The sequence below is a fragment of the Arachnia propionica genome (assembly GCF_003932785.1).
In the GTDB taxonomy this organism is placed as follows: Bacteria; Actinomycetota; Actinomycetes; order Propionibacteriales; family Propionibacteriaceae; genus Arachnia; species Arachnia propionica_B.
In genome coordinates, this window is the sequence record NZ_RQYT01000003.1 from 1 (window position 1) to 57,671 (window position 57,671).

Annotated in this window: 48 protein-coding genes (1 of these 48 running past the window's edge); 29 read left to right on the top strand and 19 right to left on the bottom strand. The window is 67.2% G+C overall.

Annotated elements, in window-relative coordinates:
• Positions 1–650 precede the first annotated feature (650 nt).
• The 7 genes from EII35_RS02185 to EII35_RS02215 form a co-directional block, all read right to left on the bottom strand.
• The gene (locus EII35_RS02185; protein WP_125226828.1) at positions 651–1,694 is read right to left on the bottom strand and encodes a hypothetical protein; all 1,044 of its coding nucleotides are present in this window, start codon (positions 1,692–1,694) and stop codon (positions 651–653) included.
• A 224-nt stretch (positions 1,695–1,918) separates the two neighbouring features.
• Positions 1,919–2,266 (bottom strand): DUF6507 family protein, encoded by a 348-nt coding sequence (locus EII35_RS02190; RefSeq protein ID WP_221739654.1) that lies wholly within the window; start codon positions 2,264–2,266, stop codon positions 1,919–1,921.
• A gap of 339 nt (positions 2,267–2,605) precedes the next feature.
• Positions 2,606–6,550 carry a type VII secretion protein EccCa gene (gene eccCa, locus EII35_RS02195; protein WP_125226829.1) on the bottom strand — a complete coding sequence of 1,315 codons (3,945 nt, stop codon included), beginning with the start codon at positions 6,548–6,550 and terminating at the stop codon, positions 2,606–2,608.
• Positions 6,547–7,248: a hypothetical protein gene (locus EII35_RS02200; protein WP_125226830.1), complete on the bottom strand. Its 702-nt coding sequence runs from the start codon at positions 7,246–7,248 to the stop codon at positions 6,547–6,549. Before EII35_RS02200 ends, eccCa begins: the two co-directional genes overlap by 4 nt.
• Positions 7,245–8,555 carry a type VII secretion integral membrane protein EccD gene (eccD, locus tag EII35_RS02205; protein WP_125226831.1) on the bottom strand — a complete coding sequence of 437 codons (1,311 nt, stop codon included), beginning with the start codon at positions 8,553–8,555 and terminating at the stop codon, positions 7,245–7,247. The genes EII35_RS02200 and eccD overlap by 4 nt, the downstream gene beginning before the upstream one ends.
• Positions 8,555–9,064 (bottom strand): hypothetical protein, encoded by a 510-nt coding sequence (locus EII35_RS02210; protein ID WP_125226832.1) that lies wholly within the window; start codon positions 9,062–9,064, stop codon positions 8,555–8,557. Before EII35_RS02210 ends, eccD begins: the two co-directional genes overlap by 1 nt.
• The gene (locus EII35_RS02215; RefSeq protein ID WP_125226833.1) at positions 9,061–9,807 is read right to left on the bottom strand and encodes an FHA domain-containing protein; all 747 of its coding nucleotides are present in this window, start codon (positions 9,805–9,807) and stop codon (positions 9,061–9,063) included. Before EII35_RS02215 ends, EII35_RS02210 begins: the two co-directional genes overlap by 4 nt.
• A gap of 153 nt (positions 9,808–9,960) precedes the next feature.
• Here EII35_RS02215 and EII35_RS02220 point away from each other — a divergent pair, with 153 nt between their 5' ends.
• The 11 genes from EII35_RS02220 to EII35_RS02270 all read left to right on the top strand — a co-directional run bounded on the left by EII35_RS02220 (position 9,961) and on the right by EII35_RS02270 (position 18,444).
• Positions 9,961–10,305, top strand: a complete 345-nt coding sequence (locus EII35_RS02220; RefSeq protein ID WP_125226834.1) for a hypothetical protein — start codon at positions 9,961–9,963, stop codon at positions 10,303–10,305.
• A gap of 41 nt (positions 10,306–10,346) precedes the next feature.
• Positions 10,347–10,652: a hypothetical protein gene (locus tag EII35_RS02225; protein ID WP_125226835.1), complete on the top strand. Its 306-nt coding sequence runs from the start codon at positions 10,347–10,349 to the stop codon at positions 10,650–10,652.
• A gap of 2 nt (positions 10,653–10,654) precedes the next feature.
• Positions 10,655–11,737, top strand: a complete 1,083-nt coding sequence (locus EII35_RS02230) for a DUF6177 family protein (RefSeq protein WP_125226836.1) — start codon at positions 10,655–10,657, stop codon at positions 11,735–11,737.
• A complete protein-coding gene (locus EII35_RS02235; RefSeq protein WP_125226837.1) occupies positions 11,737–12,072 on the top strand; it encodes a hypothetical protein in 336 nt (111 codons plus the stop codon). Before EII35_RS02230 ends, EII35_RS02235 begins: the two co-directional genes overlap by 1 nt.
• Complete coding sequence (locus EII35_RS02240) at positions 12,073–12,444, top strand: DUF6507 family protein (protein ID WP_125226838.1); 372 nt, start codon at positions 12,073–12,075, stop codon at positions 12,442–12,444. It abuts the gene before it with no gap.
• Between the two features lie 3 nt (positions 12,445–12,447).
• Positions 12,448–15,504 (top strand): hypothetical protein, encoded by a 3,057-nt coding sequence (locus tag EII35_RS02245; protein ID WP_125226839.1) that lies wholly within the window; start codon positions 12,448–12,450, stop codon positions 15,502–15,504.
• Positions 15,494–15,991 carry a DUF6301 family protein gene (locus EII35_RS02250; protein WP_125226840.1) on the top strand — a complete coding sequence of 166 codons (498 nt, stop codon included), beginning with the start codon at positions 15,494–15,496 and terminating at the stop codon, positions 15,989–15,991. Before EII35_RS02245 ends, EII35_RS02250 begins: the two co-directional genes overlap by 11 nt.
• Positions 15,991–16,467, top strand: a complete 477-nt coding sequence (locus EII35_RS02255) for a TY-Chap domain-containing protein (protein ID WP_125226841.1) — start codon at positions 15,991–15,993, stop codon at positions 16,465–16,467. Before EII35_RS02250 ends, EII35_RS02255 begins: the two co-directional genes overlap by 1 nt.
• Positions 16,468–16,815: 348 nt before the next feature.
• Positions 16,816–17,415 (top strand): hypothetical protein, encoded by a 600-nt coding sequence (locus tag EII35_RS02260; protein ID WP_125226842.1) that lies wholly within the window; start codon positions 16,816–16,818, stop codon positions 17,413–17,415.
• Positions 17,416–17,436: 21 nt separating this feature from the next.
• Positions 17,437–17,910, top strand: coding sequence for a DUF6301 family protein (locus EII35_RS02265; RefSeq protein WP_125226843.1), 474 nt, complete (start codon positions 17,437–17,439; stop codon positions 17,908–17,910).
• A gap of 60 nt (positions 17,911–17,970) precedes the next feature.
• On the top strand, positions 17,971–18,444 hold the full coding sequence (locus tag EII35_RS02270) for a DUF6301 family protein (protein ID WP_125226844.1): 474 nt from the start codon (positions 17,971–17,973) through the stop codon (positions 18,442–18,444).
• A 220-nt stretch (positions 18,445–18,664) separates the two neighbouring features.
• Here the strand turns inward: EII35_RS02270 and EII35_RS02275 are convergent, their stop codons facing one another.
• The 3 genes from EII35_RS02275 to EII35_RS02285 form a co-directional block, all read right to left on the bottom strand.
• Positions 18,665–19,312: a response regulator gene (locus EII35_RS02275; protein WP_125226961.1), complete on the bottom strand. Its 648-nt coding sequence runs from the start codon at positions 19,310–19,312 to the stop codon at positions 18,665–18,667.
• Positions 19,309–20,475 (bottom strand): sensor histidine kinase, encoded by a 1,167-nt coding sequence (locus tag EII35_RS02280; RefSeq protein WP_185744118.1) that lies wholly within the window; start codon positions 20,473–20,475, stop codon positions 19,309–19,311. The genes EII35_RS02275 and EII35_RS02280 overlap by 4 nt, the downstream gene beginning before the upstream one ends.
• 87 nt (positions 20,476–20,562) lie before the next feature.
• A complete protein-coding gene (locus tag EII35_RS02285; RefSeq protein ID WP_125226846.1) occupies positions 20,563–22,503 on the bottom strand; it encodes a serine hydrolase domain-containing protein in 1,941 nt (646 codons plus the stop codon).
• Positions 22,504–22,864: 361 nt separating this feature from the next.
• Between EII35_RS02285 and rplM the strand changes: the two genes are divergently transcribed.
• The 3 genes from rplM to glmM all read left to right on the top strand — a co-directional run bounded on the left by rplM (position 22,865) and on the right by glmM (position 25,335).
• Positions 22,865–23,308 (top strand): 50S ribosomal protein L13, encoded by a 444-nt coding sequence (gene rplM / locus EII35_RS02290; protein ID WP_125226847.1) that lies wholly within the window; start codon positions 22,865–22,867, stop codon positions 23,306–23,308.
• A 17-nt stretch (positions 23,309–23,325) separates the two neighbouring features.
• The gene (rpsI, locus tag EII35_RS02295; protein ID WP_125226848.1) at positions 23,326–23,853 is read left to right on the top strand and encodes a 30S ribosomal protein S9; all 528 of its coding nucleotides are present in this window, start codon (positions 23,326–23,328) and stop codon (positions 23,851–23,853) included.
• Positions 23,854–23,982: 129 nt separating this feature from the next.
• A complete protein-coding gene (gene glmM, locus EII35_RS02300) occupies positions 23,983–25,335 on the top strand; it encodes a phosphoglucosamine mutase (RefSeq protein ID WP_125226849.1) in 1,353 nt (450 codons plus the stop codon).
• A 124-nt stretch (positions 25,336–25,459) separates the two neighbouring features.
• On the opposite strand, the gene coaA is transcribed toward glmM, so the two are convergent.
• Together coaA and EII35_RS02310 are read right to left on the bottom strand one after the other, a co-directional pair.
• Positions 25,460–26,392, bottom strand: coding sequence for a type I pantothenate kinase (gene coaA, locus EII35_RS02305; protein WP_125226850.1), 933 nt, complete (start codon positions 26,390–26,392; stop codon positions 25,460–25,462).
• A gap of 42 nt (positions 26,393–26,434) precedes the next feature.
• Positions 26,435–28,498: an NAD(+) synthase gene (locus tag EII35_RS02310; protein WP_125226851.1), complete on the bottom strand. Its 2,064-nt coding sequence runs from the start codon at positions 28,496–28,498 to the stop codon at positions 26,435–26,437.
• Between the two features lie 78 nt (positions 28,499–28,576).
• Between EII35_RS02310 and glmS the strand changes: the two genes are divergently transcribed.
• Genes glmS through EII35_RS02325 form a run of 3 tightly spaced genes read left to right on the top strand, consistent with a single transcriptional unit; the run spans position 28,577 to position 31,624 of the window.
• A complete protein-coding gene (glmS, locus tag EII35_RS02315; protein WP_125226852.1) occupies positions 28,577–30,406 on the top strand; it encodes a glutamine--fructose-6-phosphate transaminase (isomerizing) in 1,830 nt (609 codons plus the stop codon).
• 28 nt (positions 30,407–30,434) lie between these two features.
• Positions 30,435–30,785 carry a holo-ACP synthase gene (locus EII35_RS02320; protein WP_125226853.1) on the top strand — a complete coding sequence of 117 codons (351 nt, stop codon included), beginning with the start codon at positions 30,435–30,437 and terminating at the stop codon, positions 30,783–30,785.
• Positions 30,782–31,624 carry an ADP-dependent NAD(P)H-hydrate dehydratase gene (locus EII35_RS02325; protein ID WP_125226854.1) on the top strand — a complete coding sequence of 281 codons (843 nt, stop codon included), beginning with the start codon at positions 30,782–30,784 and terminating at the stop codon, positions 31,622–31,624. The genes EII35_RS02320 and EII35_RS02325 overlap by 4 nt, the downstream gene beginning before the upstream one ends.
• 423 nt (positions 31,625–32,047) lie before the next feature.
• On the opposite strand, the gene EII35_RS02330 is transcribed toward EII35_RS02325, so the two are convergent.
• Entirely contained in the window at positions 32,048–32,878 is an 831-nt protein-coding gene (locus tag EII35_RS02330; protein WP_125226855.1) for an alpha/beta fold hydrolase, read from the bottom strand.
• Positions 32,879–33,605: 727 nt separating this feature from the next.
• Here EII35_RS02330 and EII35_RS02335 point away from each other — a divergent pair.
• The 7 genes from EII35_RS02335 to EII35_RS02365 all read left to right on the top strand — a co-directional run bounded on the left by EII35_RS02335 (position 33,606) and on the right by EII35_RS02365 (position 42,320).
• Positions 33,606–34,343 (top strand): LamB/YcsF family protein, encoded by a 738-nt coding sequence (locus tag EII35_RS02335; RefSeq protein ID WP_125226856.1) that lies wholly within the window; start codon positions 33,606–33,608, stop codon positions 34,341–34,343.
• Positions 34,340–35,848 carry a 5-oxoprolinase subunit B/C family protein gene (locus EII35_RS16380; RefSeq protein ID WP_125226857.1) on the top strand — a complete coding sequence of 503 codons (1,509 nt, stop codon included), beginning with the start codon at positions 34,340–34,342 and terminating at the stop codon, positions 35,846–35,848. The genes EII35_RS02335 and EII35_RS16380 overlap by 4 nt, the downstream gene beginning before the upstream one ends.
• Before the next feature lie 34 nt (positions 35,849–35,882).
• The gene (locus EII35_RS02345) at positions 35,883–36,896 is read left to right on the top strand and encodes a DUF695 domain-containing protein (protein WP_185744120.1); all 1,014 of its coding nucleotides are present in this window, start codon (positions 35,883–35,885) and stop codon (positions 36,894–36,896) included.
• Positions 36,897–37,073: 177 nt separating this feature from the next.
• Positions 37,074–37,370 (top strand): co-chaperone GroES, encoded by a 297-nt coding sequence (gene groES, locus EII35_RS02350; RefSeq protein ID WP_125226859.1) that lies wholly within the window; start codon positions 37,074–37,076, stop codon positions 37,368–37,370.
• A gap of 15 nt (positions 37,371–37,385) precedes the next feature.
• Entirely contained in the window at positions 37,386–38,975 is a 1,590-nt protein-coding gene (gene groL, locus EII35_RS02355) for a chaperonin GroEL (RefSeq protein WP_125226860.1), read from the top strand.
• Positions 38,976–39,224: 249 nt separating this feature from the next.
• A complete protein-coding gene (locus tag EII35_RS02360) occupies positions 39,225–40,655 on the top strand; it encodes a right-handed parallel beta-helix repeat-containing protein (RefSeq protein ID WP_125226861.1) in 1,431 nt (476 codons plus the stop codon).
• A 297-nt stretch (positions 40,656–40,952) separates the two neighbouring features.
• Positions 40,953–42,320, top strand: a complete 1,368-nt coding sequence (locus EII35_RS02365; RefSeq protein WP_185744121.1) for a right-handed parallel beta-helix repeat-containing protein — start codon at positions 40,953–40,955, stop codon at positions 42,318–42,320.
• Between the two features lie 42 nt (positions 42,321–42,362).
• On the opposite strand, the gene EII35_RS02370 is transcribed toward EII35_RS02365, so the two are convergent.
• The 6 genes from EII35_RS02370 to EII35_RS02395 are packed head-to-tail and all read right to left on the bottom strand — an operon-like array spanning position 42,363 to position 52,171.
• On the bottom strand, positions 42,363–44,660 hold the full coding sequence (locus EII35_RS02370; protein ID WP_125226863.1) for a glycoside hydrolase domain-containing protein: 2,298 nt from the start codon (positions 44,658–44,660) through the stop codon (positions 42,363–42,365).
• Positions 44,657–45,946, bottom strand: coding sequence for a glycoside hydrolase family 125 protein (locus EII35_RS02375; protein WP_125226864.1), 1,290 nt, complete (start codon positions 45,944–45,946; stop codon positions 44,657–44,659). Before EII35_RS02375 ends, EII35_RS02370 begins: the two co-directional genes overlap by 4 nt.
• Positions 45,940–46,968, bottom strand: a complete 1,029-nt coding sequence (locus tag EII35_RS02380) for an alkaline phosphatase family protein (protein WP_125226865.1) — start codon at positions 46,966–46,968, stop codon at positions 45,940–45,942. The genes EII35_RS02375 and EII35_RS02380 overlap by 7 nt, the downstream gene beginning before the upstream one ends.
• Positions 46,965–50,033 (bottom strand): alpha-mannosidase, encoded by a 3,069-nt coding sequence (locus EII35_RS02385; protein WP_125226866.1) that lies wholly within the window; start codon positions 50,031–50,033, stop codon positions 46,965–46,967. Before EII35_RS02385 ends, EII35_RS02380 begins: the two co-directional genes overlap by 4 nt.
• A gap of 9 nt (positions 50,034–50,042) precedes the next feature.
• Positions 50,043–51,425, bottom strand: coding sequence for a family 4 glycosyl hydrolase (locus EII35_RS02390; RefSeq protein ID WP_125226867.1), 1,383 nt, complete (start codon positions 51,423–51,425; stop codon positions 50,043–50,045).
• Positions 51,422–52,171, bottom strand: coding sequence for a DeoR/GlpR family DNA-binding transcription regulator (locus tag EII35_RS02395; protein WP_125226868.1), 750 nt, complete (start codon positions 52,169–52,171; stop codon positions 51,422–51,424). The genes EII35_RS02390 and EII35_RS02395 overlap by 4 nt, the downstream gene beginning before the upstream one ends.
• A 217-nt stretch (positions 52,172–52,388) precedes the next feature.
• Here EII35_RS02395 and EII35_RS02400 point away from each other — a divergent pair, with 217 nt between their 5' ends.
• The 5 genes in view from EII35_RS02400 to EII35_RS02420 are tightly spaced (at most 57 nt apart) and all read left to right on the top strand, a layout consistent with a single transcriptional unit that may run on beyond the window.
• Positions 52,389–53,726, top strand: a complete 1,338-nt coding sequence (locus EII35_RS02400) for an ABC transporter substrate-binding protein (RefSeq protein ID WP_125226869.1) — start codon at positions 52,389–52,391, stop codon at positions 53,724–53,726.
• Positions 53,726–54,664: a carbohydrate ABC transporter permease gene (locus EII35_RS02405; protein WP_125226870.1), complete on the top strand. Its 939-nt coding sequence runs from the start codon at positions 53,726–53,728 to the stop codon at positions 54,662–54,664. Before EII35_RS02400 ends, EII35_RS02405 begins: the two co-directional genes overlap by 1 nt.
• Complete coding sequence (locus EII35_RS02410) at positions 54,661–55,509, top strand: carbohydrate ABC transporter permease (protein WP_260464984.1); 849 nt, start codon at positions 54,661–54,663, stop codon at positions 55,507–55,509. The genes EII35_RS02405 and EII35_RS02410 overlap by 4 nt, the downstream gene beginning before the upstream one ends.
• A gap of 39 nt (positions 55,510–55,548) precedes the next feature.
• Positions 55,549–56,886 carry a right-handed parallel beta-helix repeat-containing protein gene (locus EII35_RS02415; RefSeq protein WP_125226871.1) on the top strand — a complete coding sequence of 446 codons (1,338 nt, stop codon included), beginning with the start codon at positions 55,549–55,551 and terminating at the stop codon, positions 56,884–56,886.
• A gap of 57 nt (positions 56,887–56,943) precedes the next feature.
• Positions 56,944–57,671: the 5' portion of a Dyp-type peroxidase gene (locus tag EII35_RS02420; protein WP_221739655.1), read on the top strand. Its footprint extends 172 nt past the window's final position; the window shows 728 of its 900 coding nt (coding positions 1–728); its start codon is at positions 56,944–56,946; its stop codon lies off the right edge, out of view.

The window sequence follows — 57,671 nt, forward strand, 5'->3', positions numbered from 1 at the left end:
GGGGATCGTGACGAGGATCGTCACGGTGGCCTCTTGGCAAGGCGGACGACGAAGAGCGCACTGGAGCGTGCGTTCGAGGAGGACAACGCAGACAGGGGGTCACCGGGGCGACCGCAGTAGATGCGCCTATCCGCGCACCCTCTTGGTTGTCCACCAGGCAGCGGGGCAACGGCCGAGTGAGGCTGCGTGAGGAGGCGAATCAGCTCCTTGAGAGGGGCGACCACCGCCCCTGACCTGGAGGGTGTGCGGACAGGCGAAACCAACACGGTCACGAATCGCCGTCCCGCCTCGGTGGCAGCGTTGACATCGCAGTGTCGCGGAAGCAAACCGGCGGTTGGTGCTCACCCCGCCGCCGCTCCCGCTGGTCGAGCCGGACCGCGAGCGTCAGCGAGCCGTCCGAGTCGAGACCCCAGCGCGCGGTGCTGAGACCCAAGTCGAGCGGGAATCCCACGGGGTCTCGACACGAGGCCTCCGCAGGCTCCGGCCCCGGCTCGACCAACGGAGGGAGGACAGCGCCTACGGAGGGAGGACAGCGCCTTGAGAACGGGTCGCCCACTTCTTTCCCCCCGTGTCCGGTCCGGGCAGCAGAGAGGTTGAATGAGCCCAGTGTCCTGCAGGACACTGGGCTCATTCCATTGGCCGGTGAGAACTCACCCAGCTGGTGTGTCCTCGGTGAAGAAGGACTTGGTCCATGTCCACACGGCTTCGCCACCGTCGGCAACATATTCTCCGGCACTCTTGCCGTTGTCCCACTCGTAGCTCATGGCGAGGCCGACGGCGGCCCCGACGGCCAGTCCCACGACGGTGCCGCCGACCGGGATGGCGGAACCAATGGCGGCCCCTGCGGCTGCGGAGGCCGCTACCTGAGATCCCGTCCTGACAACGGCCGTCTCGATGGCCTTGGCGTTCCGCTCGTCATCTGTGAGTTCGGGTCTCTCGTCCTTGAAGCGTTCGTCCGCCTTCGCGTATTCGGACTTGTAGGTGAATGCGGCGCCTGCAACCCAAAGAGCACGGCCGCCAACCCTGCCGAAAGTCGAGGTACCTGTCCTTTCCCAGCGGACCTCATCGGTCGCGGTCTTCACCGCACCGAACATTCTGCTGGTGAACTCGGAGGTCTGGGTGACGGTGGCCGGGCTGAACTTCCCAGCTGTGGGGCCGAGGAATGCCTGGTGGAGGCCGGTGCCGAACCGCGTCAACACCTGACCGTTGCCGTAGCCCTGTGGGGTGGCCTTCCAAGCACTGAAGTCCCAGCCTCGTGAGAACGATACGGCGAGGGGGTGCCTCAGCTGTGGGAAGCGGAAGTCCGAACCGAAGATTTGCCACACGTGGCGGTTCATCGTGAGCGTCATCGTTGACTTGTGGCTCTCCAACCAAGCGCCCATAAGATTGATTCCCGTGTCCCGGAATAGGTTCCGCCACATCTTGCTGAACCGCTCGGTCGTTCCGCTGGAACTGATCGAACTCAGAACGGAGATGCACACATCAACAGTCTGGTCAAACCAGAGGACGAGTTCGTTGACGGCCTGTTGGAGCTGTCTTCCCTCCTCCTCGTAGAGTTTCAACTCTTCGGGGTCCTCAGGGACCGGCTTGGCCTCGAATAAGGCAACCTTGATCAGCAGGGAGTCACGCTCACACTGCAGGCGGGTCACCTCCTGTGAGAAACCGATCATGATGTCTCCGATGATCTCGCCCACCCCGGCGGCGAGCTCAGCGGAGGTCTGTGCCGGGTTGAGGGCGTCGTAGAGCAGGTCCTGATGCGATGGCGCCTTGTAGCAGGAGGTGAGTCCCTGCCATGTGCTGTGCGCCTCATCGATGCTGGAGGAGAATTTTGTGCTGTGTCTTTGGAGGTCGTGGGCGTTGTCACTGATGGTGCCGGGAGAGGGCCAATCCGTCAGGCCGCTGGTGTCGATCTTCATGGTCACTTCCTGTCGGGGATCTCTACGGTGTCAACGGCGCGTGCATCCCAGGCGCTGTTGGCTGCCATCTCCTCATGGCCGTCTTGGATGGCGCGAACGGCTCCACGTCCACCTGCGATGGCGTTGTCGACCTGTGTCACCGCCTTCGTGAGGGCAGGGTCGAGAGCCCGGTGGTAGGCGGCCAACAAGGCTGAACTGATACTGCTGCTCCTCCCCGTGCAGGCTGAAGCGAGGGCATCGATGTCGCTCGAGACGGTGGTCCCATCCCGTTTGGCGACTTCTGCCTGCCCCTCCGTGTGAGAGATGATTCCGTAACAGGCTGCAGGGTCCACGTTGTGTGAATCAGCCATCTTCGTCTCCTGTCCAGTGTTGCTGGTCGGTGTGCCGGGCCGGAAGAGGTTCATTCTGTTGCAGCCGACGGTTCAAAATTCACGCGCGGATCCTTCAGCGGGTCCGTCGGTGCGAAACCGAGCGCCGGCTGAGGATCCGTGGCGATGACACACCCGGGCTGCCTCGCGTCGGTCCAGTCGTCGGGCACCTCGCAGCGCAAGGGTGGACCCGTCAGTTTCATGTATCCCCCTCCCTGGACCCGTCTGCCATTCAAGCAGCCCTCATCCTGAGCGAGAAGGGTTTTCACCGACCTATTGCGAACCTGCTGTCAGCCAGTTGGTCAGGCCGAGGGGTTCGCCTCATCGGTGCCGGGGCGTCTCGGCCACCTGGATGATGTGGGGTGATTCCCCACGACGGATGTATCGACCCCTGCCCGGCTGGAGCCGTTCCGGGGTGATCCGCGGCAGGACCTGACCCTCCGAGCGATCCCCGGACATGAGTAGTACCGCGCCGCCCGTGTCGCGTACAGCCTGCAGGAACGGGCTGTACAGCGCCCGGGTCGAACCCGCCACCGGACGGGTCACCACGATGTGGAACCCCAGGTCCCGGGCAGCCGGAAGATGCGGCATCAACGCGGCGAGAGGCTCAGAGCCGCCTGCGGAGATGATGTCGTGATCGTCGATGAGCAGCACGACCCGGGGTGAACGGGCTCGTTCCTCCGCGCTCCGGCCCGGCCGTTGCTCCAACTCACTGGCGATCGAGGACGCCAGCCCGGCTGCCTGCGGCAACGACGTGGCGTGGGCAGCCAGATAGTCCTCGGGGATGCACTCCGGCACGTGACCTCGCGGATCGATGACGGCGATCGCCAGCTGCTCCGGGGTGAAGCGGGCCGCCAGCCCTGTCGCGAGGGTCCGCAACGCCGTCGACTTCCCGCACTTCGCATCGCCCAGGATCAACAGGTGCTGATCCGAGTCCTGGAACTCCCACGCAGCGGTACCCATCGTGTCCTGCCGCACCCCGAGCGGAACCGCGTACGGTTCCTCGTCGGCACCCGGCAGCGACGCAGGATCGACATGGCTCGGCAGCAGCCGGATCGGCGCCGCGGACGGCCCGGACCAGGACGTCGACACCTGGCGCACCAACTCGTCCAGTGCCTCGCCGTGATCCGCTCCCTCGGCCAGCTCCAGCGACGGAAGTGCCACCTGGGCCAAGGTCTTCGCATCGGTGAGCGCCCGGCCCGGCGAGTCCGCCGGGATCGTCTCCGCGAGCTTCCGGTCGATGATGGAATCGCTGGGGTCATTCAGCCGGAACTCGATGCGATTGCCGAAGAGGGCCTGATGGGCCATGCGCATCTCACCCCAGCGCCCCATCGACATCACGAGGTGGAGACCGTAGCTGGAGGCCTGCAGCATCAGTGAGGTGAACGGCTCCTCCAAGCTGTCGAAGTCGCTTCGGAGCAGGCCGTAACCATCGACCAGGAGGACGATGTCCGCGCTCGGCAGCTGCGAGAGCTGACCGCGGGCGTGCATCGCGCGCAGCTGCCCCATCGAGTCGATCCCGTGGACCTTGAACAACTGCTCGCGGGTCCGCAGCATCGCCGTGAGTTCCTCGATGAGACGACGGATCCGGTCCGAGTCGCCACGGGTCGCCACGCCACCCACGTGGGGGAACCCCTCGATGCGACGCAAGCCCCCGCCCACCAGATCGAGGCCGTAGATCGTGACCTGTTGCGGGGTGGTCGTCAACGCGATGGAGGCAGCGATGGTGCGCAGCAGGGTGGTGCGCCCCGATTGGGGACTGCCGATGAGGGCCACGTGGCCGCCGCTGCTGGTGAGATCCAACACCCACGGTTTCTGCTGCTGATGGGCGGGGTCATCCTCGAGCCCGACGATGACGTGGAGCGGATTGGTGTTCCTCTCGTCCAGCACCTGCCCCAGGGTGAGGCGGGTCGACAACGGTGGCAGCCAGACAGGGGTGACGGCCGAGTCGTCCGAGCGCAGCGAGGACACCACCTCGTCGACCAGGGTGCGGCTGATGTTCGGGCGGTGCAGCACCGGGACCTCGGGGTTCTGCTGGTCGGTGTCGATGCCGTTGTACAGGGGGAGACGGTAGGCCAACGGACCCATCTGGGCCACCTCTCGGCGCGCCGCCGTCGGCATGGGACCCGATACGTACCCGGCGCGGAACCGCTGGTAGACCGAGGTGTCCACCTTGAGATAGCCGTATCCCGGTTGGGGTGGGAGATGGAAGGCATCGCCCGAACCGAGCACGACCTGGGACTCCGACTCACTGAAGGTCCGAAGCCCCAGGCGGTACGACAGATAGGTGTCCAGGCCGCGCAGCTTTCCACCCTCGATCCGTTGGCTGGACAGCAGCAGGTGCACCCCGATCGAACGGCCGATGCGTCCGATCTGCAGGAACAGGTCGATGAAGTCGGGCTCGGCCGTGAGCAACTCGCCGAACTCGTCGATGACGACGAACAGGTGCGGCATTGGTGGCAGATCGGGGTTCTTGTGGCGCAGCTCCCGGTAGTGGGTGATCGACGGCGAGGAATCGGCATCCTTCAGCTGCTGCTGGCGCCGCACAACCTCCCCCTGGAGCGAGGCGCGGGCCCGCACCGTCAGCTGCGGATCGTCGGCGAGGTTGTCGATGAGCCCGGCCAGGTGCGGCAACGGCTGGAACGGGGCGAAGGCCGCGCCGCCCTTGTAGTCGATGAGGATCATCGACAGGTCCTCGGGGGAGTGCGCCACCGCCAGCGACAGGATGAGGGTGCGCAGCATCTCTGACTTGCCGGAGCCAGTGGCGCCGATGCAGATGCCGTGCGGACCCATGCCCTGCTGGGCGCTCTCCTTGAGATCCAGGTGGATGAGACGTCCGGCGTCGTCGATGCCGAACGCCACCCTGAGGAAGTCGGCGGGGGTGCGGGGTTGCCACAGTTCCTCCAGCCGGATCGGGCGGCTCAGGTCGATGCCGAGCATCTCGGAGATGTCCGCCTGCTGCCCCTCGACGATCTCCTGATGGAGGGCGGTGAAGGTGCGACGGGCGGCCAGGGAGCGGGCGATCGACTCGAACAGCCACCCCGGGGTGTCCTCGGGAGTGAAGGTCGTCGTCCTGGGGTTGGTGCTCCGCGCCGCCGTGGTGATCGTCGCCTCGTCGCCCCCCAGGTCGATCCTGAGGTCGACGTCATCCGGCTCGTCGAGACGGTCGTCGAGGAGATGGATGACCGTGATCCCCAGGTCCCGGGTGTGAAGGGTCTGGTCGGGGCGCCTGAGGACGCTGGCCGGATGGCCGTGCTCGTCGGCGATGACCACCATGCGGGGCAGCTCATCCGCGGAGACCCCCCGACGACGGGCGGCTGTCGCCTTCGTCGAGCGCTCCACCATCTCGGTGCCGAGGATCTCGCTGAGGTCGGCGAGGCTGGGGGCGACCCGACGGGCCGGGACCGGGCCGTCGAACAGCTCCGGGTTGTGGACGTGGGGAAGCAGGTCGAAGCCTCGCCACTCCTCGGCGTGTTCCCGGGGGAAGGCCAGCGCCAGGTCGAGGTCCTCGGGGAGTTGGTGTGCGGCCAGCTGCGAGACGATGCCCCGGGCGAGGGGGACCGTGCGCTCCCGGGGGCCGATGACGGCGACGACGGTGGCGTCCTTGAGGTCGGCCACCGCGGGCATCCCGTCGATGCACTCGTAGGTCTCGGTGACCAGCTCCGCCTCCTGGAGCAGGATCGGGTCCGTCGGCTCCACCGGGGTGCCAGCGTCCGTCAGGTGAAAGGTGAACCACGGGGTCCTTGCGACACCGATGCGTGCCTGGAGATGATCGCTGTCAGTGCGACGTCGTTCCCACAAGCGTTCCGGGTCGTGGATGAAGCTCAACAGCCCCTCGGGTGTGGGGTGCAGTTCCTCGGCGGCCGCTCGAGTGGCCTCGGCCCGCTCGAGCATGTCGAGACGGAGCTCCTCGAGGTGGTCGAGGTAGCGGGCCCGCTGCATGCGCAGCTTCTTCGCCTCCCGGCCCTGACTGGATATGGCGAAACCGACACCACTGACGAGAGCCACGACGAAGATCACCGCGGCGACGAGCATGAACAGGGGTTGTCCGTTGCGCATCACCACCATCATCACCACGGAGGTGAGGGCCCCGACCACGGGCAGCAGGAACTGGAACGGGGTGGCCGCGACGTTGGATGAGAGCGTCGGTGGCGGCGTCACCTCGATGGGTGACGGTGTGTCCAGGGGAGTGCTGGTGCGAGTGGGGCGGTGAAGACGGCGCAACGGTGCAGTCGCGGGTGCCTCGACAACGGGGTGCTCGGTCATGCGTGACGCTCCTCGCAGCTGTGCCTGAGATCCTGGACGACGCCGACGCTCAGCCGGTACAGCTCGAGTGCGTCGGGCTCCCGGAGGCGGGCGGGCCCGCCTCGTCGGGCGAGCCGTGGGCTGTGACGCAGCAACGTCGCCGGAAGAGGAAGGTGGTGGACCAGGGTGCTGATGCTCGGCCCGACAGCCCCCTGCACGTCGACGACGGCGATGCGCACCGGATGTTGTTTCTCCAGCTCCCACCCGACATCCAGCGTCGACTGGATGAGGTGGCGGATCGCCGGGGTGACGAGACACAGGGCGTGGCTGTGCGCCGCGATGGCGCGCATCTGGGTCAGAGGGGCGGATCCCCAGTCGGTGACCGTGATGTCGTGGGTGAGCTGGTGGCCGTCCGTCGACTCGGACCAGCTGCCGATCGGGTCCTGGGCGATGTTGCCGTGAAGCTGTTTGACGGTGCCCGTCCAGCGGTACCGCTGACTGTCCGGATCGGTGCGGGTGACGAGCAACAGCCGATCGGATCGGTGAAGGGACAGCATGCGCGTCATCTCCGTCGCGACGGTCGTCGCCCCGCAGCCATCGGTGACGGCCACCAGTCCCACCCGTCGCCGCACCGGCAGCGGGGTGCTCATTCTCTCGGCGAGATTCTCCAGCTCCCGGGCCCGTGGGCTGAGGGTCGCCCGCAGCCACGCAAGGCTCATCGGAAGACCTCCAGCAGGTCGGCGAAGATTCCCAGCGTGGCCAGGGTGAGCGGCACGACGGCGATGAGGAGCAGCAGCTCGAGGATCTCAGCGGCACGTCGGAACTTTGCCGCCACGACGGCACTCGGCCGGTGGAACGTGAAGACGATGAGCAGAAGGACGACAGCAGCGAGGACTCCCGCTCGATGGGTGGGGGTGAGCGCGTCGTGCTGGATCAGGACCGCGAGCAGGGCCCCGCCCCCGGCGAGGAACAACGCCACCTTCTGTGGGATGAGTGGCAGGATGCGTGCTCGGAGGAGGATCGCGAGCCCCACCGCCGTCGTGAGCCACAGCGCCCAAGGCCTCCGCTGGTCGACAAGAGTGAGCAGGGCGAGCAACGTCGGCGGGGTGACGGCGATGACGGTCCACGTCAGGGTGGAGAAGCCCTCCAGGATGGCGCGTTGCACCTCGCCGCGCGGGGGGCGCTCACCCTGGACGGACTGGTCGTCGTAGCGGGTCAGCCCGGAGATGGACAGAGCGATCCCGGGGAGCAGCCCCAGCACGACGAGCGCCACGACCACCGTGATGACCGCCACGACGTGCGGATCCCAGGCCAGGCGTTGGGCGATGACCGCGACCACCAAGGCCAGGATCCCCAACGCAGCGGCCACCAGAGCGGATCGACGACGACGTCCCACCCCGACCACGAGGCCGAGGGTCAACCAGCCGGCCGCGGCCACGCTGAGAATGAACACGTGCAGGTGATGGTGGAATGCGATCCGGGTCAGTGGCAGCATCGCGCCGAGGGCCGCGCCCGCCACCACCTGAGCGGGGAGGATGCGCTCTTTCCACGCCAGCCACACCGCCGCGACCAGGAGGGCTGCCACGACGGCCATGTGGTAGCGGCCCGAGAGCGGGTCGCTGATGATCCCGTCCGGCATGGTGAGGTTCGATGCGATGAGGCACAGGACACCGGCGATGACAGCGCTGACGGCCGCCGCGGCCCGGGGCGTCCATCGGTCCCGCAGGTCATCGCGGGTCAGGGCCAGCGCGTCGGTGACGTCGGTGACCTCGGGGGCATGGGGGGCGCCGTCGATCGTGGTGAGTCGCAGCATCGAGCCGTGGGCGACGTCCTGCTCGGACAGTGGGCTCCCGAGGTCGAGACGGTTCCCCTCCAGGGTGCTCAGCGACAGTTCCTGACCGCCGGGGATGTTCTCGCCGAGCAGCTGGAGCAGTTGTGGGACGAGGGAGCCGACGGGTTCGTCGTCGGGCAGGACCAGGTCGGCCTTGTGGGTGGTGCCGAGCACCGTCACTCGTGTGTATCCCATCAGTTCTCCTCAACGACGGTCAGGGTCACCGGGTCGATCGTCAGCCCCGAGGTGGGGTCGGTGTAGTAGCCGGTCTCGGGGTCGAAGAACCAGCCGAGCCGTACGTCGATGAGCCGTCCCTGCGGATCCGTGGCGAGCATGGTCTCCGGGTCGACGGGGAATCCCGTGCGCGAGTCGATGTACTGGCCGGTTTCGGGGTTGTGGAGGAGCACCGTCTCCTCGACCTCCTCCCATCCCCCTCCGGGTTTGAGCGGGTTGGAGTTCATCGCGGCCATGTATGCGGCGATGGCCTTCTGGTGCTTCTGGTTCTCCAGCAACCCGAGCACGAATCCGGTACCGAGGCAGGCCAGGCCGATCACTGCAGCGAGGATGAAGGAGCCGAGTAGCCGATTGATGTTGGTGTTGACCTTGTGCCGTTCCCGCAGCCTGCCGTGAACGAAGGCCGAGGTGAGCCGTTCCCGGTGCGACCGGGTCGTCTCGATGAGTGTGCGGTCGTACTCGTTCATCATGCTCCCGTGTGGGTGGGGATCGCCTCGATGCTCAGTACGCGGGATCCGAGCCGGAGCTGAGCGACGGGGCCGATGGACAGGGGAATCTTGAAGGGTTCGTGGGGGAGGACGACGATCTCCCCGGTCGGGGTGATCTGGGCGGTGCCGCCATGGCTCCCGAGGTCCTGGATGACCAACGATCTCCCGTCGAACCACAGGGCGACGTGGGTGCGCGAGATGGTGCGTTGGATGTCCGTGACCGAGACCCGGTTGTACGTGGTGGGTGCCTTGGGCAGCCTTCCGATGACGCAGGGCGGCAGGATCTGGAAGGTCGAGCCGTCGTCCAGGGTGCCGACGAGGACCGGCGGGAGGGAGGTGCTGGAGGTGGGACGTTCCCCTCTGTCCCAGTCGAGGACGACCGCGCGGGGTCGGGGGCGCAGCGGATCGCTGCCGCGTCGTGTGTTGACGGCCTGGAAGCTGGGCAGGCGTCCGGGCAGTTGGGTGCGGGAACTGATCGCCCGGAGGCCGAGCAGGGCGTGTCCGAGACTTGTTCCGTGTCGTCTTCTTAGCCAAGTCCAGAAAGCGAGAATCAGGACGACGGTGAGGGCCGTGAGCGTGATCGACAGGGTGTCGGGGAGATTCGATGCGGTGATCCATCTCATGAGACAACCGGCCCCGACAAGGGTGGACAGGTCGATCAGCAGTGAGAACAGTGTGGTCCAGCGGCTCGCTGGGATGTCCACGAGGGCCTTCTGGGCGGCCATGTCCCACCTCCTTCCTGACCCCGACAGTCAATCACGTCACCGGGTCCATGTAAGAGACACGGTCTGGCAATGACCCACCCCTCACCTAGTGTGGAGACGCCTGGCCCATGGTCAGGAACCATCAAGTTGAGTAGTCAACCAGAAGGGGTGGAGATGAGATTCTCGATGGAAGAGGGAACGCTGGTCCAGCTGGGGCAGCGTTCACAGACCGAATCCGATGACCTGGTCACCTTGGTCAGGCGCCTGTTCGAGGCGGCGGAGCCGCTCGAGGGGCAGATGAATGGCCCGGCCCGGGCCGCGGTGGACAAGTTCAAGGCCGGTGTGGACGACATCTCCGCGGCGCTCAGCAATGCGCTCGGGGGGATCGTGCAGTCGATCGCCGGCCAGAACCGAGCTTTCGTCACCGCCGCAGACGAGGGTGCCGCGACGCACCAGTCCGCGGAGGGTTCCGCTGACTTCAGCTCCCAGGGCTTCCTCCAGCGCATCGGTCCCGCGTGAGCCTGACCGTACGTACATCCGATTGATTGGAAGGACGATTCATGAGCAACCAGATGGACCGTAACGACTACAGCGTGGCGGCCTCGCAGGCCGCCCAGGCGAACTTCGAGAGCATCGCGGCGCAGCTGGAGGCAGCGCTCGACCGTCGCGACCTGGACGTCAGGAACGCCATGGCGCAGTACTACGCCGACGGTGTGTCCGAGAAGTACCAGGAACTGGAGAGGCAGTGGAACCAGGCGGGCGCCCAGGTGCGCCAGATCATCAGCCTGCTGCGCAACTCGCTCAGCCAGAACGATGACATCGCCGTTCGGGCCGGTGCCCAGGCGGCGGCCGCCATTCCGGGCTGAGCGTGCACGTCCTGCATCCCTTGGCCGACGAATGGGCCGAGGACTACCTGTTGTTCGTCTGCTCAAGTGAGCGGGTGACGCTCACGGCGGCGATCCGTGGGTTCCTCATCGAGGCCCGCCAGAGCCAGTTGCGGCCGGTGCTGCTCACGAGCAGCACTGCCCATCTGGGCTGGTTCGTGGCGGATGAGCTTCGACTGTCCGGTGGGTACTGGGCGGTGCGGGACGCGGAAGGCAGAGTGTTCGACGGGAGGACCGGGCGACGGATCCGGTCCTTTCCTGAGCTGTGGGCTCCCGAAACCAGGAGCGAACCGGTTCTCTCGTCCTTCGAGAGGGTGGTTTCCGAGGGTTCGGGGGCTTTCTTCTTCGATGTGTTCACCCGGGAACCTGCCCTTGACCGGGTGAGGGTCGGGGCCGTCGCTGAGCACATGGTGGCGGGACTCGGTGGTGGCGCGCTGGTGCGGTGGGACTCGGCAGAGCCGCTGGCCCAACCGTGGTCCCGTGCCGCCATCACGGAACGGATGCGGGCGCAGATGCCCGCGTCGGAGCGGCATTTCCTCCGGAGCGAACGCGACGTGCCGGTGAGCGTGACGGTGGCACGAACCCGCAACGGTCTGTTGGAGCACACCAGAGGACTGGTGCCGGTGGGGCCGTACGGTCGGCCCCACGGCATGCCACCCAGGGCGCCGATCGGTAGCCACCCTGCACTGACGAGCACCCTGACCGGGTTGGCTGAACGTTTCAGGGTGAACGTCGCGATGATCTCCTACTGTCAGGTCGTCGAGAGGTTGGGTTCCCTCGGCCAGCTGGCCGAACTGCGTCACGCCGATGCCCCCGTGGCCGTGCTGATCGGTCCTGTCGCCGTCAGAACCCTGGGGATCGACGTCGCCGAGCTGTCAGCCCATCATGACGTCGTGCCGCTGGGGCTCAGCCGCGCCCCGAGCGTGCTGGTGCGGTTCAGTTCCACTGATGAGCTGTGGCGTCAGTTCGGGAGCTTCGCGCACGACCTCGATCAGGAGCGTCTGGCCGCTCTGCTCGCGGTGGAGTTCGACGAGTACTTCACGGCAGGAAGGGATGTGACGCGATAGTGGCCACGGAACTGGTGTTGTTGAGCGATGTCCCCATCACCGTCGATGCCCAGCGCCGGGCACTGCAGCGGGCCGAGGGGCGAGGACGGATCCTCGAGTTCAGGGGCGGTGAGTTCACCAGCCTCGTGGGGGCGGATGGGAGCCATCTGTTGACGGTGCATGCCCCCAAGGTGATCCAACTGCCGGATGAGGCAGCTGCAGCGGTTGTCTCGCCGCCACGCAGTTTTGCGTTGTGGACCGAGATGACCGTTCCCTTCGGGGTGCCCGAGAACGGGTACGCCCTGGCCGAGGCACTCGCCGCGGAAGTCGGCGGTCGGATAGAGAAGAGGAAGTGAATGTCGTCGTGGAGCATTGATCCCAGCGGGGTCGAGGCGTTGTTGCGCAGTGTGCAGTCGGAGCAGGAATCCCTCAACGGGGCCCTCGAGCAGGGGGATTTCCAGGCGATCTTCACGGCACTCGCCTCGGCGGGGGACTTCCGAGGTGATGTCTCCACCGCACTGAATGGACTCCTCGAGGACCAGAAGCGGAATCTTGATTCGATCACCTCCAGGGTGGCGGCGGGTGCCAACGGTGTCGGCTTCGCGGTGAGGGCCTGCAATCAGGGCAACGAGGAGATGGCTGCCACCGTACAGACGGAGATGATGCACTCCGCGACGACCGGGGATTTCACGTTCTTCGAGAAGATGACGCAGGAAGGGGCGCAGTGAGCCATGGCTGAGCAGCCGCAGTCCTCAGACGGGTTGGTGTGTCCGGCGGCCTTCCCGGTGAAGTCGGGCCAGATGAATGTGGAGACCGTTGCCGGTGGTGGCGCGAACCTGCGGGCGATGGGAAAGACCGTCGACACCCACATGGACAACATCGTCGGTCACTGGAATGGCCTGCCCGCGGTGTATGCCGGGCCCGGGGCGGAGCAGGCCTACGGTTTGATGGCTCCGGCCGCCACGTCCTCGGAGACGTTGAAGAACGTGTTGGACAAGGCCGCGACGGCCATCGAGACCTATGCGGAGACGTTGCGTCCGATCAAGACGAGGCTCTCCGATCTGGAGCGGGAGGCGACGGCCTTCGAGCAGGAGGCGAGAGCGGGTTATGACGGCAAGTCGTGGAAGGAGCACCAGCCCGCGGTGGACCGGAATGCTGAGCTGTTGGGGCGGTACGCGCAGATCATCGAGGAGTTGACGACAGCCTCATCGACCTGCGCGAACACCATCAACGGCCTGTGCACCCAGTCCTCACCGGTGAAGGTGGAGGCGTTCTCCGCCGAGGCGATCATGGCCAGCGGCGAGATGATGCCGTGGGGTGCTCCGGTGGAGAAGGACCGGAACTGTGGTGAGTCCGTCGTGCACGGGGCGGGCAATTTCCTGAAGTCCACGTGGGATGGGGCGAAAGGCCTGGTCGGCTTCGGGGAGGACGGCTGGAGCTGGTCGAACCTCGGCAAGACGTGGCTCGGCGTCGCCGATTTCGTCGGGTCGACTGTGTTGCTGGCGAACCCGCTGGTGGGGGAAGGCATCAAGTTGATCGGCGGTGATGAGGTCGATGCGTGGGTCGATCGGCGGCACGATGTTGCCCTGACCGCGTGGACGGGGTTCGTCGGTTATGACTACATGACGGCGAAGCAGGGCGGGGACGGGTGGCACAAGTGGAAGGAGGACGGCGTCGCCGCCCTCACGGAGAGTGTGCTCAACATCGGTACCTGTTTCATCCCGGCAGCCGGTCAGGCGGGGGCCGCCGCGAAGGTCGGTGTCACGGGGTCGAAGCTGGCGAACGTGACCACCAAGGTTGCCCGAGTGGGGATGAATGTCGCTGATTTCGCGATTCCTGGTGGTGGTTGGGCGGTGAAGGCCGGGGTGAAGGTCTTCGACATCGGTTCCGACGTCGTGAAGGTGACCGATGGTGTGCCGCTGAAGCCGGTGCCGAATCCGGCTGGGATCGTGGCGAACACTCCTGTGTCGAATGCGTTGGATCTGGCCGGGGGCAAGCCGTCGGTCCTGGCTGCGGCGGATGTTCCGTCGTTGGGGTCCGGTACGCCGAGGGTTTCGCAGGGTGGTGCGGGGGTTCCGGTCAACCATGTTCCTGATCTGGGTGATCTTGGTGATTCGGCGAAGGTGTCGAAGCCGGGTCAGGGTTCTGGTGGTGCGGATGCCGTGGCTGCGGGTGAGGTGCCGAGGAGGCCGGTGGATCGGGTGGAGGTGCCGGAGTCGGTGGCCGCGGAGTCGGCTGGCGGGTCGGCGGCTGGCGGTCGGGGTGCTCATGGTGGAGCGGATGCTGTTCCGGAGGTGAGTGCTGGTAAGGCTGCCGGGGTTGATGATGTCAGGGCGCCGGAGGTTGAGGCGGCGAAGGTGCCTGAGCCGGAGGCGGCCCCGGCAGCAGGTCGCGGTTCTGACGCCGATGGTGTCGGGACTCCGGAGGCTGAGCGGGTGCCTGAGGTGGAGGGCTCGAAGGCTGCCGATCAGCCGGTTGATGCGAGGCCTGAGGGCGGTGGTGCCAGGACTCCGGAGGCCGAGCGTGTGCCTGAGGTGGATGCTGGCCGTGTGCCGGAGCCGGAGGCGGCCCCGGCGGCAGGTCGTGGTTCTGATGCCGATGGTGTTGGGACGCCGGAGCCTGACGCTGCGAGGGCTGCGGATCCTGAGGTGACGGTTGCTGATGAGGTGCAGACCTCGGAGGTGCAGGAATCGGCGGCGGATGTTGATGCTGCTGGTGTGGATGTTGATGTCCGGGCGACGGATGTTGATGCTGGTGATGGGGTGTCGGATGTGCCTCGGGTTGCTGATGATGCCGCCAAGGCGGGGGATGTGTTCGATGAGAGCATTCATGGTGATCCTTCCCGACCGCCTGAGACGGACAGGCATGGCAGACCGGTGTGGTTTGATGAGGACGGGCGCCGTCACATTGACGGTGATGAGGGCGGCACGCATAGGGATGCGGGTCACAACTTGCGTCGGGGAAACCGATGGATCGAGGACACCAATCCGGCTGTTCCGAGTGAAACTGTCAAGGCCAAGTACAGCCAGATTGACCTCCCTGGGGGTATGGAAAAGCATCTGGATAGCACAACCTGGGATGAGAATGGCCGCACCTATCAAGGTGATGTGGAGCATCGAAGTGGGCTCCAAGACGAGCATCGCGAAAAAATCGAGGCTGTGGCCTACATTGCTGATGAGATCGGGCTGTCTAGACAACAGCTCGCTGAGATCAAGTCCGGGGATGTGGCCGGCAATGTAAGGCGCTTGATGGAGGATGGAGTTTGCACTCGTCGGGAGGCGAGAGAGCTTCGCCGCGCCATCATGGACGAGCGTAAATCTTTGTCTGCATTGTCAGAGGCCTCAGAACTTTTGGGTGAAAGGGCGGCGGACGGCGTGATCTCCGCTCGCGAGGAAATTTCTCTATTCGGAAATGACTCTCGGCCTGGTGCAGGCCATCTGGATAAAGTGGGAGTAAGTCTCGACCCTCCGAGTATCACGGTCTATGAAGCCAAGGGGGGGAGAGCAGGATTGGGGGACGCCCTGGTTGAAGGTATCCGTCATCAACAGGGGACAGGTGCCTACTTGGAGAAACTCTTGGTTCAGGACAGGCGTTTCCGTAAAGACTTGATGGAACTGCTTGAGAGCAAGGGAAGTAAGGGTGTCGCTTTTATTGATGCTCTGAAAAGAGGGGAGGTAATTTTGAACTACGACCTCGTCCGGGCCCGGCCGAGTGGTACAATTGCCTTGTCCAGGTTTGACATGAAGTCGCCTCCAGACTTAGGGAGAATCCTTCTTGGTGAAGGTTGATGAGAAGGGAGTTGTCGTGCGAACGGTGCCAGTGGAAGATCTCGGTAAGATCGCTGCTTTCTGGGTTGGTCAAGAATGGCCTATGACGGAACCGGAAGTTGAGAATGCCTGTCGGGTCTTGGGGTGGGAGCAGGATGAGGAAGGTTTTTTCCTCCTCCCCTACGAGCTAAGTGATCGGACTGTTTCAATAGTTTCGGGGAGCGATTTGTCTGTGGGGACCATAGATTTCCGAGTAACGGATGTTGTTCATGATCCGTCGGTTGAGCGGGATGCTTTCATGAACGATGTTTTTGTTGATGCTGTCGAGGCCTTCAAAAAGAATTGGGGGAAGCCGCGTTTCAGGCGTAAGCTGGAAGCAGAGGATGCGGTCTGGGATCTGCCGAATGGGGGAATTCTTCAGATCTCGAATGACCGTCGGGGAGTGTTGTTTGTTACGCATAGCCCTTCTTATGCTAAAGTGATCCGTCGTCTGGGGGTGCGTGGTTGATGTCTGATTGGTCTGGGTTTTCGTCGCGGTTGTTGCGGGTGTTGTTGGGTTTGGGGGATCGTTCGTTTGTGGTGATTCTGGGTCGGGAGGATGGTTTCTTCCGGGTTCAGTTGTGTGTGGATGGTGATGTGTTGGTGGTGCAGGCGCGGGTTGCCGGGTTGGATTTGGATGATCCTGGGGTTGTTGGGGTGTTGCGTGGTGCTGGGTGGGTGCCGGGTGAGCCTGGGGGGGATTATTGGGAGCATGATGTGGAGTTGCCTGCGGCGTCGTCGGTGTATGCGGGGTTGGTTGAGGATTGTGTGACGGTGATGCGTGATGTGCAGGGGGTGTCGTCTCCGGGGGAGTTGGGGTATGACGCGTGGCGTGAGCGGGAGTTGATGGTGGAGGGGCGTGTGTATTCGGCGGAGGAGTTGGAGGCTCTGGATCCTGGGGAGAGTCCGTTGGTTTTGGATCTTGGGATTGAGTTGTTGAGGTAGTTTTTGAATTGATGTAGCCGAGGTCAAGTGGTGGGAGATGAAGACGTCGTTTGCGCTTCTCTTCTTCGTTGGTCGAGACCTTTGATGCGCGGTGTCGGGACTTGAGCTGGGTTGGGGTCTCGCGGGGGTTTGAGGCGAGTTCTCCGCCGGCGCTGTCTCCGGCTTGACCAGCGGTTGGATGAACGGGGGGTGTTCCGTCGTTGGGGTCCGGTACGCCGAGGGTTCCGCAGGGTGGTGCGGGGGTCCGGTGAGTCATGTTCCTGATCTGGGTGATCTTGGTGATTCGGCGAAGGTGTCGGGGCCGGGTCGGGGTTCTGGTGGTGCGGGTGAGGCGCCGAGGAGGCCGGGGTGAAGATTGATGAATTCAGGAAAGTCAAATCGGAGGAATTGTCGAAGAGCCTCGCGGATAGGGTCGATGAAGGACGACTGACTTCCGTGCAGGCGCAGGCCCTTCAAGATGCCTTGATTCAGGAACGAGAATTGCTCAAGTCGTTGCGAGGGTCATCCGAGATCTTGGGGGAGCGTGCTGCTGATGTCCTCATGAGGGGCCGTGGGGAAATCTCTCTCTTTGGCAACGAAGCCCGTCCAGGGGCGGGGCATCTCGACAGGGTTGGTGTGACGCTTGACCCGCCGTCGATCACAGTCTATGAAGCGAAGGGTGGTTCGGGGCGCTTGGGTAGCGCCCAGGTGAATGGGGTGCCGCACCAACAAGGGACAGGCCCCTACCTGGAGAAGCTGATGACCCGGAATCCACGCTTTGTGCAAGCGCTTGCTGACCTCATCGAGAGCAAGGGCGATGAGGCAGCAGGCCTGGCTCAGGCGTTGAGAGAGGGTAAGATTGGGTTGAACTATGATCTCGTGCAGGCTCATCCCGATGGAGATATAGGGTTGTCGAGGTTCGTTATGGACCCAGCGCCCAAGCTTCCGGAGATTCCTCACGATTGTTAGAAGCGTAGAAAGGAGCTCATCGTGAAGGCTATTCCTAGGGAAGATGTCGTCAAGATCGTAGTGTTTTGGGTGAGTCAATCGTGGCCCCTGGATCTGGAGAAGGCAGAGGAGATGGCTCTTGGGTTGGGGTGGGAGCGCATCGAAGAAGGGCTATTGCGCATGCCCTACCCCTTGACGAATGCGACCGCCACCCTCACGGATATGGGTAAGCAGGAATCTGTCGCGGTGATTAGTTTCAGGGTCACGGATGTGGTTTTGGAGCAATCCTTGGAACGGGATGCTTTCATGAATGACGTGTTCGTCGGAGCAGTGGCGGGCCTTCAGCGAGAATGGCAGAAGCCAAAGATGAGGAAGTCGAAGGAAGAGTACAAGGCTCAGTGGCATTTGTCGAACGGCTGTGAGGTTTACCTGTCGAATCGTTGGAGAGTTGTCAGTTTCGTGATATTCAGTCCGGAGTATGCTGAGGTTGAGCGCTATTTACGGGGGCGTCGTTAGTTGCCGTGACGCTCAAGGTGATGGAATGACTATTTGGGTCAGTGGATGACAGGGGGGAATGTGGAGATTGTGCCGGTGGGTGACCTCTTGGCGATCACGCGTTTGTGGGTCGACCAAGGGTGGCCCATCGCCCCGCAGCAAGCCGATGAGGCTGCTCGTTCTCTTGGGTGGCGCGAGCCTGAGGAAGGGCGTTTCATTCTGCCCTACGATGTCTCGCAGCCCGCTGTCAGAATCGGGCAAGGGCGGGAAGAATATGGCGTCACCACGATCAATTTCCGGTTGACTGATGTTGTCATGGAGGCGTCGCCGGAACGGGATGCTGCGATGAATGATGCTTTTGTTGGGTATGTTGCCGCAATCAAGGAGGTTTGGGGTAAGCCGCGGATGAAGAGGAGCAAGAAGGATCAGGATGCGTTCTGGGAGCTTCCGAATGGTGTGGTTTTGCAGGTCTCGAATGTGTGGTGCGCGATTTATTGGATTCTGTACAGTCCGTCGTATGCGGAGGTTGAGAAGGAGTTGGGAGGGCTGTGGTGATGTCTGATTGGTCTGGATTTTCGTCGCGGTTGTTGCGGGTGTTGTTGGGTTCGGTCGTTGACTTCGAGGGTGAAGTCTCTGCGTAGTTTTGCATTTATGGGCCCCCAGCCCCAGAAATCCACTAAAATGACATAATGCGGGTTGAGATGAGGGGTGGTCAGGGGCGGGTGTCGGTGGTCGGGTGAGGGAGGGTCGGGGGTGGGCGACTTCTGTGGGATTTTCAGGCCAGCCCGTGGCGGTGGGCCCAGATGACGGCTTGGACCCGGTCCCTGGCACCGATCTTGGGGAGGAGCCTCGTCAGGTGGGACTTGACCGTGCTGACCTCCACCACCAGTTCAGCTGCGATCTCCGCATTGGACATGCCCTGGGCGAGTAGCCGGATGATCTCCTGTTCGCGCGGGGTGAGGCAGGAGACGGCCTCGGTGTCGTGAGCCGTGGCCTGACGGCGGGCGAACTCCGCGATCACCCGCTTCGTGACGGCTTGGTCCACCAGACCGAAACCGCCAGCCAGGCGGCGTACCGCCGTCACCAGTTCCTCGGGTTCGCAGTCCTTGAGGATGAAGCCGTCGGCCCCGGCCTCCAGGGCGCCGAAGACGTCGGCGTCCATGTCGAAGGTGGTCACCACCAGCACGGCCGGTTTCTCGCCCCGTCGCTCGCTCACGATGCGGCGCGTGGCCTCCAGGCCATCCCCGGCGGGCATGCGCAGATCCATGCACACCACGTCCGGGTTGGTCCGCTGCGCGACCTGCACGGCCTGACGACCACCGGATGCCTCACCGACCACTTGGATGTCCGGCTCGGCCTCCAACAGCACCTTGAACCCGGCCCGCACCACGGCCTGGTCATCCACCAGCACCACTCGGATCATGTTTCCTCCGCTCCCGTCCTCGGCCAGGTCAGCTGCACCTGCCATCCTCCCGCATCCGTGGGGCCGGCCTGGAACTCGGCTCCGATGGCCGCCGCTCGTTCCTGCATCACCTCCAGGCCCACGCCGCCGCTGCCGAGCTCGACCTCACCCTGTCCTCGACCGTTGCTGACCCTGAGCCCCGCTTCGTCGATCTCGACGTGGATGGTGGCGCTCGGGGCGTGCTGGATGGCGTTGCTGATGGCCTGTTGGACGATCCTGTAGGCAGCGGCCTCGCTCAGCGGGGGCAACGACGGTGGATGCACCAGGTGTGCGGTGATCGGCACCCCCAGCGCACGAGTGGACTCGATGAGCTCGGGGATGTCGCGGATTCCGCGCTGCGGGTCGTCGTGGCGCAGCAACTTCACGACCGAACGGAGCCCGGCCAGCGCCTCCTTCCCGAGGCCTCGCAGTTGTCTCGCCGCATCCTTGGCCCGGACCGGGTCGCGGTCGATCAACTGCTCCAGGGCCGCGGCCTGCACCACCAGCCCGGCCAGGTGATGGGCTGCGACGTCGTGGAGTTCGCCCGCCAGCCGTCGCCGCTCCTCCAGGAGAGCCATTGTCAACCGCTTCTCCTGTTCTTCGGCCTTCAATCTTCTGATGATCTGCTCGTGTCTCGCTCGGCTGGCCAGCATCGCCCCGACCAGCATGGGTGCCAGGTACTGGAGAGCGTTGACGATTGTCACCGCGATGATGGTGGCCCAGTTGGGTTGTTTCACCACGACCGTGATGAGGACGGCGAGGGTGGCCAGGCCGGTCATAACGGCTGTCGCACGTGGCAGCGCGAGACGACGGCCGATGGAGAAGGCAGCGATCGTTTGGGAGATGCCGTTCGCCGGAATGTCGCTCACCGCGACCATGCCGGAGAAAACAGTGTCCGTCAGCACGATGTTCAGTGGGAGCAGTAGGACAGGGATGTGGAGGAGGAAGATGAGTCCTTGGGTGAGCAGTGGGTGCTTCCGCCACCAGACCAACGCCAGAGCTTCCAGGGTCAGGAACATCCTCAGGACCTCCCACGTCGAAGAGGTGTGGGAAGCCGTGCTGACCGCCTGTTCGGCCAGAGTCGTTGCCAGCCAGGAGAGCAGGGCGATCCCCAGGGCCAGCAGTACATCACCTCGTCGAACCATGGGGGACAGTCTGCCGGAGGGGGCGCGGGCAGGTGAGAGCCACTGATGCCCCCGTGGCGACCCCAGCTGTCCGCGCTCCCTCATCACTCACACCCCGAGGTTGGGGTTGAGGGTGTTGCCTGTCCAGGCCCACCAGGCTGTGGCGAGCAGGGCCGCCAGGAGGAGGGCGGCCATGGTGGTGCGGCGCCATCCTGCTCGGGTCCTGAGGGTGGCGACCAGGTCGATGCCAGCTGGGATGATGGCTGCGATCCCTGCCCACTGGAGGATCTGCAGGGTGCGCAACAGGGGGATGTTGCCGAGTGTGCCGAAGTCACCGCTGCTCAGGGCGGTCGTGGGGATGATGAGCCAGCTGGGCAGGGCCACCGCTGCGCTGAGTGCGCCGAGGCGGGCGAGGTGGGCGAGGCGGGGGAGCCCGGTGATGGGATGGCCGCGTCGTCGTTGGACAAGGCGTTTGATGGCTCCGATGGCCCAGGTGAGCAGGGCCAGAGAGAAGATGGCCAAGCTCACGATGCAGATCGGGACGAGGGTCTGCTGGGTGGGGGTGGCGGGTAGCAGGGTGAAGGCGGGTCCCTCACCCACGGCTTCGACCTTGCCGTCGACGACCCGGGCGGTGAGAATGGTGAAGAGCCCGTCGGCGCGGGGGTCTTTCCAGATCCAGGGTGCGATCTCCACCAGTTCCCGGTCTCGGAACAGCAGGTTGCCGTTGGGCAGGGCCTGGATCTTCTCCTGATGAAGCGTGCTGGACCAGGCAGACATCCAGGTGGTCACCCATCCGCGGCTTTGGGTATAGCTGCCTGCGACCTGCTGGGCGCGTTCGGCGGAGCCCTCCAAGGGCGGGGTCGGGGTGGTGGTGTCGGCGGGGAGGTAGCGGTCGGCGAAGCCTTCGGTGAGGTCGTGGCGCAGGGTGGCGTTCTCGGGGTTGAGTCTGCCGGTGAAGGAGATGAAGATGCCTGTTTGGTTGTCGGGGTAGATCTCAAACTGGGAGTGGTAGTGGCTGGTGTCGCCGCCGTGCGAGACGGTGCGGTGGCCGTTGTGGGCTCCGGTGAAGTAGCCGAGCCCCATGCGGGATGAGTGTGCGAGGTTGCCCAGGGTGCCCTCGGTGAGGGCTGGGGCCCACATCTGCTCCCAGCTGTCCTTGGTGAGGAGTTGGGGGGATCGGTTCAGCTGGGCGAGCATGAAGGCGGCGGCGTCCTTCCCAGAACCTGCCAAGGTCCCTGCGGGGGCGACACCAGAAAAGAATTGGAAAGGGGCTGGTTGGCCATCATGCTCGTAGGCGAGCGCCAGTGTCTCTTCGGGGAGGGGCTGGTCGTAGCTGGCCGTGGTCATCCCGGCAGGGCGCAGGACGTGCTCCTTCACGTACTCGTGGAAGGGCTGGCCGCTGGCCTGTTCGACGAGGTACCCGACCAGGGTGATGCCGTAGTTGGAGTAGCCGGGGGTGGTGCCGGGGCGATGGACGGAGACGGGTGGGTTGTGGTGGACATACTCGGCCACGGAGGCGTCCTTGAGAGCGGGACTGAGGTGAACCAGGCTTTCCTCGAAGCCTGCGGTGTGGGTCAGGAGGTGGCGTAGGGTGATCGGCTCCTTGTGGTGTTTCTGGATGGGGACGTCGGTGTAGGTGGTGATGTCGGCGTCGAGGTCGAGTTTGCCCTGCTCGACCAGTTGCATGGCGGCAATCGCGGTGGGGACCTTGGAGATCGAGCCCCAGCGGAAGATGGTGGTCTCGGGGTCCACGGGGGTCCCGGGTTGGCCGTTCTCGCCGCGTTTGGCGTGGCCGTAGCCACGCATGGTGAGGATCTCACCGTCCTTGACGACGGTGACCACGGCTCCGGTCGCCTTGCCCTTGGTGAGGACATCGGGGAGTTTCCCGTCCAGCCAGGCGTCGAGGTCGGCCTTGGTGAGCTCATGGGTCTCGGCCGGTGCCTCGACCGGTGGCGGTGGTGGTGCGGGTGGGCTGCTGCAGGCGCTGAGCAGGGCCAGCGTTGCTAGGAGCAGGGCAGTGAACAGGTGCCGTGGGCGTGTGTTTCTCATGAACTCCAGCCTTCCGGGATCGGTGGCGCGGCGGCAGAGTCGTGAGGTGGAACCTCAGTTGCGACCTTCGATGGAGCCCGGGCGTGTTTCATCCGGCCTCGGGCGTAGAGTTCTGGTGCCCAACTGGGCCGGGAGCCCCACCGGGTCTCGACGCGGGATTCCCTCGCTTTGCATCGGGACTCCCGGCTCGACCGGCGAAGCCGGGTGGCTCGACCAGCAGGGCAGGGGTGGGTAGGTGTTTTGACCACACCGGCCCCGCCGACTTAGACTAGGGCGCTGTTGTGCTCCGCCCCGCGGTCCATGGACCTGCCGGACGGCGGCGCGTGACCACCCAAGTGTTTGACAACGAATGGAAGTCGCCGTGTCCACGTACACCCCAAAGCCTGGCGAGATCGCCCGGAACTGGCATGTGATCGATGCTGAAGACGTCGTCCTCGGCCGTCTGGCCTCCCAGGTCGCAACGCTGCTCCGCGGCAAGCACAAGCCCACCTTCGCCCCTCACGTCGACGGTGGCGACTTCGTGATCGTCGTCAACGCCTCGAAGATCGCGCTGACCGGCACCAAGCGCGCCAACGACATGCGCTACTCCCACTCCGGTCGTCCGGGTGGCCTCAAGGCCGTCTCGATCGGTGACCTGCTGGAGAAGGATCCCCGCAAGGCCGTCGAGCGCGCCGTCTGGGGCATGCTGCCGAAGAACAAGCTGAGCCGTCAGCTGATCGGCAAGCTCAAGGTGTACTCCGGCCCGGAGCACCCGCACGCTGCGCAGAAGCCGCAGCCCTTCGAGATCACCCAGATTGCCCAGTGAGCTGAGGAACCACGGACATGACTGAGACCACCACCGCGGTCGAGGAGACCGCCGAGGAGATCAAGCCCTTCGTCGACGAGCAGGACCGCGAGATCGCCTACCGCTCCGACTCCAACCCGGCCGCCGCCGAGGCCTCGACCGCCCGCCCGGCCGTCATCGCCCCCGGCGCTGCGACGGGTCGCCGCAAGGAGGCCGTCGCCCGCGTCCGCATCGTCCCCGGCTCCGGCCAGTGGGCCATCAACGGCCGCACCCTGGACGACTACTTCCCGAACAAGGTGCACCAGCAGCTGGTCTCCGACCCCTTCGTCACCGCCGGGGTTGAAGGCTCCTACGACGTCATCGCCCGCATCGACGGCGGCGGCGTCACCGGCCAGGCCGGTGCGCTCCGTCTCGGCATCGCCCGGGCCCTCAACGAGGTCGACGCCGAGGCCAGCCGCCCCGCCCTCAAGAAGGCCGGGATGCTGACCCGCGACGCCCGCATCAAGGAACGCAAGAAGGCCGGTCTCAAGAAGGCCCGCAAGGCCCCGCAGTACTCGAAGCGCTGATCCAGGCCTCACCGGAACACCCCCGTCACCTGGCGGGGGTGTTCCCGTTTCCTGCCGTCCTCCCGCCTTCCGGCCTCGCTGCCCGGACCCGAATCGCTCAACGACACTGCGCGCTCTATGCTGGCCCCCATGGCTCGACTCTTCGGAACTGACGGCGTGCGCGGCGTCGCGAATCAGGAACTCACCGCCGAACTGGCCCTCGACCTGTCGGTGGCCGCTGCCCACACCCTCGGCGAGGCCGGGGTCTTCGGGCGGCGCCAGCCCACCGCGCTGGTCGCCCGCGACCCCCGGGCCTCCGGAGAGTTCCTGGAGGCCGCCGTGTGTGCGGGGCTCGCCAGCGCCGGTGTGGACGTCCTGCGCGTCGGCGTGGTGCCCACCCCGGCCGCCGCCTACCTCGTCGGCGAGTACCGGACCGACCTCGGCGTCATGATCTCCGCCTCCCACAACCCCATGCCCGACAACGGCATCAAGTTCTTCGCCCGCGGCGGGGTCAAGCTCGACGACGACCTCGAGGACGCCATCGAGTCCCGCATGCAGGAGACCTGGCAGCGCCCCGTCGGCGAGAAGGTGGGGCGCATCATCGACCAGCCTCGCGCCGTCGACTCCTACGTCAAGCACTTGGTGAAGTCGCTGCGCGGTGAGGAGGCCCTGGGCGGGCTCAAGGTGGTCCTCGACTGCGCCAACGGCGCCTCCTATCAGACAGCCGTGCTCGCCTTCGAGGAGGCGGGTGCCGAGGTCATCGCCATCAACGCCTCCCCGGACGGCCTCAACATCAACGAACGCTGCGGCTCCACCCATCCCGAGCAGCTGCAGAAGGTCGTCGTGGCGGAGGAGGCCGACCTCGGACTCGCCTTCGACGGCGACGCCGACCGCTGCCTCGCCGTCGATCACGAGGGCAACCTCATCGACGGCGACCAGATCCTCGCGATCCTCGCCCTTGCCCTCCAGGAGGACCACCGCCTCGCGTCCAACACCGTCGTCGCCACCGTGATGAGCAACCTCGGTCTCAAGCTGGCGCTCGCCGAGCACGACATCCGCCTCGACCAGACCAAGGTGGGGGACCGGTACGTCCTGGAGTCCATGGGGGCCAACGGATTCTCCCTCGGCGGCGAGCAGTCCGGGCACGTCATCATGAGCGAGTTCGCCACCACCGGCGACGGTGTGCTGACGGGCCTGCACCTCGCCAAGCGGGTCGCGACGACCGGCAAGTCCCTCAAGGAACTCGCGGCCGTGATGACGCGCCTGCCGCAGGTCATCATCAACGTCAAGAACGTCGACAAGCTCCGCGCAGGCCTCGACACCGCCATCAGCTCCGCCGTCGCCGACGCCAGCGCCGAGCTGGGTTCCAGCGGTCGCGTCCTGCTGCGTCCGTCGGGCACCGAGCCCGTCGTCCGGGTCATGGTGGAGGCGCCGAGCGACGACCAGGCCGGGGAGATCGCCGAACGACTCGCCGCCATCGTCAAGGATCGTCTGGCGATCTGACGGCGTCCCCCGGTGCCTTCTCGACCGCTGGTCGAGCCGGACCGCGAGCTTGCGAGCCGTCCGTGTCGAGACCGCTGGCGCACGGCGCAGGGATCTTCGCTGAATCCCCGCGTGCGGTGGGCCCTCAGACCTTGCGGATCGCGATGGTCCGCACGCTGTGATCCGGGCCCTTGCTGAGGATCGCGGTGGCCCGATCCTTCGTCGTGACGATGTTCTCGCGCAGGTTGGGGCCGTTGATGGACTCCCAGACGTGGGCCGCGAACTGCCTCGCCTCCGCCGGGCTCATCGTGGTGTAGTGCTTGAAGAAGCTGTCCTCGTCGCGGAAGGCCGTGTCGCGGAGCACCATGAACCGATCCATGAACCAGCGTCGGATGTCCTCCTCGGGGGCGTCGACATAGACCGAGAAATCGAAGAAGTCGCTCACCGCGGCTCCTGAGCGCCCCTGGGAGTCGGCTCGGGCGGGTTGCAGGACGTTGAGTCCCTCGATGATGAGGATGCCGGGGTTCTCGATGACGATCTGCTCACCCTCGACGATGTCGTAGACCTTGTGGCTGTACACCGGGGCGGTGACCCGGGGCTCCCCGGATTTGACGTCCATCACGAACTGCAGCAGCGCCTTGCGGTCGTAGGATTGCGGGAAGCCCTTCTGATCGAGCAGCCCTCGACGCTCCAGCTCCGCATTGGGGTACAGGAAGCCGTCCGTGGTCACCAGATCCACCTTCGGGCTGCCCGGGGCGCGACGCAGCAGCTCCTGCAGCAGCCGGGCCGTCGTCGACTTCCCGACGGCGACGGAGCCGGCGATCCCGATGACGAACGGGGTGCGCCGCACCTTCAGGTTGAGGAACCGGTTCGAGTCGTCACACAGCCGACCCGCGTTCGCCATGTACAGGTGCAGCAGCTGCGTCAGCGGGCGGTAGATGTCCGCCACGTCGGCGGCGGAGGTGGGGTCGCCGAGGCCACGGAGACGCTCCAGCGTGGCCTCGTCGAGGTCGATCTCGGTGTTGTCGGCGAGAGCCGCCCACGCCTTGCGGCGCAGCACGACGTAGGGACGGGACATGGGAAACCCCCTCGGTTCAGGACTCGAGCATGCTACCCAGCATCACGACGGGATGTCGCGTTCGATCTCCTCCAGCCACACCTTCGCCGTCACGTCGGAGGGCATCCGCCAGTCGCCACGTGGCGACAGGGAGCCGCCTGAGACCACCTTGGGCCCGTTCGGCAGGGTGCTCCGCTTGAACTGGTTCGTCGCGAAGCGGCGTACGAACACCTGCAGCCAACCCCGGATCGTCGCGAGGTCGTAGGAGCGACGATCCGTCTCGGCCATGCCCGCGGGCCAGTCCCCGACGGCGACGTCCCGCCACGCGTGATGGGCCAGGAAGGCGATTCTCCGGGGCCGCATCCCGTGCCTGAGAAGGTGGTACAGGGTGAAGTCCTGCAACTCGTAGGGGCCGATCGTGGCCTCGGTGGACTGCGGGACCTCGCCGGGGCGGGTCGGGATGAGCTCCGGGCTGATCTCGGTGCCCAGTACGGAGGCCAGCACCTCGTTCACCCGCTCGTCGAACTGTCCGGAGGCGATGACCCAGCGGATGAGGTGCTGGATGAGGGTCTTCGGCACCCCGGCGTTGACCCCGTAGTGGCTCATGTGGTCGCCCACCCCGTAGGTGCACCAGCCCAGCGCCAGCTCCGACAGGTCGCCGGTGCCGACGACGATGCCGCCGTGGTGGTTGGCCGCCCGGAACAGGAAGTCGTAGCGGATGCCGGCCTGGACGTTCTCGAAGGTGATGTCGTAGGTGTCCTGGCCCTCGGCGTAGGGGTGGCCCAGGTCGGCGAGCATCTGTGTGGCCATGGGCCGGATGTCGACGGTCTCGAACGTCACGCCGAGGGCCTCGGACAGGGCTTGGGCGTTGTTGCGGGTGTGCTCGGTGGTGGCGAAGCCGGGCATGGTCCAGGCGAGGATGTGGGTCCGGGGCAGGCCCAGCCGGTCGCAGGCCTTCGCCGCGACGATGAGGGCGTGGGTCGAGTCGAGGCCGCCCGAGACTCCGATGCAGAGCTTCGGGGCGCGTGCCGGGTCGCCGCCGCCGATGGCGAGCATCCGTCGCTCCAGACCTGAGACCTGGATGTTGTAACCCTCGAAGCAGTCCTGCTCCAGCTGGGACCGGTCGTTCGGGACGAAGGGGAAACGATCGAGGGGACGTCGCAGGCCGAGATCCCCCGTGGGTGGGCTGGCCTCGAAGTCGATGCTGGACAGGAAGGTGGCGAAGCGCTGACGGTTGTCGTCGAAGGAGCCCTGCCGCATCCGCTCCTGCCGGATCCGGTCCAGGTCCACGTCGGCGACGGTGAGTTGCGCCTCGCGGGGGAAGCGTTCCCCCTCGGCCAGCAGTGCCCCCATCTCGTGGATCATGGTGTGACCGTCCCAGGCCAGGTCGGTGGTCGACTCGCCGAACATGGCCGCCGCATAGACGTAGGCCCCAAGGCACCGTTTCGACGCCGCAGCCGCCAGGGCCCGTCGATCCGAGGCCCGGCCGATGGTGATGGGGGAGGCCGACAGGTTCATCATCACCGTCGCTCCGCCCAGGGCCGCCTCGTGGCTGGGGGGGATCGGCACCCACAGGTCCTCGCAGATCTCGACATGGATCCTCAGATCCGGCAGGTCCTTGGCGGAGAACAGCAGTTCGCCGCCGAACGGGATCGCCTCGTCGCTCCACTCGGGGATCATCACGGAATCGCCGGGGCTGTCCTCGCCGGGGGCGAAGTGTCGCTTCTCGTAGAACTCGCGGTAGTTCGGCAGGTAGCTCTTCGGCACCACGCCCAGCACTCGGCCCCGATGGATCACCACCGCGCAGTTGTACAGCCGGTGCCGCAGCTTCACCGGCGCACCGACGGCGAACAACGGGCCGAGCTCCGCCGTCTCGGCGGCGATCCGCGCCACGGCCGCGATGACCGCGTCGAGCAAGGAGTCGTTGAGCAGCAGGTCGTCGATGGCGTAGCCGCTGACCGACAGTTCCGGGAAGACCAGGGCTGCGACGGCCTGCTCGTGGGCCCGGTGGACGGTGGCGATGATGCGTTCGGCGTTGGTGGCGGGGTCGAAGTCGGCGACGGGCAGCGTCGCGGCAGCGACCCGCGCGAACCCCTGGGCGTAGAGGTTGTGGAAGTCCATGACCATGACCCTATCTCTCCGGCGGAAAAGGTGACGCGCCCATGGAAGTCAAGAAATGCGCAGCTGTGATGTACGGTTCTCCTCGTGTGTGGAATCGTTGGATACCTGGGCAGCCGCGACGGGCGGCAGATCGTCGTCGACGGACTGCGTCGACTTGAGTACCGCGGCTACGACTCGGCGGGCATCGCCGTCGTCGCCGACGGGGAGCTGAGCCACGCGAAGAAGGCGGGCAAGATCGCCAATCTCGCCGCCGCGATGGAGGCCGAGCCCCTGCCCGCCTCCGGCACGGCCATCGGCCACACCCGTTGGGCCACCCACGGTGCCCCCACCGACGCCAACTCCCACCCGCACCTCGCCGGGAGGGCCGCGGTGGTCCACAACGGGATCATCGAGAATCATGCCGCGCTCCGGGACGGCCTGACGGGGCCGTTCGCCTCGGAGACCGACTCGGAGGTGGCTGCTCATCTCCTGGACCGCGAACTCGCCGCTGGGGCGGACCTCGTCGAGGCGATGCGTGCCGTGGTGAAGCGGCTGGAGGGAACCTTCACGCTCGTCGCCGTCGACGCCAAGGACCCGGACCGGATCGTCGCCGCCCGCCGCAACTCACCGCTGGTGGTGGGGATCGGTGACGGCGAGTACTTTCTCGCCTCGGACGTCGCGGCGTTCATCGCCCACACGCGCGACGCGCTCGAACTGGGTCAGGACCAGGTCGTCGAGCTGACCCGTGAGGGCGTCGAGGTGACCGACTTCGACGGCAACCCCGCCCCGACGCGGTCCTTCCACGTCGACTGGGACCTCACCGCCGCGCAGAAGCAGGGCTACGACTGGTTCATGCGCAAGGAGATCTTCGAGCAGCCCAAGGCCGTCGCCGACACGCTCCTGGGGCGCACCAATGAGCGCGGGGAAATCGTCCTCGACGAGATCCGCATCAGCCCCGAGGAACTGCGCCGCATCAACAAGATCGTCATCGTCGCCTGCGGGACGGCCTTCTACGCCGGACTCGTCGCCAAGTACGCGATCGAGCACTGGACCAGGATCGCCTGCGAGGTCGAGCTGGCCTCCGAGTTCCGGTACCGCGACCCGATCATCGACCCCATGACCCTTGTGGTGACCATCTCGCAGTCCGGCGAGACCGCCGACACGCTCATGGCCATCCGGCACGCCCGGGAGCAGCACGCCAAGGTCATCGCGATCTGCAACACCAACGGCGCCACCATCCCGCGCGAGTCCGACGCCGTCATCTACACCCACGCCGGGCCGGAGATCGGGGTGGCCTCCACGAAGGGGTTCACCACCCAGCTCATCGCCTGCTACCTGCTGGGCCTGTTCCTCGCCCAGGTGCGGGGGATGAAGTACGCCGACGAGATCCGGACCATCCTCGACGAATTGCAGCGCATGCCGGAGGAGATGCAGCGGGTTCTCGACGCGCAGCAGCAGGTCCTCGACCTGGCGGGCGAGCTGAAGGACGCGCCGTCGGTGCTGTTCCTCGGCCGTCACGTCGGGTACCCCGTCGCCCTCGAGGGGGCACTCAAGCTCAAGGAGCTCGCCTACATCCATGCGGAGGGATTCGCGGCGGGTGAGCTCAAGCACGGCCCGATCGCGCTCGTCTCCCCGGGACTGCCCATGTTCGTCGTCGTGCCGCCCCACAGCCGTGACCAGCTGCGCGACAAGGTGATCTCCAACATCGCCGAGGTGCGGGCCAGGGGGGCGCGCACCATCGTGCTGGCCGAGGCCGACGACGCGGAGGCGCGCGAGCACGCGGACGTCTTCCTCGCGCTGCCGCGGGTCTCGACGCTCATCCAGCCGTTGCTGGCGATCCTGCCGCTGCAACTGTTCGCCTGCGAGGTCGCCACCCAGCGCGGCCACGACGTCGACCAGCCCCGCAACCTGGCGAAGTCCGTCACCGTGGAGTGAGCAGGCGGTGGCCGCGTAGGCTGGCCGGATGATCGTCGGTATCGGCACGGACCTGTGCGTCATCGAACGTTTCGAGGCGATGTTGGCGCGACGCCCGGGGATCGCCGAGCGGCTCCTCACCCCCGGCGAGCGTGCCCTGCCCGTGCGCTCACAGGCGGCCCGGTTCGCCGCGAAGGAGGCGCTCGCCAAGGCGCTGCGGAGTCCCGGAGGGCTGCGCTGGCTCGACGCGGAGGTGGTCACCGACCAGGCCGGGGCGCCCGCCTTCGTCCTCACCGGCACCGTCGCCCGGGCCGCGGCGGCGCTCGGGGTCTCAAGGGTGCATCTCAGTCTCTCCCACGACGGCGGCCTCGCCACGGCCTTCGTGGTGTGCGAGTCATGACCCGGGATCCGCAGCTTGGCCAGCTCGCCGACCTGTGGCCCGTGCCCGGTGCGACGAGCCACAAGTACAGCCGGGGCGTCGTCGGCATCGATGCGGGCTCGGCCCGTTACCCGGGGGCGGCGTTGCTGGCCGTGGCAGGCGCGCTCGGGGCGGGGCCCGGCATGGTCCGTTACCTGGGCTCGGCACCCGGGGAGCTCGTCGTCGCCCGGTTCCCCAGTGTGGTGCTCGCCGACGGTCAGGTCCAGGCCATGGTGCTCGGCCCCGGCTGGGGAGAACGCAGCGACGCCGGACGTCGGCTGGAGGAGGCGATCGAACGGGAGGTCCCCCTGGTCCTCGACGCGGAGGCCCTGCGGTTGCTGCCCCGTCGGCTGCCACACGGCAGCCTCGCCACCCCACACGCAGGAGAACTGGCCGCCATGCTCGCCACCGAACGCCCGGTCGTCGAGGCCGACCCGGCCGCCGCAGCGCGTCGTGCCGCTGCGCAGTTCGGGGTGACGGTGCTGCTCAAGGGGGCCATCCAACCGGTCGTCACTCCGGAGGGTGTGATCAGGCGCGCGATTCCAGGACCGGCATGGACCGCCCAGGCGGGATCGGGGGATGTGCTCGCCGGGGTCTGCGGGACGCTGCTCGCTGCGGGTCTGTCAGCCGCGGACGCGGCCTGGGCGGCCGCCAGCCTCCAGGCCGTCGTCGCCGCCCGTCACCCGGGTCCCTGGACGCCGGACGTCCAGGCCGCACGGTTCCCACAGGTCGTGGCCGACCTCGCCCGGGACGCGTCAGGATCGTGCTGTGCAAATGGGGTCCCTCCGGACGGGACAGGGCCGGATCGCCCGACCGGATGAGGGAGCGGCTACGCGAATCCACGGCGGCGGACCCGTGTCGAGATCTCCGGGGGATTCGCGCCCAGCTCGAGTGCCAGCAGCCACCATGGTCACGAATCGCCGTGCTGCTTCCATGGCGGCGTTGACATCGCGATCTCACCGAAGCAAGGCGGCGATTCGTGACCAGCCCATCCTTCAGTCACCTCCTCCCACCGGCCGCCAGTGTGCTGATTCGCCTGCCTTGGTTCGGAAATGCCTGCCTTGTCCGGAATCGCCTGCCGAACAAGGCAGGCGAGCCACACCGAAGGCAGGCGAACCCGCGTCAAGGCAGGCGAACCCGCCGCGGTCACGGATCGACGTCGTGGAGGATTGTGCGGGGAGGGTGGCCTCGGCTCGGGGGCAGCCTTGATGCCTCCGCTGAGCAACCCTCCGGGTGCCGAGGTCTCACCTCGCCTGCACGCGGCGGCTCCAATCCCGCAGCAGGGCGGCGACGATCTCGGGCTGTTCCAGATGCACGTTGTGCCCTGCTTCGTCGAGGACCGCGAAGCTTGCCCGTGGATAGGCTGACAGCAGTTCATGCTGATCCCGGAAGCCGACCACGTGGTCCTGTCTTCCCGTCACGATGAGCGTCGGCCCTTCAAACGGGGGAACCGAGTGCTCCGGGGCGGCGCCGAGGCTGTACCGCCGACCGAGTCGAGCCATCGCCACCGGGTCCGCGGCCTTGATTCCGGGCAGGGCGGCATCCCTGAAGCGTTCCCAGGAAGGTCTGGTCCAGCAGGTGGCGATCTGGGTGAACTCCTCACGGTCCGGCTCGGGCAGCGACGCCAGTAGGGCCTCGTCCCGTGCCACCACCGTCTGTTCGGGGACGCGACGTGCCGAGACATCCGAGTCCACCACCGGGGCGAGCAAGGCGACCCCACGCACCTGTTCCCGATGTCGCGCCGCCAGCCAGCGCACCAGGAGACCACCGAGCGAGTTGCCGAGCAGCGCGAAGGGCTGCTCTCCCAGCAACTCGGCGACTGTCTGTTCCAGCCAGTGAGCAATCTCCGGCAACCCGCCGGGGCCTTCACTGAGGGGAGGAGTCCCTCCGAATCCCGGCAGGTCCAGGTAGATGCGTTCCCAACCGCAGGAGTCGAGGGTGTCGTCGAGTGCGAGCAGCAGCCGATGGTCAACCCCGTTGCCATGCACCAGGACGAGTGGCTCTCCCTCGCCCCGTCGCACCACGTGACCACGGCGGCCAGCGATCCGCTGCCCCTCATCGTTCCGGGCATCCATGTTCCAAGCCTAGATGAGCGAGAGGTGCCCGCGACGCAGCGTGTGGTGCCGACCGAGGCGGCTTGAGACGTTACCTTGGGCGCGATCTCGTCAGGGCGCCCGGATCCGGGTCTGCCCTGAAGCGGACGATCACTCATGAGTTGCCGGACGGAACGAACATTCGCCTCCCTGACCTGGTTTCAGCTTAGAGGGCGCGCGGATAGGTGCATCTACTGCGGTCGCCCCGGTGTCCCCCCTGGCTGTGTTGTCCTCCTCGAACGCACGATCCAGTGTGCTCTTCGTCGTCCGCCTTGCCAGGACGCCACCGTGACGATCCTCGTCACGATCCCCCTATCCGCGCACCCTCTCAGAGGGAGCGGCTCACCAAGTTCCCAGTGCGAATGCTGTGCGACGTCTGCAGGACGCCGTGACGCTGTTGGCCTGTGCCGGACCCGGAGGTCTGGTCCCTGCCCCGAGCACGTCGATGCGCGCGAACCTGAACCACGTGGTGAAGTGTCTGTGGGCGGTGGGGCGCCAGCAGTGCCAGCGAATCGAGTTCGAGCCGTCCAATGCACTCAGACCTTTCGTCAGGACTGGGTGGTTCCGTCCTTCCTCGGCTCCACCACCGTCGCGGCGTCCACGCGCCGCCGCCCCGCACCCGGGAGGGGGTGACCACGTGGGGTCCTCCTGGGCCGCTCAGCAGTCCTGAATCGTCGTGGTCTCCTTCTCGCCCTTCTACACTCGGGCCATGCGGATTGACCTCAATGCGGATGTGGGGGAGTCTTTCGGCCGGTGGCGGCTCGGTGACGACGAGGCCCTCTTGGCGCAGATCTCCAGCGCGAACGTCGCCTGTGGTTTCCATGCGGGTGATCCGCTCACACTCACCACCACGTGCCGGATCGCCCGAGAACGCGGGGTCGCGATCGGGGCCCAGGTCAGTTACCGGGACCTCGCCGGGTTCGGGCGGCGTTTCATCGACGCCACCCACGACGAGCTGCGTGCGGATGTGGTCTACCAGATCGGGGCGTTGCAGGGAATCAGCCGGGCGGTGGCCTACGTCAAACCCCACGGCGCGCTCTACCACGCCACGATCAGCAACGAGGCCCACGCCGCCGCCGTCGTCGACGCGGCCGCCCGGTTCGGGCTGCCCCTGCTGGGCCTGCCCGGCTCCCTTCTCCTCCGGCTCGCAGTGGACAGGGGACTCCGAGCCATTCGGGAGGGTTTCGCCGATCGTGGCTATCTTCCCGATGGTCGTCTGGTGCCCCGCGACCAGCCCGGCGCCCTCGTCACCGATGCCGACGCCGTCGCCGCCCGGGTGGTGCGGCTGGCCACGACGGGGGAGATCGAGGCCGTCGACGGCACCGTGCTGCGTCCCCGGGTGGACTCGGTGTGCCTCCACGGCGACACCCCCGGCGCGGCCCAGTTGGCAGCTCGGGTGCGCGATGCGCTGACCACGGCGGGCGTCGAGGTCGCCTCCTTCGCATGAGGTTCCTGCCCTGCGGGGAACGGGCGGTCCTCATCGAGTTCGCCGAACTCACCGAGGTTCTCGCCGCGGAGGCGAGGCTGCGGGACCGTGTCACCTCCGGCGAGCCTCCCTGGCGCCGCGTCGTCGACATCGTCGCTGCGCAACGAACCCTGCTCGTCACCCATCACCCGGGCGACCTCCGGTCCGTCCTCGAGGCAGCACTGGATGGACTCCGTCCTGAGCTGCCCGTGCCGCAGGATGAGGTTGTCATCGACGTCCTCTATGACGGCGAGGACCTCGCCGAGGTGGCGGAACTGACCGGTCTCAGCGTGAGCGGGGTGGTCGCCGCGCACACCTCAACCCCGTGGCGGGTGGCCTTCGGTGGGTTCGCGCCGGGCTTCGCCTATCTCGTCGGAGGCGACCCCCGACTCGCGGTACCGCGACGCAGCATCCCTCGGTCCCGCGTCCCTGCCGGATCGGTCGGTCTGGCGGATCGGTTCAGCGGCGTCTACCCGACGGCATCCCCCGGGGGCTGGCAGCTCATCGGGCGCACCGACGCCACGCTCTTCGACGCCGACGCCGAGCCGCCCGCACTCCTGAAACCCGGCAGCCTCGTCCGTTTCCGCAGCGTGAGGACGTTGGCGACGCCGACCCGTCGCAGTCCCGCGGCCACGGTGGTGGCGGGGCGTGCCATCACCGTCGAGCACACGGTGTTTCCCCTCACCGTCCAGGACCGTGGCCGTCCGGGGCGCGCTGCGATGGGGGTCGGGGTCTCCGGCGCGGCGGACCGCGGCGCGTACCGACGAGGCGCGCTGCTGGTCGGCAACCGCGCCGGCGAGGCGGCGCTGGAGATCACCATGGGGCAGTGCGTCCTGCAGGCCGTGGGCACCCTCACCATCGCCCTGACCGGCGCCCGCTGTCCTGCCGACGTCGACGGGCACCCCGTGCCGATGGGGCACCCCCTGCTCCTCCCCGACGGTGCGAGGCTCACCCTCGGCACGCCGAGTTCCGGGCTGCGCACCTACCTCTCGGTCGCCGGAGGCATCGACACCGCCCCGGTGCTGGGGTCGCGGTCCTTCGACACCCTGGGGCGGATCGGGCCGGAACCCTGCACGGCCGGTGCCGTGATCCCGGTGGGGGAGACCGCAGCGGGATGGGGGCGCCCGGTGCCGTCCGAGCCGCCGAGGCGCGACGCCGGGATCCTGCGTTATGTTCCGGGCCCACGGGAGGACTGGGTGCAGGACCTGGCGGGCAGCCACTGGCAGGTCAGCCCGGAGGTGGATCGGGTGGGGGTAAGGCTGGTCGGGGACCCCCTGCCCAGGCGCTCCGGGGAACTACCGAGTGAACCGGTGGTGGCAGGGACCATCCAGGTTCCGCCAAGTGGGCTGCCCGTGCTCTTCCTGGCCGACCATCCGTTGACCGGGGGCTATCCCGTCGCAGCTGTGCTCACCGAGGAGGCCATCGACCTTGCAGCACAGCTTCGTCCCGGTGAGGAGGTGGTCCTGCTGCCGATCGATGGTCGGTGAGATCCTGTCAGTGCCGGGTTGTAGGTTGAGTCCCATGGCACACAACTCATCCCGCATCTCCCACCCCGACTCGGTGCAGCAGTTCTGGACCTGGTGGGAGGAACATCGCATTGAGGTGGCCCGCGCCGTCGCCACCGGGGAACAGGTCGAACGGATCGCCGAGGAACTGACCACACGGCTGGATCAGGTCGATGAGCGGCTCGCCTGGGAGGTCGGGGCGGGCGACGGGGGCTCGGCGATGGTGCTCGTCATCTCGGCGGAGGGGGACCCTGCGCTCCGCGCCCTCGCCCGGCGTGTCGTACTGGCGGCACCACCTGCCGATGCGCAGTGGTGCTACGCCGATCTCAAGGCACCGAAGAGTGGCGGGGTGCTGAGCTTCGCAGGGCATGATCTCGACCTCGACGACGCCCGGGTGGCCGTGGAGCAGGACCCGACCAAGGTCCACCTCGAGGTGTGGCACCCGGTCTTCACGCAGGTGGATGAGGACACGCGCCTGCGGTTGGCCTTCCTCATGCTGGACACCGTCGTCGGCGAGGAACGCATCGAACTGTGGGTGGGGGCTGTCGAGGCGGCCGAGGAGGAGCCGGAGGATGCGGTGCCCCTCGCCGAGGTGCAGCGCGCCATCGACGACCTGCGGGCCTCCTTCCTGGCGGAGGGTGGCGAGCCCTGCTGGACCCTGCTCCAGGGGGAGGGGCCGAACGGGCCCTTGGTGGCTCGCGTCCAGTTCCCGGTCCACAGCCTGGTCAACCCGCTGTGGGAGACCCACGTCGCCATTGAGCGTCGATACCCGGACGACAGCGGCACCGGGTTCCCCGGGGAGGAGGACCACGAACTCAACGGCCGGATCGAGGACGAGATCATGGCCAGTTGTGGCCGGGACGGGGACCTGAGGGCCGTGGAGACGGGCGGCGGACGGGTCCTGTGGCACTGCTTCGCGGACCCGACCACGGGGCTCGCCGCACGGTTGCAGGACATCGCCCACCGCCACGGCGCGCAGGTGACCATCGAGCACGATCCCGCCTGGGAGACGATCGACCACCTGGGCTGACCGCCGACGACCCGTCGGGATTGGCACTCCACTTGATTGAGTGCTAACCGGGGTATAGCTTTGGTTCTGGCACTCGACCAGTTCGGGTGCCAGCCCCGGGTGGCACCGCGACGACGCCCGGACCGGAAACCGAAACTGACCCGGCGCTGCGCCGGAGAACACAGAAAGGGGCCTGACGTGGCAACCACGATCAAGCCGCTCGAGGACCGCGTCCTCGTCAAGCCGCTCGAGGCTGAGCAGACCACCGCTTCCGGCCTGGTCATCCCCGACACCGCCAAGGAGAAGCCGCAGGAGGGTCAGGTCGTCGCGATCGGCCCCGGCCGTATCGACGACAAGGGCAACCGCGTCCCGCTGGATGTCGCCGAGGGCGACGTCGTGATCTTCTCGAAGTACGGCGGCACCGAGGTCAAGTACGACGGTGCGGAGTACCTGCTGCTGAACGCCCGCGACATCCTCGCCGTCGTCTCCCGCTGAACGGGGTAGCGCAACATGGCAAAGACTCTGCAGTTCGACGAGGACGCGCGCCGCTCACTCGAGCGGGGTGTGGACACCCTCGCCAACACCGTCAAGGTGACGCTCGGCCCCAAGGGCCGCTACGTCGTGCTCGACAAGAAGTGGGGCGCCCCCACCATCACCAACGATGGTGTGACCGTCGCCAAGGAGGTCGAGCTCGAGGACCCGTACGAGGATCTCGGCGCGCAGCTGGCCAAGGAGGTCGCCACCAAGACCAACGACGTCGCCGGTGACGGCACCACCACCGCCACGGTGCTCGCCCAGGCGCTGGTCCACGAGGGCCTCCGCGCCGTCGCCGCCGGTTCCAACCCGGTCGGCCTCAAGCGGGGCATCGACAAGGCCGTCGAGGCCGTTGTCGAGCGTCTCCACGCCAACGCCCGCGCCGTCGACACCACCGCCGACATGGCGTCGGTCGCCACCATCTCCTCGCGTGACGAGCAGATCGGTGCGCTCATCGCCGACGCCTTCGACAAGGTGGGCAAGGACGGTGTCATCACCGTCGACGAGTCCAACACCTTCGGCACCGAGCTGGAGTTCACCGAGGGCATGCAGTTCGACAAGGGCTACCTGTCCCCGTACTTCGTCACCGACGCCGACCGCATGGAGGCCGTGCTCGAGGATCCCTTCATCCTCATCCACTCCGGCAAGATCTCCTCGATGAACGACCTGCTCCCGCTGCTGGAGAAGGTCATCGCCGCCAAGGGCACCCTGTTCGTGGTGGCCGAGGACGTCGACGGTGAGGCGCTGAGCACGCTGGTGGTGAACAAGATCCGTGGCACCTTCACCTCCGTCGCCGTCAAGGCCCCGGCCTTCGGTGACCGGCGCAAGGCCATGCTCGAGGACATCGCGATCCTCACCGGTGGCCAGGTCGTGGCCCCCGAGGTCGGCCTCAAGCTCGACCAGGTGGGCCTCGAGGTCCTGGGCCGGGCCCGCCGCGTGGTGGTGACCAAGGACAACACCACCATCGTCGACGGTGCCGGCGACTCGGCCGAGGTTCAGGCCCGCGTGGCCCAGCTGCGCGCCACCATCGAGCGCACCGACTCCGACTGGGATCGTGAGAAGCTCCAGGAGCGGGTCGCGAAGCTGGCCGGTGGCGTCTGCGTCATCAAGGTGGGTGCCGCCACCGAGGTGGAGCTGAAGGAGAAGAAGCACCGCATCGAGGATGCCGTCTCCGCCACCCGTGCGGCCATCGAGGAGGGCATCGTCGCCGGTGGCGGCTCCGCCCTCATCCACGCCGCCAAGGTGCTCGAGGGTGGCCTCGGGCTGGAGGGCGACGAGCGTGTCGGCGCCGCGATCGTGGCGAAGGCCGTCGTCGAGCCGCTGCGGTGGATCGCCGAGAACGGCGGCGAGGCCGGATACGTCATCACCTCGAAGGTCGCCGAGATGGAGCCCGGCTTCGGGTACAACGCCAAGACCGGGGAGTACCAGAACCTGGTCGAGGCCGGCGTCATCGACCCGGTGAAGGTCACCCGCTCCGCGCTGGCCAACGCCGCCTCGATCGCCTCCCTGCTGCTCACCACCGAGACCCTCGTGGTGGAGAAGAAGGACGACGACGAGGCCAAGTGACGCGCCTCAGTCACGCCGGGCCCCGGGACCACATGGTCCCGGGGCCCGGTTCTTCGTGGTGATGTCCGGCCTGTTCCGGGATCGACACCCGATCCGCACAGCTGCTGTGTCAAGACGCCAGTCGGCCGGACGGGGGGCGAGCTGGGGGGTTGTCGGCTGTGTGGCGGCCTGATTAGAGTCCAAGACGACCCCAAAAATGAGTCGTTTCAAAGGGTCGTTCGACATCCCCTACGGAAGTGGAGTCCCAAGATGACTGTCAGTCGTCGAAGCATCCTCATGGCCGCAGCAGGGCTGCCGGCCGTGTCCCTCCTGGCCGGTGCCCCCATGGCCTCGGCCGATACCAGCACCAATGCCACCTTCTACCTCTCCGAGCGCGGGGACGACAACGCCGCCGGCACATCACACCGGCAGGCGTGGCGGAGCCTGGAACGGCTCCAGAAGGCCTTCGAGGACGGTCAGGTCGGTTACGGCTCGACGGTGCTGTTCCGAAGCGGCCATCGTTTCTACGGTGAGCTGTCCGCAATCCCCGAGCTCAACGGCCAGGGCCGGTTGACCCTGGGTGCCTACGGGCGTGGTCGACGCCCCCAGATCATGGGGTACAAGGTGCTCAACAAGCCCGAGGCCTGGACCAAGGTCGGCCCCAACCTGTGGCGGATCAATCTGGGTGATCCCGACACCCACGTCGGCAACAAGATGGCTCGTGCCGACCGCGATGCCAACGTCGGTTTCCTGAGGGTCGACGGGGTCATCAAGGGTCACAAGAAGGCCACCGTTGACGAACTCTCGGAGGAATGGCACTTCCACTCCGACCAGGAGCAGAAGACGCTCACCATCTTCCGTTCCGAGAACCCATCCAAGGTTGGGGACCTCCGCATCAGCGTCAACGGACGCCTCGTCCAGGCCCGCTCGCACATGACCATCGAGGGCCTCGACCTCATCGGCACCGGTGGCCACGGTGTGCAGGTCGTCGATGCCGACGAGGTACAGATCCTCGACAACCGCATCCGGGACATCGGTGGCAGCTACCTGTACGAGACCACCCGGTACGGCAATGGTGTGGAGATGTGGATCAACACCAAGGATGTCCTGGTCCAGGGCAACATCATCTATGAGGCCTATGACGTGGGTGTCACCATGCAGGGATCGCAGATCCTCGGCCCCACCGAGTGGAACGAGCCGTGGCGCACCGGTTGGAAGAACGTCCACGTGAGGGACAACAGGATCGCCCGCAACAGCCAGTCCTTCGAGATCTGGGCACGCGGATTCGAGCAGAAGGGCAAGGAGACCATCTACGACCACAGCCTGGCCTCGGGGTACCGCAACTGCTCCTTCACCGGCAACCACTGCACCGACGCGGGTGCCGGCTGGGGGCAGGCCGTCCGACCGAACCCACAGGAGGGTGGCGTCCACTTCCTGTCCTACAACGAGGACCTCCACATGGACCTCAAGGTGACGGGCAACAAGTTCCTGGGTGCCCTCAACGCCTACATGTACCGGCAGCCGGAGCAGGAGAATGACCTCGTCATCGATGAGAACGTCATCAAGCTGAAGGCAGGTCAGCGGCTCCAGGCGGATCGCCCGCAGGAGGGTGCGACCCAGCAGTTGCAGACCATCGAGGAGCACGTCGAGTGGTCCCGTGACACCGGTTTCGACCGCAACAGCGAGTTCATCATCGGCTGACACGAGTTCGATCGGGCCGACGCCGGAGGATCACTCCGACGTCGGCCCGATGTCCTGTTTCCGGAACACGTGATCTCCGCAGGGAGAAAATCCTCTCATGTACATGTCAAGATTGCGTCAATTCTTCATCAATTTCATGTCAAGAAATGGGTGCATCAAAAGGGTTTTCCAGGGCTGGCCGAAAGGCGGGCCCTCGTTGCCTTGTGGGAGGTATTCGTGGTGGTTAATCTGACCAAAGGCTCGTTGATGAATCGTTTCAACGGGTTGTCCAGAATATCCACAGAATGGAGTAGTCGGATGTCCTTGAGTCGTCGCAGCCTTCTCACCACGGCAGGTGCGCTGCCCGCGGTCGCGCTGTTGGCAGGCATGCCCGCCGACGCGTCCGCGCAGTCGCGGCGCACCTACTTCGTCTCCCTCCAGGGTGACGACAACGCCGCGGGAACCTCTGAGAGCACGGCATGGAAGACCATCAACCGGGTCAACAAGGCCTTCGCCGAGGGGCAGATCGTCCACGGTGACAGCGTGCTGTTCCAGCGTGGCCAGCGCTTCTTCGGTGAGTTCAACCAGCTCTCCGAGCCCCAGGGTGATGCCCGCCTGACCATCGGCGCCTACGGCACCGGCGCGCACCCCGTCATCATGGGCTACAAGGTGCTTGACCGCTCCCGGGCGTGGTCCAAGGTGGGCGACAACCTGTGGCAGATCGATCTCAGTGATCCCAACAACTACCGCGGCAACACGTGTTCGCAAGAGATCAGGGAAGCAAACATCGGTTTCCTGCGGGTGAGTGGAAAGCGTTTCTACGGTGCCAAGAAGTTCTCCCTCGGAGAACTGCAGGCCGAGTTCGACTTCCATTCGGATCACAAGTCCAAGCTCCTGACCCTGGTCTGCTCCGAGAATCCCGCCGGTCGGGGCCTGCTGGCTGCTGCCGATGGGTTGATGGTCCCGGCGCGGTCGAACACCACCATTCAAGGGCTCGATCTCATCGGCATCGGAGGCCATGGCATCCATGTCGACAAGGGCAACTCCGGCGTCCGCATCATCGACAACCACATCCACCACATCGGTGGCAGCCATCTCATCTGGGTGACCGACAAGGTGTTCCGTTACGGCAACGGCATCGAGATGTGGATCGGCACCAGCGACATCGTGGTCGAGGGCAACCGGGTCTACGACGTCTACGACGTGGCTTTCACGATGCAGGGCGATCAGTCGGGTCCCCACCTCGGTTGGCGGGACATCCACATCCGGGGCAACAGCACCAACCGGTGCACCCAGTCCTTCGAGGTCTGGGCAGGAGGCGGCGACCATGGCCCCGAGGCGGGTTACCGCAACTGCACCTTCACCGGGAACAACTGCCACAACGCCGGGACCGGATGGGGCCAGGAGGCCCGCCCCAACAAGGATGAGGGTGGTGTGCACCTGCTGTCCTACTCCGAGCCGCTGCCGATGGATCTCAAGATCACCGGCAACCGGTTCGCCGGGGCGGTCAACGCCTACATGTACCGTCAGCCGGAGCACCGCTCGCAGATGACCATCGACAACAACACCATTGAGCTGAAGGCTGGGCAGAAGCTCCAGCACCAGCGTGGTGAGCTCATCGAGCAGCATGCCGCTTGGTCCGAGGCCACTGGTTTCGACAAGAACTCCAAGTTCGTCATCAAGTGATCCCTCGACGACGGGGCGCCCCACAACGGGGTGCCCCGTTCGTCATGCCAGCAGTTCCTCGATCCACGCCAGGAGGTCGGGGCGGTTGAGCGGTGCGGCCAGGTCCCGGGCCTCGAGTGCCAGGCGGCGGGCCTCGTCAATCATCCCGAGTTCCGCCGTCGCGTGGCTGAGGTTGCGCAGCCCCACCGCCAGGTCGACGCGTGGCTGCTCTCCGGGGTGCTCGGCGACAATCCGCCGGGCGATGGCCGCGGACTCCGCGTAATGGGCCACCGCGCTGGCCCAGTCGGCTCGCTCCGCCGCCACGTCGCCGACGTTGTCGAGGGCGATCTGCAGGTCGTGCAGGGCATCGAAGCCGGGCTGGGCCAGGGCGATGCCGCGCTGGATCTCGAGGCTCTCGGTGTAGTACCCGTGTGCCTTCTCCCAGTCCTCGCGCAGCATGGCGAGGTCAGCCAGTTCGTCGAGGGCGATGGCGAGTCCCTGCTTCGCCTCGAGGCCGCCCTCCCGGGCCTCGACGGCGCGGATGTGGGTGAGGAACTCCAGGTAGTACGCCTCGACCTCGTCCCATCGCTCCTGGGCGATTGCCAGCTGCGCCACCTGGTGCAGGGCGGTGCTCAGTCGCCGCACGTTCTCCAGGGTCGGCTCGGCTGCGACGAGGGCGCGCGAGAGCAGGAGGTCCTCGGCGATCCGACCTTCCATCGTGAGCCGGTCGATGAGGGTGTTGCGGCGTTCCTCGTAGGTGGCGGCGTCCAGGAAGGTGGTGTGGTCCATCGGCTGTCCCCGGGTGAGGGTGGCCACGACGTGTTCCCGCCCGAGCAGCTCGGTGGCGTGGGTGAACAGTGCCCAGTCGCGGAAGGCGTCACGGATCTGCCACCAACGCAGCGATCGTATCGGTTCGAGGCCGGGGCCGGGGTAGACGACGAAGGCATCACCGGAGGGGAAGCAGCCGCCCGCGCTGGTGTCCCGCCACGGGTCGAGGGGGCCGCGGGAGAGGGCCCGGAAGTAGAAGTCGAAACCCCAGTGCAGGAACCCGTTGGCCCCGGTGGTGAACAGCTGCAGCCCGATCATCCGGATGCGTGACGGGTCCATCGCGATGAACCGGTTGGCCAGGTCGGCCTGGATCACGCAGTGGTACACCCAGTTCGGTTCCACCCCGGCATCCCGCCACCTCGGTACCGCATCGGTTGCCACGACGGGTTCGTCGACGAGGTCCCGGAACGCGGGCTCGGACAGTGCGTCGAGGGTGGGGAGATCGCCCAGGGCCTCCCTGAGGCGACGTCGCGCCTCGCCGAACCGCTCGGCGGTGGCGGGGTCGGGCTCGTCGGAGATGTGCACGAAGGGGGTCAGGGTGGGGAACTCGGCCAACAGGCCCCGGACGAAGGGGAGCAGCTGGTCGAGGAACGCGAGGTAGGTCTCGTCGTCGGCGGGGGTGTGCCAGCCGAATCGCAGCTCGGGATCGGCGCCGTCGCGCGCCACCCGGATCGGCGGGGCACATCTGGCTCCCCACTGGGTGAACAGGGGCGGGGTCTCGACATGCCTCATCCCCGCCGCCACCATGAGACCGAGGAAGCGTCGCGCCCGATCCGCGTCGAAGGTGTACTCGCCGGAGGGTGAGCAGCTGATCCGAAGGAGTTGCACATCCGGCCGGTAGGTGCCCTCGGCGGTGTCCAGGGCCGGGGCCCACAGCGGGGCGATCGTCCCGGTCACCCCCATCGCCGCGGCGCATCGGAGGTGGGCGGCGATGGTGTTCCAGTGCTCCTCGCTGAAGGGGGTCACGTCGTAGGCGTGGAGCAGGCAGTCGGGGTGGAGCCACTGGGAGAACCACGGGCCGTCGGGGGCGGTCAACGTCGGCAGGACACGCAACAGCGGGATCTCCCGGACGCCGAGTGGCGAGGGGGTGCCGTCCCACTCATCGACGAGGGAGCCGGTCACGCGCACGGTGGTGTCCCCGGCTGGATGCAGCACGACGTGGAGGCAGTGCCAACCGAGGTGGGTGGCGGCCAGGGTCACCTCCACGTGGGCGTGCCCGTCGTCGACGGGGAGCAGCGGATCCGGGAGCAGGGTGGGGGCGTCGGCGATGAAACCGGTGGTGTTGCCCTCGAAGTGAGGGATCTGGACGGGAACGAGCTCGGCGCGGGTGACCTCGATGTCGCAGCCAGGGGCCTCAACGGCCAGCCGGAACCGTTGCTCGACGCGGGAGTTGCGGGTCTCCGGCAGCCGCCACGCGACGAGGAACCGGGCCGGTTCATCGCTCCAGGTCATGAGCGCCTCGACCTCGGGGCCGACGGGGCCACCGGGTGGGACATGGGCCAGGGGGGAGAGGACGGTGAACTGTGCGGTCATGTGAGCTCCAGAGGTGGCAGGCCGGTGCCGGGGCGGGGACACCTTGCGATCTCCAGGGCCAGGTCCACGAACATCATGTTCGCCCAGGAGAACCAGGGGCGGGTGAAATCGCAGGGGTTCAGGACATCGTAGGACTCGTGCATCCAGCCGGTGCCGCCGGTGGTCGCCATGAGCAGGTCCAGGGCCGAGCCCCGATCCGCCGGGCTCGTCGCGGTGAGCCCGGCGACGGCGACCCCGATCGGCCAGACCCGTCGGCCCGGGGTGTGCGGGGAACCCACCCCGCCCCGGCCGTCGGGGCCGGTGTGGAAGTGTGGATTGGCGGGGGAGAGGACCCGCTGACGGGTGGCGAGGTACAGCGGATCATCGTCGGCGAGGACACCCAACCAGGGCAGGGAGAGCAACGAGGGGACGTTGGCGTCGTCGCAGAACACGTGCGCCCCCGCCCCGTCCACCTCGTAGGCGAGGACCCCGTCGACGATGCCGTGGCGCCGGACGGCCTCGACAATCGCGGCGCTGAGGTCCCGGGCACGGGCGCCCAGCCCGGGCAGCTCGGTGAATCCCCGCAGGGTGCTGGCGAGGTACAGGTTGGCGGGGATGTTGAAGCCCAGCTCGCAGGCGTCGTCGCTGGGCCGGAACCCCTGCCACACCAGGCCCGTGGAGGTGGTCAGCAGTCCGCGTCCCGCGCGGGTCAGGGTGTCGGAGGCGGACGCACCGGGGCGCTCGAACCGGTAGGGGCTGGTGGCCTCGTGGTCCTGCTCCGTCTCCGCCACCGTGAGGATCGCGGCGAGGGCAGGTTCAAAGTCGGGGCTGCGCCAGCTGCTGCAGCCGAGCCGCTCCAGTCGCAGCGCCAGGTCGAGGGGATGGGTGAGGGAGTCCAGCTCCCACTTGCGTTCCCACACGTGGGGGTGTTGCCGGGGCTCGTCGTCGTCCCAGCGGTTCCCGTTCGGGGCGGCGTTGAAGGCGTTGGCGTACGGGTCCAGTCGGATCATCTGCCAGTGTCGCCGCAGCAGCGACGCCGCGACCTCCAGCAGGTCCGGATCCCCCAGCCGCAGGAACGGGGCCAGCTGGAGGCACGAGTCGCGTAGCCACATCGCGGGGATGTCGCCGGTGATGACGAAGGCCTCGCCCGTGAGATCCACCGTCGTCGTCGCGGTGTTGCGCAGGAAACGGACACACATCTCCGCCGCCGTCACGCCCGACGAGGCCGCCACGACCGCGTGCAGCCGCGTCAGCGTCGCCTCCGACACCTCCAACGGCCTGGTGGTCGGGGTGCCGAGGGTCACCATTCGTAGGCGAGGTTCCGGGTCGGCCCCACCGACGGGATGTCCACCGCGACCCCCACCTCGTGGTCGGGATCCCAGCCGCCGTCGCGGACCCCGATGAGGTCGAGCAGCAGCGGGGTCACCTCGTGGCTCCTGAGGCTCCGGAGCCTGCCCTCGGCGTCCTGCCAGCGTTCCGGGAGCTCGACGGGGCCGCCCAGTCGGTGCAGGATGAGGAACGAGCGACGCACCTCCACCTCGTCCTCCCCGTGGCCGCCCTCCGGCTTGTGTCCGTGGTCGGTGACGACGGCGATGAGCCAGTCCTCACCGAGCGCCTCGTACCGTTCCGCGACGGCCTTCACCAGCGCCCGCACGTGCTCGTCGACCTCGCCGAGGGCGGTGAGATACCCCTCGGACGCGGCGCCGTGACGGTGTCCCGCCTCGTCGACCCCCTCGAAGTAGACGAACGCGGCGTCCGGGCCGACGTGGTTGAGGTGATGGCAGCTGTGGCTGCGGACCTCCATGTCGGCGCTGACACACCCGCGTGAGAAGTCCCGCGCCATGAACGAGACGTGGCGCCCAGCGCGCTGCTGGTCCACCCGCTGGTGGATCACCGGACCCATGGCCCCCACCAGTGCGTCCCAGGTCGACCCGGCGTAGGTGAGGGCCCTCGGGTTGGCGAAGAACACCCTCGACAGGATGTCCGGGCACTCGGCCAACCGGTGGCCGACGAATTCGTTCCACCACACGTTGTTCTGCTCGTGGGTGGTGCCGGTGAGCAGACTCGACCATCCCGGGCCGGAATCCGTCGGGGGTGTCATCCACACCGGGGCGATGAGGCCACCCGCCATGAGCCTCGCCAGGGTCCGGGCGGCGGGTCGCTCCGGGTCGGTGGGTGGCATCTCCGGGCGATCCGCTGGGGCCGCCTCGGCCGCGAAGCGGGGATCGGCCGGATGGTCCGGCTCGGCGAAGCCCGGATGGGCGGTCAGGGCGGCCGGGACTGCGACGTCGATCCTCACGCCGTCGACGCCGATGAGCAGGAGTTTCACGATTCTCCTCCAGGGGTGATGCGCAGGGTCAGGATGGTGAAGGGACTCAGGGTCAGCGGGATCTCCCGCACCGGGCCGCTGAGGTCGACGCGCGGGTCGTCGACGGGATCCTCCAAGGGGTCGACCTCGACGACACGCTCCGCGTCGAAGCCGAGACGCAGGGAGCCCGTCGTCCGGCCGCCGCGTCCCTCGTGGAGCCGGACGACGAGGTCGCCGGAGCCGTCCTCGGCGGGCAGCACCGCGTCGACGTGGATGCCCCTGCCCGTCACGTCGGCCAGCCTCACGGGCGGTGCCGTCACCAGCCGGGGCGGCAGGTTGAGGGTCTGCCCCTCCTCGGCGGCGCTCACCACGTCGGCATCCGTCAGGAGCGAGTAGCTGAGGCTCCGGAAGGAGCGGTCGGCCGACGGATCTGGGAACACCGGTGCCCGCATGAGTGACAGTGACACCCGGACCCCGTCGGCGAGCGGCTGGACGTCGTGGCCGTGGGTGGAGTCGTTGAGGAGTGCGGCCCCGTATCCGGGCTCCTCCACGAGCAGCCACCGCTGCGCCGGCACCTCGAAGCGGGAGAAGTCCCAGGACGTGTTCTCGTGGAGGGGGCGACGCACGTGCCCGAACTGCACCTCGGCGACGTGGTCCCGGGCGTGGATCGCCAACGGGAAGGAGGCCTTGAGGAGGGTCTCGCGTTCGTGCCAGTCCACGTCGATGGCGAGGTCGAGGCGAGGGGTGTCCGCCTCGAGTCGGACGTGCTGGACGATGTCGGAGCTCCCCAGGCGGCGGGTGATCCGCACCTCGGCCCTGAGCCCCTCGCCGAGGATCTCGACCCTGTCGGCGGGCGGGACGGGGATCTCGTTGCCCGGGTTGAGGTAGTGCCGTTCGATGTCCCAGGCGTCGAAGGCGTTGGGGACGTCCTCGAAGGCCCGCAGCTGGTTGCCGACCATCCCGGGAAGCAGCAGGTCGCGGCCCTTGGTGAGGTCCGTGACCTGGGCGAGGTCGCCGTCGCCGTCGATGACCACCCGCAACCGCGAGTTCTCCAGCACCACCATCTCGCCGTCGCGACGGACGGTGGCGAGGGAGTCCGGCTCCCGCACGGCATCGGCGAGGGGGGTGATGGCCAGGGGACCAGCGGTGACGAGCCGCGGCTGCCCGTCGACCTCCAGCACCCGGGTGACGGGGTGCGCGTGGGGGTTGACGACGGCGGCCACGCTTCCCGTGGTGGGTGACCGGAGGGCGGTGACGGCCCGGTCGGCGAGGACGGCGAGGCGGGTCAGGATCTCGCGGTACTCCTGGCGGGCCACCCGGTGGACCCAGGCGATGGAGGAGCCGGGGAGGATGTCGTGGAACTGGTTGAGCAGCACCTGCCGCCACAGGGTCTCCAGCTCCGCGGCGGGGAAGTCCTCGACGGGGGCGCCGGCGAGCAGTGCCAGGCTCCACAGGAACTCCACCTCCCGCAGCGCGTGCTCGGAGCGACGGTTGCCCTGCTTCATCTCCAGCTGCGAGGTGAAGATGCCGCGGTGGAACTCCAGGTACAGCTCCCCGACGTGCACCGGCGCGTCCGGGTACTCGGCCCGGGCAGCGTCGAAGAACGAGTCGGGATCCCCCATCGTCACCCGAGGGGCACCCTCGAGGTCGGCCAGCCGACGGATGCGCTCCACCATCTGCGCGGTGGGTCCGCCGCCACCGTCTCCGTAACCGAACGGGATGACCTGCCGCGTCGCCCACCCCTTCTCCTTGTAGTTGTCGACGGCGCGTTTCACCTCCTCGGCGCTGATCTCCGAGTCGTAGCAGTTGACCGGCGGGAAGTGGGTGAAGATGCGGGTCCCGTCGATCCCCTCCCACCACATCGTGGAGTGGGGGAGCTGGTTGTGCTGGTTCCATGACAGCTTCTGGGTGAGGAAACCCGTCATGCCGCACCGGGCCGCGATCTGCGGCAGGTTGCCCGGGTAGCCGAACGAGTCCGGCAGCCACAGGGTGCGGCTGCGGGTGCCGAGCTCCCGCTGGAAGAACCGGGTGCCCATCGTGAACTGGCGGATGAGGGCCTCGCCTCCCGGCAGATTCACATCCGACTCGACCCACATCCCGCCGGACGGGAACCACTGGCCCGCGGCAACGGCCCGGCGGACCGCATCGAAGACCTCGGGGTGGCGCTCCTGCAGCCAGGCGTACTGCTGGGCGCTCGTCGCCGTGAACGTGAAGTCGGGGTACTCCCTCGCGAGGGCGACGACGTTGCTGAAGGTCCGCGCCACCTTGCGGACCGTCTCCCGGACCGGCCACAGCCACGCCGAGTCGATGTGGGCGTGGCCGATCGCCGTCACCGACAGGGCGGAGGCGACGGCAGGTGCCTGCCACACCGGGGCCAGCGCCTGGCGACAGGCCCCGGCGCTGCCGGGAACGTCGTGCAGGTCGAGCACGTCCATGGCGCGGTCGAGGTGACGACAGATGACCGCCCGACGGGTGGAGCCCTCGGGCAGGTGACGGGCGAGGTCCCAGAGCAGGTCGAGGTCGTGGAAGAGCCCCCACAGCGTCTCGTCACGCACCCGGAACTCCGCGCTGCGCAGCTGGTAGATCGGCGTGTCGGGGGCGGTGAGGACGTCGCCCATCGGGGTGGCCCGGCAGCCGTGCGCGAACAGGTCCGGGTTGGCGGCGGCCTCGATGAGGAACTCCACCTCCGTGCCGGGGTCGGCGTCGACGACGCAGGAACGGTTGCGCGAGTTGACCGCCTTGAGCACCGTGAGGTCGGAGGTGAACAGGAGCCCCTCGCACTGGTTTCCCGGCCAGGCGTCCGCGAAGCCCAGGTCGACGTCGAGCCGAACGCTTCCTCTGGGCGCGTCGTCGGGCATGGTGCCGCGCAGCCGGAACCACCACGTGCTCCATGCCGCCCCCCAGGGATGGGGGAGCGTGATCGGTTGGTACTCGGCGAGACGGGCCTCATGCGGGGGCACGGGTTCGCCGGGAACCTCCCACGCCTCGACCTGCAGGGTGCCGACAGTGCGGTCGACGAGGGGAAGGACCCGGTCGTCCTTGACACGTTCCACGCGTTCCAGGACGAGGGTGTCGAAGGCGTGCATGGGGGCTCCTCAGGCCAGGTGGGCGAGTTCGGGGAAGCGGCGGCACGCCTCGTCGAGGAGACGCCTCGCCACTCCGACCCCATCGATGAGGGGGTGCAGGGCGAAGGCCGCGATGGCGTCCTCCCGGCCCCCCTCCAGCGCGGCGCGGATGACGGTGCGTTCGGCGAACTTCACGGACTGGACGAGGCCCACCGCATGGTCGGGCAGTGCGGAGACGGGCAGCGGGCTGACCCCGGTGGCGCTGATGCGGCATGGCCCCTCGATGACGGTGTCCGCAGGCAGGGCCGACAGGCGTGACCCGTTGCGGAAGTTGACGATGAGGTCCGTCGCCTCGTCGAAGGCGATGGCCTTCATGACGGCCAGGGCCACCCGGTCGTAGCCCCCGGAGGCGAGGTCCTCCTCGTCGCGCCCGATCCCGCCCGCGGCGAGACGGTTGGAGGCCATGTAGGTCTCCTCCCGTTGCAGCCGCGTCGCCTCCCACAGGTCGAGGGCGGCGTGGCCGTCGAGGCGGGCCGCCCGTTCGTAGAACTCGGCCTGCTGGCGCGCCAGGTAGACGCCCCGGGTGGCCTCGACCCTCTCGTCGGCCTCCCGGGTCTCCCGCGCGAAGTAGTAGTAGTGCAGGTACTCGTTCGGCACGGAGCCGAGCCACTGGATCCACGGCGCCCCGAACAGGCGCCCCTCCTCGAAGGACTCGATGAGGTCCGGGCGCGCCAACAGCCGCGGCAGGACGTCCACGTCGTCGACGAGGAGACGCTGCAGCCAGCCGAGGTGGTTGAGGCCCACGTAGTCGAGGCGGACCCGGTCGTCGCCGGCGATGATCTGCGCGGCGCGGCCCGCGGGCACCAGCCCGGCGTCCTCCAGCGTCGTCAGGACCCGGCGGGCCAGTCCGACGGGGGAGTCGCAGATGCCGATCACCCGGTCGCCGAGGATGCGGGAGCTGACCTCCGTGATGATCCCGGCGGGGTTGGTGAAGTTGATCAGGTGTGCCCGGGGTGCCGCCGCTGCGATCGTGCTGGCGATCTCCAGAGCGGTCGGGATGCCCCTGAGGGCGTAGTCCAGGCCACCGAAGCCGGTGGTCTCCTGGCCGAGGACACCGCAGCAGTGTGCGATCTCCTCCTCCGTGGCCCGGCCGCGGGTGCCGCCGACCCGGATGGCGCTGAAGACGAAATCCGCGTCCGTGACGGCGTCCTCGAGGGATTCGGCGACGACGACGGCGGGGGCGTCGCGGCCCTCGGCCATGGCGGCGAGGATGGCGCTCATCGTCGCCGTGCGCGCGGTGTCGGTGTCCCACAGCCTCAGCTCGGTGACGCGGTGGTCGCTGCGGTCGGCCAGGAGGGTTCGGTACATGAGGGGGACGCGAAACCCGCCTCCCCCGAGGAGGGTCAGTCTCATGGGTGGAGCACTTTCGTTGGTGTGTCGGCCCAGGCCGCTGGCAGGGGCCGGTCGGTGACGAGCAGGTCGATCTCGGCGAGATCGAGGGCCGTGTGGGCGCCGATGCCGGGGAACTTCCCGTGGTCGGCGGCGAGGATCATGCGGGTCGAGCTGCTCCGCAGGGCCCGCTTGATGTCGCGTTCGCGCGGGCTGGTGTCGCGGAGCACGGCCCGTTCCCCGACCCCGGAGCAGCCGATGACGGCGACGTCCACCTGCAGGCCGGTGATCTCCGTCACGGCGGCGTCCCCCTGGGTGCAGAGGTACTCCCGGTTGATCGTCCCGCCGAGCAGGATCTGCTCGATGTTGGGGCGGGGCAGCAGCAGTTCGACGATGCGCAGGGAGTTGGTCACGACCGTCAGGTCGAGTTCCTGGGCGGCCCGGGCGATCTCCCAGCACGTCGTTCCCGCCTCGAGGAACACCGTGCTCCCGGCGGGGAGCTGGGTGGCGACGAGGTCGGCGATGGCCCGCTTGGCCCCCGAGTTGCGGGGCAGCACCTCGTCGAAGGGCTCGTCCCGTACCTCCGTCGCGGCGGTGAGCTTCGCCCCGCCGAAGACCCGGGTGATGAGGCCGGACTCCTCGAGCTCGTCGAGGTCCCGCCGGATGGTCGCGGCCGAGACGCCGAGGGCGTCGACGAGCGCAGCGGTGCTCTCCACCTGTCTCTGACGAAGGTGGTCGAGGATTGCCTGCTGCCGCACCTCTTTGAGCACGCCGCCAACCTATCCCGGGATTCCCAACCGCGCAACAAAAACGCTCAAACAAGATCAAAAACGAACATTGACAGACAAACCCGCGCACCCTAGCCTGAACTGCAGGGTGCCCCCAACGATGGAGGAGACGAATGGCTGAACGAGGACAGGGCCGACCTCGTGCGCGGCTCCGGGACCACCTGATTGCCGTCCAACCACAGATCCAAGGAGAAGGACAATGACCACCTGCCCCATCCCGCGTCGCGGAGTCCTCGCCCTCGGCGGCGTCGCCTCCATGGCGACCGCCCTCACCGCCTGTTCCACGGCGGTCAACCCGTCCTCGGGCAACTCCTCCGGTGCACCCGCAGGCTCCGGCCAGACGCAGCCCGGATCAGGTGGCGCCGAGATGGTGCTGTGGACCTGGCCCGAGGGGTTCGCCCAGGCCGTGCTGGACTCCGTGAAGCAGAAGTTCCCCGACGTCGCGCTCCGCCAGGACGTCATCGGTGGCGACTTCAAGCAGAGGCTGTCCGTCGCCCTCCAGACCAAGGACAGCCGGCCCACCATCACGGGCGTCAAGGGCGAGGACATCGCCTTCTTCGCCGCCGAACCCGACTACTTCGTCGACCTCAACACCCTCGGGGCCGCGGAGCACAAGGACCATTTCCTCGACTGGAAGTGGGCCCAGGCCATGACCGAGGACGGTCGGCAGCTGGGCATCCCCATCGACATCGGCCCGACCGCGCTGTTCTACCGCTTCGACATCTTCGAGCAGATGGGCCTGCCCTTCGAGCCCGAGGCCCTGGCCGCCGCCATCCGGACCTGGGACGACTACTTCGCCCTCGGCACCGAGATGAAGGGCAAGGACCCCGAGACCTTCCTCATCCGCAACCTCAGCGGCGTGTTCGACACCGTCGTGAAGCAGTCCGGAAAGAACTACATCGACGAGTCCCACGCCTTCATCGGCGGGGCCGAGCACGTGCGTGCCGCCTGGGACACGGCCGTCAAGGCCCGCACCCTCGGCATCTCCGCCGCGCTCACGTCGAACTCGCCCGACTCGACGGCCGCCGTCGCCGCGGGCAAGCTTCCCGCCGACCTCGGGGCCTCCTGGCACCTGGCCGACCTCATCGTCGACGCCCCGGACACCTCCGGCAAGTGGCACGTCTGCCCGCACCCCGGCGACGCCACGAACAACGGCGGCTCCTTCCTCGCCATTCCTGCCGACACCCCGGAGGCGGCCAAGGCCTTCGAGATCATCCTGCACATCCTCAACGCGGAGAACCAGATCATCGAGTACGGCGACAAGGGCAACTTCCCGGCCAACGCGGAGGCCTTCAACTCCGACGCGCTCAAGGCCCCCGTCGAGTTCCTCGGCGGGCAGCCGGCCGGTGAGATCTTCGCCAAGGCGGCGGAGACCGTCCGGCCGCTCTACGAGCACCCCGCCAACAACACGGTCAGTGGCCCGTTCTTCGCCGAACTGCAACTCGTCGAGTCCAGTGGCAAGGACCCCGAGCAGGCCTGGACCGACGCCGTCGAGGCGGCCAAGCGCCTCGCCGAACAGGCAGGTGTGACCGTCTGATGAGCCGTCGACCCCGCACGACCAGGTCGGAGCCCGGCACGTTGCGCGTGCGGGGTCGACGAGCCCTGCCGCTCTATCTGGCCGTCTCGCCCTACTACCTGCTCTTCGCCCTCTTCGCCGCCGTCCCCATCGCCTTCACCGCCTACATCTCCCTGACCAGCTGGTCGGGTCTCGGCGAGGCAAGGTTCGTGGGCCTGAAGAACTACGAGTGGCTCGTCACCGACAAGCTGTTCTGGAAGTCGCTGGTCAACACCCTCATCCTGTGGGTGATGTCGACGGTGCCGTGCCTGACCATCGCCACCCTCGTCGCCCTGGCCCTCAACAGCGTGACGCGCTTCTCCAACACCTACCGCGTGGCCTACCTGCTGCCGAACGTCACCTCGCTGGTGGCGATGGGCATCCTGTTCAGCTCCGTCTTCTCCAGCAACTTCGGCCTCGCCAACGCCTTCCTCAACGTGTTGGGGATGGAGAACGTGAAATGGCTCAAGACGGAGTGGGGCATCAAGATCGCGATCGCGACCCTGACCACGTGGAGCTTCGTCGGCTACAACGCCCTCATCATCCTGGCCGGCCTCCAGTCCATCCCGAAGCAGATCTACGAGGCGGCCGCGCTCGACGGGGCGGGTCCGGTGAAGCAGTTCTTCTCCATCACCCTGCCGCTGCTGCGACCCATCGTGCTGTTCGTCACCATCATGTCGACGATCGGTTCACTCCAGTCGTTCACCGAGTCCCAGGTCATGACGAGTTCCCAGGTGAGCAGCGCCGCCGCCAGTGGGGGTGTGGGCAACTCGGGTCTCACCATGGTGATGTACTTCTACGCCGTCGCCTTCCAGGACAACCGCTACGGCTACGGCGCCGCGATCGCGTGGGGCGTCGTGGTGGTGGTCCTCGTCTTCGCCATCATCAACTTCTTCGCGGTGAGGAGGCGGGAGTCGTGAGCACGTCGACCACTCGCCGCCGACCTGTCCCCGTCGCGGCCATCGGCAGGCACGTCTTCCTCATCGCCGGGGCGCTGCTGGCCTTCTTCCCGTTCTACTGGATGTTCGTGCTGTCGACGCACCGGTCGGCCGCCATCTACGAGTTCCCGCCGCCCCTGCTGCCCGGGGATCGGGGGGTGGAGAACTTCCAGACCGTGACGAACACCGTCAACGTGCTCGGGGCGATGGCCAACACGTTCATCGTCGCGACCGTCGTGACGACCGTGGTCCTTTTCCTGGACTCCATCGCGGCCTTCGCGTTCTCCAAGTACGCCTTCAAGGGGCGCAATCTCCTGTTCGGGATCATCATGCTGACCTTCCTGCTGCCCGGTCAGCTCTCCACCATCCCGCTGTTCCTCATCATGAGCGAGATCGGCTGGGTGGGGAAGCTGCAGGCGGTGATGTTCCCAGCCTTCGCCAACGCCTTCGGGATCTTCTGGCTCCGGCAGTACTTCACCAGCGCCGTCCACGTCGAACTCCTCGAGGCCGCCACCATCGACGGGTGCGGTTTCTTCCGCCAGTACCTCCACGTCGCCCTGCCCGCCGCCCGCCCGGCCCTCGCCTTCCTCGGGATCTTCACCTTCATCGGCTCGTGGAACGAGTTCCTGTGGCCCCTCATCGTGCTCAACAACCCGAACCAGCTGACCCTCCAGGTCGCGCTCTCCCAGTTGCAGACCGCCCACGGCACCGACTACGGCATGCTCATGATGAGCGCCGTCATCGCCGTCGCACCGTTGTTGATCGTCTTCATGCTCGGTTCTCGCCAATTCCTGCGTGGACTCACCGACGGTGCTGTCAAGATGTGACGGTCCCCACACCAGCCCCTTTTCCGTCCAGGAGGTCCAGTGACAGCCCAGGCCCGAAGCTTCCACGTGTCCAACGGTGGCGACGACCGTCGATCGGGCACCTCGCCCGAGACGGCCTGGCGGAGCATCGCCAGGGTGCAGCAGGCGATCGACCGTGGGGAGGTGCGGCGGGGTGACGCCGTCCTGCTCCACAGTGGCCACCGTTTCCACGGCCAGTTCACCGACTTCTCGGCCCTCCAGGGCGAGGGGCGGCTCACCTTCGGGGCCTACGGGGCGGGGGAGCGCCCGCAGCTCGTCGGGTACAAGGTCCTGGGCGATCCCGCTGTCTGGCGCAACCTCGGCCGCAACCGCTGGCAGGTCCAGCTGGACGACCTCGCCACCCACGGCGGCAACCACTCCACCCGCGACGTCAACGTCGGTCTCATCGAGGTCAACTCGGAACTGCACGGCGGCCGCAGGGCCTCGGCGGACGAACTGTGCAACGCATGGGACTGGCACTCGGATCTCGAAGCGGGGACCCTGACCGTGGTGTGTCACACCAATCCGAGTCGGGCCGGGGAGGTCAGGGTCGCTGTGGACGGACGGCTGTTCCAGGCCGCCGACGACATGACCATCCGGGGCCTCGACCTCGTGGGCTGCGGCGGCCACGGGATCCAGACCGAGGACGTCTCAGGGGTGCGGGTGCAGGGCAACCGCATCCGGAACATCGGCGGCAGCGAGCTGACGACGTTCCACGTGCCGGGGGTCCGTTACGGCAACGGGGTGGAGATGTGGATCAACAGCCATGACGTCCTCGTCGAGGGGAACGTCATCCACGACGTCTACGACGTCGCCGTCACCCTCCAGGGGGAGCAGGTGGTCGAGCCGACCGGGGCGGATCCAGTCCGCCGACACGGTTGGACCGATGTCCACGTGCGGGGCAATCGCATCAGCCGGTGCAGCCAGTCGTTCGAGATCTGGTGCCGCAGCCAGGTCCTCCGTGACGGCGACGTCGAACGCGTGCTCACCCACGATGGTGAGGGAGGCGGCTTCGTCCGGTGCACCTTCTCCGGGAATCACTGCACCGACGCCGGGGTCGGCTGGGGGTACCGGGTCCGGCCCAACAAGGACGAGGCGGGGGTGCACCTGCTGTCCTACTCGGAGGAACTCCCGATGGACCTGCGTATCACGGGAAATCGGTTCCTCGACGCCCACAACGCCTACATCTACCGACTTCCGGACGGGCCAACCGGACTCGTCATCGACGACAACGAGATCCGGTTGCGGCCAGCCCAGCGCATCCAGCAGCAGCCGAGACGACCCGAGACCTTCCCGGAACACGAGGCCTGGGCCCGAGCCACGGGATTCGACCTGAACTCGACCTGGCTGGAGGGGTGACGGCGTCGCCGTGTCCGATGTGGGCATCGACGGGGGCAGGCGCGCTAACGTGACCCCATGAGCATCCCGCAACCCGGAATCTTCGCCCTCGGCACACCCGAGAACGCCTACCTCGAACTTGACCTTGTCCGACCCGACGCGCTGGAGGACCTGCTCGGTGCGCTCCTGGCACTGCCCGCCGCCTACACCGAGGGTGGCTGCAACATGGTGATCGGTGTCCGCCCCAGCCTGTGGCGGGCGCTCCACCCTGAACAGACCCCCGTCGATGCCGAGGACTGGACCGAGCCCATCGTCGGGACCTCCGGGTTCGAGATGCCCGCCACCCCGCACGACGTGTGGGTGTGGCTCGCCGGCGCGGAGCGCGCCATCATCTTCGACCGCACCACGGAACTGCGCGAGGCCATCGCCGGGATCGCCACCGTCGCGACGGAACTGTCCGGGTGGCACTACAAGCAGTCCCGTGACCTCACCGGCTTCATCGACGGCAGCGAGAACCCGTCCCTCGTCGAGGCGCCCTCGGTGGCGTGCGTTGCGCCCGGGGAGCCGGGGGCCGGTGCGTCGATCCTGCTGTTCCAGCAGTGGCGTCACGAGACCAACTGGGCCGCACTCAGCCAGGAGGAGCAGGAGAAGGTCATCGGCCGCACGAAGCCGGACAGCGTCGAGCTGGACGACGACGTGATGCCCGAGACCTCCCACGTCTCGAGGACCGTCGTCGAGCACGACGGTGAGGAACTCGAGATGTTCCGCCGCAACGTCGGCTACGGCCGCACCGGGGATCACGGCAC

What these genes read in the sequence shown, in the direction of transcription:
- EII35_RS02190 (WP_221739654.1), bottom strand. Translation starts at nt 2,266, where the DNA reads ATGGCTGATTCACACAACGTGGACCCTGCAGCCTGTTACGGAATCATC.
- eccCa (WP_125226829.1), bottom strand. Translation starts at nt 6,550, where the DNA reads ATGACCGAGCACCCCGTTGTCGAGGCACCCGCGACTGCACCGTTGCGC.
- EII35_RS02200 (WP_125226830.1), bottom strand. Translation starts at nt 7,248, where the DNA reads ATGAGCCTTGCGTGGCTGCGGGCGACCCTCAGCCCACGGGCCCGGGAG.
- eccD (WP_125226831.1), bottom strand. Translation starts at nt 8,555, where the DNA reads ATGGGATACACACGAGTGACGGTGCTCGGCACCACCCACAAGGCCGAC.
- EII35_RS02210 (WP_125226832.1), bottom strand. Translation starts at nt 9,064, where the DNA reads ATGATGAACGAGTACGACCGCACACTCATCGAGACGACCCGGTCGCAC.
- EII35_RS02215 (WP_125226833.1), bottom strand. Translation starts at nt 9,807, where the DNA reads ATGGCCGCCCAGAAGGCCCTCGTGGACATCCCAGCGAGCCGCTGGACC.
- EII35_RS02220 (WP_125226834.1), top strand. Translation starts at nt 9,961, where the DNA reads ATGAGATTCTCGATGGAAGAGGGAACGCTGGTCCAGCTGGGGCAGCGT.
- EII35_RS02225 (WP_125226835.1), top strand. Translation starts at nt 10,347, where the DNA reads ATGAGCAACCAGATGGACCGTAACGACTACAGCGTGGCGGCCTCGCAG.
- EII35_RS02240 (WP_125226838.1), top strand. Translation starts at nt 12,073, where the DNA reads ATGTCGTCGTGGAGCATTGATCCCAGCGGGGTCGAGGCGTTGTTGCGC.
- EII35_RS02245 (WP_125226839.1), top strand. Translation starts at nt 12,448, where the DNA reads ATGGCTGAGCAGCCGCAGTCCTCAGACGGGTTGGTGTGTCCGGCGGCC.
- EII35_RS02255 (WP_125226841.1), top strand. Translation starts at nt 15,991, where the DNA reads ATGTCTGATTGGTCTGGGTTTTCGTCGCGGTTGTTGCGGGTGTTGTTG.
- EII35_RS02275 (WP_125226961.1), bottom strand. Translation starts at nt 19,312, where the DNA reads ATGATCCGAGTGGTGCTGGTGGATGACCAGGCCGTGGTGCGGGCCGGG.
- EII35_RS02280 (WP_185744118.1), bottom strand. Translation starts at nt 20,475, where the DNA reads ATGGTTCGACGAGGTGATGTACTGCTGGCCCTGGGGATCGCCCTGCTC.
- EII35_RS02285 (WP_125226846.1), bottom strand. Translation starts at nt 22,503, where the DNA reads ATGAGAAACACACGCCCACGGCACCTGTTCACTGCCCTGCTCCTAGCA.
- rpsI (WP_125226848.1), top strand. Translation starts at nt 23,326, where the DNA reads ATGACTGAGACCACCACCGCGGTCGAGGAGACCGCCGAGGAGATCAAG.
- glmM (WP_125226849.1), top strand. Translation starts at nt 23,983, where the DNA reads ATGGCTCGACTCTTCGGAACTGACGGCGTGCGCGGCGTCGCGAATCAG.
- coaA (WP_125226850.1), bottom strand. Translation starts at nt 26,392, where the DNA reads ATGTCCCGTCCCTACGTCGTGCTGCGCCGCAAGGCGTGGGCGGCTCTC.
- EII35_RS02310 (WP_125226851.1), bottom strand. Translation starts at nt 28,498, where the DNA reads ATGGTCATGGACTTCCACAACCTCTACGCCCAGGGGTTCGCGCGGGTC.
- EII35_RS02320 (WP_125226853.1), top strand. Translation starts at nt 30,435, where the DNA reads ATGATCGTCGGTATCGGCACGGACCTGTGCGTCATCGAACGTTTCGAG.
- EII35_RS02325 (WP_125226854.1), top strand. Translation starts at nt 30,782, where the DNA reads ATGACCCGGGATCCGCAGCTTGGCCAGCTCGCCGACCTGTGGCCCGTG.
- EII35_RS02330 (WP_125226855.1), bottom strand. Translation starts at nt 32,878, where the DNA reads ATGGATGCCCGGAACGATGAGGGGCAGCGGATCGCTGGCCGCCGTGGT.
- EII35_RS02335 (WP_125226856.1), top strand. Translation starts at nt 33,606, where the DNA reads ATGCGGATTGACCTCAATGCGGATGTGGGGGAGTCTTTCGGCCGGTGG.
- EII35_RS16380 (WP_125226857.1), top strand. Translation starts at nt 34,340, where the DNA reads ATGAGGTTCCTGCCCTGCGGGGAACGGGCGGTCCTCATCGAGTTCGCC.
- EII35_RS02345 (WP_185744120.1), top strand. Translation starts at nt 35,883, where the DNA reads ATGGCACACAACTCATCCCGCATCTCCCACCCCGACTCGGTGCAGCAG.
- groL (WP_125226860.1), top strand. Translation starts at nt 37,386, where the DNA reads ATGGCAAAGACTCTGCAGTTCGACGAGGACGCGCGCCGCTCACTCGAG.
- EII35_RS02360 (WP_125226861.1), top strand. Translation starts at nt 39,225, where the DNA reads ATGACTGTCAGTCGTCGAAGCATCCTCATGGCCGCAGCAGGGCTGCCG.
- EII35_RS02365 (WP_185744121.1), top strand. Translation starts at nt 40,953, where the DNA reads ATGTCCTTGAGTCGTCGCAGCCTTCTCACCACGGCAGGTGCGCTGCCC.
- EII35_RS02370 (WP_125226863.1), bottom strand. Translation starts at nt 44,660, where the DNA reads ATGACCGCACAGTTCACCGTCCTCTCCCCCCTGGCCCATGTCCCACCC.
- EII35_RS02375 (WP_125226864.1), bottom strand. Translation starts at nt 45,946, where the DNA reads ATGGTGACCCTCGGCACCCCGACCACCAGGCCGTTGGAGGTGTCGGAG.
- EII35_RS02385 (WP_125226866.1), bottom strand. Translation starts at nt 50,033, where the DNA reads ATGCACGCCTTCGACACCCTCGTCCTGGAACGCGTGGAACGTGTCAAG.
- EII35_RS02390 (WP_125226867.1), bottom strand. Translation starts at nt 51,425, where the DNA reads ATGAGACTGACCCTCCTCGGGGGAGGCGGGTTTCGCGTCCCCCTCATG.
- EII35_RS02400 (WP_125226869.1), top strand. Translation starts at nt 52,389, where the DNA reads ATGACCACCTGCCCCATCCCGCGTCGCGGAGTCCTCGCCCTCGGCGGC.
- EII35_RS02405 (WP_125226870.1), top strand. Translation starts at nt 53,726, where the DNA reads ATGAGCCGTCGACCCCGCACGACCAGGTCGGAGCCCGGCACGTTGCGC.